This window comes from Spirosoma arboris, from assembly GCF_009754945.1.
Lineage (GTDB): Bacteria > Bacteroidota > Bacteroidia > Cytophagales > Spirosomataceae > Spirosoma > Spirosoma arboris.
Genome location: NZ_WPIN01000016.1, coordinates 57672 through 115342, shown reverse-complemented (window position 1 = coordinate 115342; position 57671 = coordinate 57672). Strand labels below are relative to the sequence as shown.

Sequence of the window (57671 nt, the reverse complement as noted above, 5' to 3'; positions counted from 1 at the left end):
ATCATTTCTTTCGGGAGTACTTGCACGAAGATTACAGTCAGCTTCCTACAGAATCACTGGCAGGCTTTTACCAGAGTATACTGGTGAATTTGGACCGAAGAAACGAAGGGGCATTTTTTACCTCAACTGGAGAACCTAACGATGAGGAGGCATTTAACATCAATCATTACTACCTACTCTTCGATGCCATCCGAATGCTGCCTGCGTTTAAACAGAAACAACTGGACCATCAACAGGAAGAATTTGCCAGTTGGACAACCGTCGTAACCAAAGCAAGGAGTAACGGGGAAATTCGATCAGCCATGACCGATGAGCAGATTGCCAAACTTTTCATCTACCTGAGCGACGGCGTCGGGATCAATTACGTAATGACAGAAGGACTGTCAAAAGTGAGGCAAGAGCTCCAATCACTTTGGGATGGTCTGTACAACACCCTAAAAGATTAATTTTTTTATCCACAAACATACCAAACGGTCGGTTTTTACTTTTAACTAAACCAGGGAATGCATACGCTTAAGGATAAAGTGGCCCTAATCACGGGCGGAAGTAGTGGCATCGGCCTCGCCACCGCCAGATTGATGGCCGAAGAAGGCGCTCATGTCGTCATCGTAGGGCGCGACGAGCAAAAGCTGGAAGCAGCCGCGAACGAGATTGGTCACGCTGCGATACCCATCCGTGCCGATGCATCATCCATTAGCGGGATAAACGCCTTAATAGCGAAAGTCAAGGAAACATACGGTCGTATTGACGTACTGTTTGCCAATGCAGGCATGTCTGATTGTCCCCCGATTCTGGAAACAGACGAACCATTTTTCGATGAGATCATGGATATCAATGTGAAAGGTGTATTCTTCCTCTTCACGAAAGCCTTCCCCCTACTCGCGGCAAATGCTTCGGTCATTTTCACCAGTTCCGTTGCCCACAACAAAGGTCGTCCCGGCGATCCACTCTATTCAATGACCAAAGCTGCCGTTCGAAGCCTGGGCCGTACACTGGCTATGGATGAGGACGTTCTGGCTAAAAAAGTACGGGTGAACACGGTGAGTCCCGGAACGATTCAGACGCCCCTTACGAAACAGGACACGTCAGAAATGGACGAAATGATTAACAATTACGTAGCGGCAACCGTACCTATGCAACGCTGGGGTCAGGCCAATGAAGTTGCCAAGGCGGTTGTGTTCCTGGCTTCCGATAATTCGTCTTACATGACCGGTAGCGATCTGTTGGTGGATGGTGGATTAGCCCAGATTTAATCACGACGAGTTACTCGTTTAAAACCAGGAATCAGTCACCAGGATCGAACCATCCAGGGTAAGTTTGTTTTTACTAACTAGAGAGAGACTAATTTCGACAGGATTTACAGGATAAAACAGGTTAAAGGGTGCTAAAAAATCCTGCTTTATCCTGTAAATCCTGTCGAAAAGAAACAAGTATTCGATGGAGAACTACAGCATCATATTATTTCTATTGGCGGTGATGATTGGCTTGTCGGCAGTTGCCGATAAGATTCGTTTACCGTATCCTATCATTTTGGTAACGGCAGGAATCGCGGTCGGATTTATTCCGGGGATGCCCAAAATTGAGCTTGATCCCGACATTGTTTTTCTGCTTTTTCTCCCACCAATGCTGTATGATGCGGCCTTTAATATTTCCTGGCTCGAGTTTAAGAAGAACATAAACACGATCTCTTCGCTGGCCTTTGCTTTAGTCTTTCTAACCGCCAGTGGGATTGCCATTACGGCTTATTTCCTGATTCCGAGCATGACCTGGCCACTGGCGTTCGTACTGGGTGCTATTCTCTCCGCTACCGATGCTGTAGCTGCCACGAGTATTACCAAAGGACTGGGTTTATCGCACAAAACACTGACAATTTTAGAAGGCGAAAGTCTGATTAACGATGCCTCTGGCCTGATTGCATACCGGTTGGCAGTGGCTGCCGTTGCGGGGAGTTCGTTTGTATTCTGGAAAGCGGGTTTACAATTCTTACTACTGATTGCTGGAGGTTTTGCCGTCGGCTGGGCGTTGGGACAAGTACTTGCCTTGATTTTAAAGCGAATTCCGAAGAATAAGCTAGTCGCTATCAGTTTCACCTTATTGATGCCATTTATTGCGTACTCGGTGGCAGAAGAACTTCACGTTTCGGGCGTTATAGCCGTTGTTACCCTGGGGCTTATTATCTCACAATTTGCAAAAAAACTTTTTCCTGATGGTACAAAAGCTCAGTCCAAAGCTATCTGGGAAATCATTGTCTTCATTCTGAACGGTCTCGTCTTCGTGCTCATTGGGCTTGAGTTCCCGTATGTACTTCAACACATTGATCGTCAGGAAATTATACCATTGATTGGCTATAGTTTTATCATTTGCCTTGTCGCGCTGGTTATCCGAATGGCCAGGGTATTCCTGCAAAAAATTAACATTGACCGCGCCTTTCAGAAAACTCAGTTCAGTAGATTCGAAGATGCGCAGTTGGACTGGAAAAACTGCCTGATTATCAGCTGGTCGGGCATGCGGGGTATTGTTTCTCTGGCCACTGCCATTGCGCTCCCGATTACGCTAACCGACGGTCAGGCATTCCCGCAGCGAGACACCATTATCTTCATCTCGGTCATGACGGTGCTGATTACACTGGTAGCGCAGGGCCTGAGTCTGCCGATGCTGGTAAAACGGTTGGGCGTCAATCAAGGGAATTAATACAGTTAAAAAATAGCCAATACACTAGTTTTTTCAATCCTTCCGGGCAGTTCGCTAGTTAGTTGATAAGATCAGCCTATTAACAGGATGGAGTTCATCCATTTAGAGCTATTGTTTTATCATCTGATTCGCGTTTGTTATGACTAACAATTCGGTTGACCTCGACCAACTTAGCATCAATACCATTCGACTCTTGTCGGTAGATGCTGTCCAGAAAGCAAATTCCGGGCATCCTGGCTTACCGCTGGGAGCCGCTCCCATGGCGTATGTGCTCTGGTCGCGTTTTTTGCGTTTCAATCCGAAGGACCCGCATTGGCCTGACCGGGATCGATTCGTATTATCGGCAGGCCATGGCTCTGCCCTACTCTATAGCCTTTTACACCTCTATGGCTATGACCTCTCGCTCAATGATCTGAAGCATTTTCGGCAGATTCATTCCAAAACACCCGGTCACCCTGAATCGAATCTGACACCTGGTGTCGAAGTGACTACGGGTCCATTAGGGCAGGGATTCGCGAATGGAGTCGGTATGGCGATGGCAGAAGCCTTTCTAGCGGCTACCTATAATCAGAAGGGTCATTCGGTCGTAGATCACTATACGTATTCCATTGTCAGTGATGGCGATTTAATGGAAGGGATAGCGTCAGAAGCGGCTTCTCTGGCAGGGCACCTGAAGCTTGGAAAACTCATTTACCTCTACGATGATAACCTGATTTCCCTCGATGGACCAACGGATCTGGCGTTTACCGAAGATCGAATGGCTCGTTTCGATGCATATGGCTGGCACACCCAACACGTAACGGATGGCAATAATCTGGATGCAATTGATGCAGCTATCCGGCTCGCTCAGGCCGAAACGGAGCGCCCGTCGATTATTGCCGTGCGCACCATTATTGGTTACGGCAGTCCGCAGCAAGGAACCAGCAAAGTGCACGGAAGCCCGTTAGGGGAAGAAAATGTGCGAAAAACCAAAGAATTTTTCGGTTGGGACCCCGATAAATCGTTTGTCATACCCGACGAAGTAAAGGAGTACCTGCTCGAAGCCGGACAACGGGGAGCCGAACGACAAGCCGACTGGAAAAAGCGGTTTGATACCTATAAGAAACAGTTTGCTGACAAAGCCGACGACTTCAGTCGATCTTTTTCAGGCAAACTCCCTACCGATTGGGAAGCCGATATGCCTCTGTTTACTCCGGCCGATGGCCCGCTAGCTACCCGGCAGGCCTCCGGGAAAGCCCTCGAAGCCTTGAAAAAGCGAGTCCCGTTCCTCTTTGGCGGCTCGGCAGATTTGGCTTCGTCCAACGAAATGCCAACCAAAGGGGATGTTAGTTTCCAGCCGGGTCATTACGAAAACTCAAATATCTGGTTTGGCGTACGCGAACACGCCATGGGAGCTGCCCTTAACGGCATGGCACAACATGGCGGAATTCATCCGTACGGCGGCACCTTCTTAAATTTTTCGGATTACATGCGGGGAGCCATCCGACTAACCGCCCTAGCCGAATCCTCGGTCACGTTCGTTTTTACCCACGACAGTATCGGTTTGGGCGAAGACGGACCAACGCACCAGCCCGTTGAGCAATATGTCTCGTTGCGAACGATTCCCAACATCATCGTTCTCCGCCCTGCTGATGCCAATGAAACGATCGAAGCATGGCGTGTAGCGATGAAACAGCCCAAAACTCCCGTCCTATTGCTGCTTTCCCGGCAAAAACTACCCGTACTTGACCAGACAAAATACGGTTCAGCGCGGGGCCTCGAGAAAGGAGCGTACATTCTTAGTGAGTGCGAAGGCATTCCTCAGCTTATTCTGATTGCAACAGGATCTGAAGTATCATTGGTGATGGAAGCGCAGACGGAGCTAAAAAAGCAGGGGATTCGGGCTCGCGTGGTTAGTATGCCCTCCTGGGAATTGTTCGAGCAGCAGGACAAAACCTATCAGCATCAGGTCTTGCCTCCCACTATCCGCAAGCGATTGGCCGTTGAAGTGGGCTCCCCCATCGGCTGGCACAAATACGTTACAGACGAAGGAACTACCATCAGCATGAACCGCTTCGGCCTATCGGGACCAGGTGAAGAAGTGATGGCCTACTTTGGTTTCACCGTCGAAAACGTAGTGAAACAGGCAAAAGCGGTGTTAAAAGGGCAACCGGAAGGTGTGGAGAAGAAAGAGCTTCTCTCCTAAGCTTATTACAATCACAGGTAAGCGCATCGATGCACTTACCTGTGATTGTATTGAACTGATGCGTTTTTCTCAACCAGATTAAAGAACTCATACTATAACCATTACTTATCGACCATAACCAGAAGTTGGGCAATACAAGAACTTAATGAGAATCGAATGGCTTTATATTTGTATATAAATAAGACGCCGGAAGAATCTGGCGTTTCGTTTTAAGAAATTAAGCTATTAAATCTATAGACAATACTCACTATGTCTATCCAGCTCACTGACAATGTAAGTACAGCCGCCCAGCGCGATATCCTCGATCTCGCTCAGAAAATTGGGTCGTTTCAACAAGGCGATATAGCCGATGAAGCGTTCCGGAAATTCCGGCTTACGCGGGGTGTGTACGGCCAACGACAACCGGGTGTACAGATGATTCGGATCAAACTGCCCCACGGACGTATCACCGCCGATCAACTTATTCGCATCGCCGACCTGTCGGACAAGTACGCGACAGGGAACCTGCACGCGACGACCCGGCAGGATATCCAGTTGCACTTTGTCAAACTGGCCGATTCTCCCCAGTTGTGGGCTGATCTGGAAGATGCGGGTATCACGTTGAAAGAAGCTTGTGGCAACACGGTTCGGAATGTAACTGGTTCAGCACGAGCTGGTGTTGATCCACTGGAGCCTTTTGATATTACTCCCTATGCCCACGCCATTTTTGACTATTTCCTGCGCAATCCGATTTGTCAGGATATGGGCCGTAAGTTCAAAATTTCGCTTTCATCGAGTGAAAAAGACTCTGCTTATGGCTATATGCATGATGTAGGTCTGGTCGCTCGTACGCAGGATGGTAAACGGGGCTTTAAAGTTATGTTGGGCGGTGGTTTGGGGGCGCAACCATTTTCCGCGCAAACTGCCTTTGAATTTCTGGAAGAAGACCAAGTGATTCCCTTCATTGAAGGCGTCATTCGTGTATTTGATCGCTACGGTGAACGTCAGAAGCGACATAAAGCCCGCATGAAATACCTGCTCAACGACATTGGGCTAGACGAACTGCTCCGTCGAATCGCCGAGGAAACGCCAGCGCTTCGGGTAAAATCATATGACGTCAGTGAGGATTCAGGCAATATGCTGTTTGCCGAACCACCAGTCCCGCGTCCTGATGCTCCTGCTCCGAGTCTTATTGCAGGTAACGACCACTTTGATCGTTGGCTGAAAACCAACGTTTTCGAGCAAAAGCAAGCCGGTTGGTACGCGGTACAACTCCGGGTTTTATTGGGGGATATGCATTCCGATACGGCTCGCGCATTAGCACAGATCGTAAAACGATACGCAGCCGATGATATTCGGGTAACGGTCAATCAGGGTTATTTGCTCCGCTTTATCAAGCCCGAAGACTTACCAGCTATTTATGAGGCTCTCCATGCACTAGGGTTAGCCGACCCCGGTTTCGATACGACGGCGGATATTACGACCTGCCCCGGCACGGATACCTGTAATCTGGCTATTTCGAGCAGCTACGGTATCACACGGGCTCTGGAAACAATGATGCACGACGAATTTCCGGATCTTGTCTTCAACGACGATATCAAAATCAAGATTTCGGGTTGTATGAATGGCTGTGGTCAGCACTCGGTGGCCAACATTGGCTATCATGGTTCATCGCTCAAAAACGGAGCTTACGTATTACCCGCCTTGCAGGTGTTGCTGGGTGGTGGTTTCAATGGAAAAGGTGAAGGGCTGATTGCCGATAAAGTCATCAAAATTCCAGCGAAACGCGGCCCCGATTCACTGCGGTATTTACTCCGTGATTTCGAAGCGAATACGTTCGACGGAGAATATTACAGCGACTACTATGCACGGCAGGGGAAAAATCATTTCTATCAGTTACTGAAACCACTGGCCGATCTCAAAACACTCGTCGATAGTGATTACATTGACTGGGATCATACCGAACAATACGTAACGGAAGTGGGTATCGGCGAGTGCGCCAGTGTACTGATCGACCTTGTGGCAACAACCCTGACCGAAGCCAGCGAAAAACTAGGCTGGGCACGGGAAGCACTTTCGGAAAGTCGCTGGTCGGATGCGCTTTACCATACCTATAATGTATTCATTACGGGTGCCAGAGCAGCCTTGATGAGCCGTGACATACCAACTAATACGCAACACGGCATTGTCAACGATTTTGATAAAACCTTTGTTGGCACTCCTGATTTCCATCAGGAAGAAGGTGAATTTAAAGCGCTGGTATTTAGCATCAACAAACAGGAACCGTCGGAAGAATTCGCCCGCCGGTTTATCGCTCAGGGAGAAGCGTTCTTACAGGCTGTTCAAGCCTACCGCGAAATCCAGATCGAACAGGAAGGCTTACCTGAGTTGCAGGCATTAACCCAGGCGCAGGATAGTTAAATTTATGTATGATGTATGATATAGGATGTATTCTCACTATATCATACATCCTATATCATACATCATAATGAAGCTTACTCTCGTAGGAGCGGGTCCGGGTGATCCGGATCTGATAACTGTAAAGGGAATTAAGGCATTACAACAGGCTGATGTGGTCATGTATGATGCGCTTGTTCACCCTGATTTGCTCGATTATTGCCGTCCTGATACCCTAAAGGTATATGTTGGCAAACGCCGGGGAGCCTATTCGTGTGTCCAGGAGGACATCAATCCCCTGATTGTGCATTATGCGCGACAATATGGGCATGTTGTGCGACTGAAGGGTGGCGATTCGTTCATATTCGGGCGGGGTTATGAAGAAGTTGACTATGCTCGTCAGCACGGTATTGAAGCACATGTCGTACCAGGCTTGTCCAGCAGTTATGCTGTACCCGCATCGGCTGGGATTCCGCTAACTACGCGGGGCATTTCTGAAAGTTTCTGGGTGGTTACGGGAACGACTAAAGCTGGACAACTCTCGGCTGATTTACAACTAGCCGCGCAGTCCACAGCAACAGTCGTGATACTGATGGGTATGCACAAGTTACCTGAAATTATGGCTGTTTTCGCAGAATGCGGTAAAACCGATACACCCGTTGCGATTATTCAGAATGGTACCCTGATCGACCAGCAACTTGTGATTGGGAATGTGGGAACCATTAACGAGAAAGTTGCCGAATCTGGCATCAGTAATCCGGCAATTATTGTAATCGGCGAGGTAGCGGCCTTGACGCAAATGGATTTACAATCTGCTCTAAATGCAGCCACGAATAAAATTGAGGTCGAATAGATACTTTTAACGTTGTTTTTGTCATTCCGACGCAGGAGGAATCTCAAGCTCTAGTATTAGTCAAGCTTGAGATTCCTCCTGCGTCGGAATGACAAAAAATTACTGTATTAACTGCAGAATCTCTTCCACGGTCGCCCTTTTCTGTTCGCCGGTAATCATATTCCTTAACGACAGCATCCCTGTTTGCACTTCTTCCGAGCCAATCAGCACCACATACGGGATTGCTTTAGCATTGGCATAATCAAGCATCTTCTTCACTTTCGTCAGGTCAGGATACACTTCTGACGCGACATTGGCATCCCGAAGTTTGCTCAATAAAGGTAGCGCTACCGTGCGTGCCTCCGAATCAAATGGTACGATGAGCACCTGTGTTCCCTGACCCGCACTGGCCGGAAACAGGTTCAACTCCTCCATAACATCATAAATCCGGTCTACACCAAACGAAATACCCACGCCCGACAAGCCCGGCATACCGAATGCACCAGTCAGGTTATCATAACGGCCTCCCCCGCTGACGCTGCCAATACTTACCCCGTTCGCTTTTACTTCGAAAATGGCTCCCGTATAATAAGAAAGGCCTCGGGCTAGTGTTGGATCTACCTCAACCCGACTGTCTACTAAGCCATATTGGCTCACTAATTGAAGTGTTTCTTTAAGCTCAGCAATACCTTGCTGCGCTGTTTCAGAAGCTGTAAGCCAGGTTTGAAGTTGTTCTAATACCTGATCTGGATTCTGATTACTGAACGTGAAGATTGGGTCCAGGCTGGCAACGGCAGTTTCAGAAAACCCGCGTTCACCAAGCTCATCCAATACTTTCTCTTTGCCGATCTTATCCAGTTTATCAATAGCAACCGACAATAGCCCTTCCTGTCCTGGCGCACCAATTACTTCAGCAATACCCGCAAGAATCTTCCTATTATTGATTTTCAGTGTGAAATCCAGAACACCCAGATTTCGAAACACTTCATGAATCATCAAAACAATCTCGGCCTCACAAAGCAGGGAATCTGTTCCAACCACATCGGCATCACACTGATAAAACTCCCGATAGCGGCCTTTTTGCGGCCGGTCGGCACGCCAGACGGGTTGCATCTGATAGCGTTTAAACGGCATAGTCAGCGCGTTCCGATTCATGACAACGTAACGGGCAAAAGGAACCGTCAGGTCGTAGCGGAGGCCTTTTTCGGCAATTTTCGGAGTAAGTTTCTTTGAGCCACTTTGGAGATCAGTATCGGTCAGACCAGCAGCAAAATCACCTGAGTTGAGTAGTTTGAATAACAGTTGATCTCCCTCGTCACCGTACTTGCCCGTTAGCGTCGACAGGTTTTCCATCGATGGTGTCTCAAGCGGCTGGAAGCCAAAACGTTGAAATGTTTGACGAATTGTATTGAATATAAAAAGCCGTTTGCGCATCTGCTCCGGGCCAAAGTCACGAGTGCCTTTTGGTAATGTGGGTTTTTGCATGGCGCAAAATTAAGTAACAGGAGTGCATGATTGATAGGTTTTATCTAATCTTAACAAGTAATCGTAAGCTGGTAGTATAAAAATCCTGCTAATCCTGTTAATCCTGTCAGAAAAAACCGTATTTTTGCACCTTGATTTTGAACTGATACGTTAAAAAGATACAATCATGGGAGTTACTGAATTAAAGCGTAAGGCTCGCCGGAACCGCGCTATTGCCAACAATAAAACCAATGCCATTAAGCAATTGCTGCGTAAGCCAACGATCAAGAATGTAGATGTAGAAGCCATCAAGGCATCGTTCGCAGATAAGAAAGCCGCTTAAGCGATTAACAAACGCCTAGCGTCAGTCATTTAACCTCGCCCCTAGCTGGCGAGGTTTTGCGTTTTTGGAGAATGCGGGTCAATTCACGATCCCGCTTTTTGAGTTCCCGACGTACAAACCGACGGTAATCTAATTGAGCCCGATAGCGAACAGCCTGCCCAAATAACAAGAGCCCTCCGTTGACCAGGATCAGGCTATATGCTCCCCACAGAAACCACTGCCGAAATGGAGCCCCTGTCTGATGTGCCTCTGCTGCTACACTAAATACACACAAGCCCACGCTAAACAACAACAAACCAAGAGGAGCTATAATCAGGCCCTTCGTTCGGGTGCTCATGCGTTTCACTAATCGTTGACCGGGTGGTTTAGCAAGCTTGGCCATAGGTATTCGTCATTCAGGAGAGTTTAGTAGATAACGTTCAATAAGCCAATTTCGTTACGATTGACTCAGCGTGGGCCCAATATATGGTAAAATGAATTATCTAACCCACTTTCTCAGGACGGATACTCAATACTGGCACCGGTTTCCCGAAACTGTTTCGGCTCCCAAAAGCGCTTCCAGCTTTCACTGATAAAGCCTACACCATAACCGGTCAACTGGACAAAAGCCGCTTCGACACTCAGTAGACCAACTTTAATACTTTTTTCTTTTCGGGTAGCATCAATCAAAATGAGAATCGCTAAGAGGAGGACTGTACCTATTGCTAAACTGAATAGTACTGGACTAATCAACGCCCAGATCGGTATTGACACCAGAAACAGAGTGAATGCTGCCGGAAATGTATGAACGAGTTTTAGTTCGCTGGGGTAATACCGGGAGATGTTAATACGGGCACGGCCAAAGAATCGGAGCTGTCGAAAAAACTGACCAAAATTCGTCCGGCGTTTGTGGTAGATAAAGGCGTCGGGAATTAGCCCCGTTGTAAATCCATTTTCAATAATTCGAATAGCAAATTCGATATCCTCCCCCATTCGGCTCAATTTATATCCTCCAATCGTCTCCCAGACCTTACGTGACAAACCCATGTTAAAACTGCGGGGATGGTAGGTACCACCCAGGTTTTTCTTACTTCCCCGAATTCCCCCCGTTGTAAAAACGGAGGTCATAGAATAGCTAATGGCTTTCTGAATGGGCGTAAAATCGGGGTGGGCCGCATCTGGGCCGCCATAAGCGTCTAACCAGGATTGATTGAGTCGTTCATTAACAACTGCAAAATAATGAGATGGAATCAGCGCATCCGAATCAAAAATGACGAAATAATCGCCTTTAGCCTGCTCAAAGCCGTAGTTCCGTGTAAAACCCTGCCCAGAATTTTCTTTAAAAAAATACCGTATAGCGAGTAGGTTGGAGAACTCTGCTACGACTCCATCCGCTTTTAGTTTAGAGCCATCCTCTACGACGATTACCTCAAAATTAGTATACGTCTGTTTTGTCAGACTACTCAGCAATTCGCGTAGTTCGTCGGGGCGATTGAAAACGGGTATGATGATGGAGAAGAACATTTCTTGAATGATGAATGATGAATGATGAATGATGAATGATGAATGATTGCCTATCGACAAAATCATTCATCATTTATCATTCACCTTTATTCATTGCTTCGATTAAACTTTCTTCATTTGCCAGAATCACCTGATCTACTAACTCATCCGTTAAGGCAACAGACATAAACAGGCTCTCAAATTGCGATGGGGCCAAATATACGCCCCGCTTGAGCATGGCATGGAAATACCGTCCAAATAACGGTAAGTCACAGGTCTTAGCATCGATGAAGTTCGATACAGGCCGCTCGGTCATGAACATTGTAAACATCGACCCAATATGATTGATGGTGTAATTCAGGCCAGCCTTCACCAAACCAGCCCGGAAACCCGTTGTCAACTTCTCCCCAATTTCCTCTAGGCGTGTATAGACTTCCGGATGTTCATTTAGGTAGTGTAACATGGCTAACCCGGCCGACATGGCAATTGGATTACCGGATAATGTACCTGCCTGGTAAACTGGTCCAGCGGGCGACACCATGTTCATGATATCGGCACGCCCACCGTAGGCACCAACGGGCATACCTCCACCAATAATTTTCCCCATCGTAGTCAGATCGGGCACTATACCAAACCGCTCCTGTGCTCCGCCTTTCGCTAGACGGAAACCTGTCATGACTTCGTCGAAAATCAGGACGACACCGTGCTTATTACATAGCGAGCGAATACCTTCCAGGAAACCGGGTTCGGGCAATACGCAGCCCATATTTCCCACCACAGGCTCCAGAATGACAGCAGCGACCTGATTATGGTTATTATCCAGCAACGCTTCTACGGCCGCCAGATCATTGAAGGGAGCGGTTAGCGTATCGGCTGCGGTGGCTTTCGTGACACCTGGACTATCCGGGACACCCATTGTCATAGCACCACTTCCGGCGGCTATTAAAAACGAGTCGCCATGGCCGTGATAACAACCTTCAAATTTGATGATTTTGTCGCGATTGGTAAATCCCCGTGCAACCCGAATAGCGGCCATAGTAGCCTCTGTACCAGAATTGACCATCCGAACCTTCTCAACAGAAGGCACCATTGTTGTAATCAATTCGGCCATTTCGACCTCTTTACGGGTTGGCGCCCCAAATGAAAATGAGTGCTGAATCGCATCCCGAACCGCCTTCTCAACAGGCTCAAAAGCATGGCCTAAAATCATGGGACCCCATGAATTAATCAGTTCGATATATTGTCGGCCGTCCTCGTCATAGAGGTAAGGACCTTTGGCCGATTTCATAAAAAGTGGCGTACCGCCTACCGACCGAAACGCCCGAACGGGTGAGTTTACCCCTCCAGGAATCAGCGTTTTAGCCTTTTCGAATAACTGTTCGCTCGTTGTCATTTTTAGTGGAGTGAGTGGAGTAAGTATAACCAACTCACTCCACTAATTTACTTTAACCAATCGGCCATCTTCGTATTTTACGATCGGTACGATTTGGTTTTCGTTTGTTTGTGTATAGTCGAAGCCCGACAGTAAATAATCGTCGGTGTCGGAGTGCAGGTTACTTCGGGTACGGGTCTGTAGGCCATTTTTCGCCAGTTGACGCCCGAAAAAAAGCATCATATCATACCCTTCGCTGGCAAACACAGATGGAATTGTGTTACGCTTGGCAACATACTGTTCCTGAAAGGCGACGACCGGCTCGCGCGATGTATCAATGAAATCGGGGTACAGTAAATATAAATCCCGGCGATTGAAGGTTGAGCCTGCATTCCGGTAGAAATCAAAAGCTGAAGCCGTCGTCACCACAGGTGCACTCACCTTCCGGCGACTCAGAGCGTCAAGCATTTGTGCACCATCATCTTCGTTGCTACTAGCAAAGAACACATGCCCTAAATTGATTGTTGCCGTCGCATTGACTGGTCGCGTTGCCGTCGGCTTTTCAGTAAGTTTCATAGCATCAGCCATAGATTGTGCCGTACCACTTACTTTTCGAAAATCAACAATTGTATAGTTCTGCTGTTTCAGCTCATTTTGATAGGTCATAGCCAACAGTGAATCTTTTCGGGATGTACCAAAATAAATGGCCGCCCGACGGCTCCCGTTCAGACTACGAATATAATCGGCCACTTTCTTCGCCTGTTGATTCATCGACGGCTGTGCCATAAATGACAAGGGTTGATTCGCCACTAATTCGCTACTCGTCGCAATTGGATTCAGAAGCACGATATTATTTTGGTTGGCATACGCTGAAGCAATCCGGTTGGGCTCTATATAAAGTGGGCCGATAATCAGATCGGTTTGGGCAAAAGCCGGACTATTAACTAGTTCCAGTGTTTTATTCGCATCATTTTCCAAATCGTACGCAAATACATTGACCGTAATCCCTTCTTCCTGTAGCCTGGTCTTGGCCATTTTAATGCCGTCGTACAGATCATATACGTATTGATTAGTCCGCCGTTTATCGGCGTTGAACTCATCGAGCCGGAAAGGAAACATTACGGCAATGTTATAATATCCTTTCGCACGAGAACTACGAGTTGGAGCCATAATTGGCGCTGTTGACTGATTGGCCGTTCCTGCAGCGGCTGTTGTGCTCGGCTGAGTAGCTGCCACGCCCGGCACACCAAATCGATTCGTTAGTCGGTCCGATAGTTCCAGATCATCTTTATCGCTGGCTGTTCGCTGAATCAGGTCGATTAATGTCAATCCAATAACTCGATCATTCGGAAAGTCCTTATTGAGTTGTTTCAGGCGATTCAGATCAGTGATACGAGGCAGAAAATTCTGTTCAAGTTTTGTAATGTCTGGACGAAAAGCAGGATCACTGATTTGTTGAATCACCGTTAGGGCTTCTTCATACTGTCCTAGTTCCATAGAAACGGCAGCGAGCAGATAATTGGCATCATTTAGCTTACTCCAGTCTGGAAAATATTCCAGCAACTGTTTAAGCATCAGTCGGGATTGTGCAAAATTTTTCTGCCGGAACGCAGCGATGGCGTAATAATAGCTGGCATAGGGAGCTAGTGGACCACGCTGTTGAATCAGCCCATTCAGGTCGGTTTTAGCCCGCTCGTAATCGCCAGTCTGAACCAGCTTTACCGCTGCGTTATAGCGTCTCTGAGCCTCAGGTGCGATCTGAGCTGTAGCCTTCTGTCGGTTCAGCAACCAGAGCAGGCAAACAACCCACAGTGTATACCAACTCGATTTAACATTCATGTTTTTTGGGTTAAGGCAAAAAGCAACGCCTTCGCGTTGCTTTTGAATAGTGAAGAGTTAAGAATAAAAAGTGATGAATACAGCTACATGGCATTTTTGTATTTATCACTTTTCACTATTCATTCTTAACTATTTTTTAGACTTGGCTTTCTTCTGCGCTTCTTCAGCCTGTTTACGGGCTTCATCGGCAGCTGCCAGTTGCCGTTGTAACAGCGCCTGAAATCCACCGGGTTTCTTGCCCTGACCAGCTGCATTTTTCCGGCGATTTTCGTCCAATACTGCTTTTATTTTATCCTCGTCAACAAACCGACGAATGAGCTGTTGCTGGGTGATCGTGACGATGTTCGACACAAAGTAATAGAACGTCAGACCAGCTGGATAGGAATTCAGTACGAACATAAACATCAACGGGAATACGTAGCTGAGTGCTTTCATATTCACTGGCCCCGGTTGCGTTGGCGTCGTCTGGTTGTTGTAATAAGCGTACGCGATCGACGATGCAGTCATCAGCACGGTGAACAAACTCAAGTGACTCCCTACAAATGGAATAGCAGGAAACTTAATGAACGCATCGTAGGTCGAGAGGTCACTCGCCCATAAGAACGATTTCTGCCGCAGTTCAATCAGGTTCGGGAAAAGCATGAACAGCGCAAACAGGATCGGCATGGTAGCCAGCACGGGAACACAACCACTCAGCGGGCTAACGCCCACTTCCTGATAGAGTTTCATCTGCTCTGACTGCTGCTTGGCCATATCGTCTCCAACACGCTCCTTCATCTCATTCAACTCTGGCTGTAAAACCCGCATTTTAGCCATACTGACGTACGACTTGTAGGTTAACGGTGTTAGAATTAGCTTTACAAACACCACAAGCGCAATAATCAGTAGTCCGTAATTCGAGATAAACTTCTCGAAGTAGTTGAAGACCGGCACAAAGAAATACTTATTGATTGGCTTCAGTACTGAATAGCCTAAGTACACATTGCGATCAAATTCCGGGGCTACACTGCCCAGCAATTGAAAATCATTCGGACCGTAAAAGAGTTTGTACTGGCCCTTGCCCGCTTTTACATCTGCCATCGACAGGCTCACATCAGCGATTGCCGTTTTGACGACACTGCTATCACCAGGATCTACCAGTGTTTTAAAATTCGCCTTGGTTAATGGCGCATTCTTGGCAACAAAACCTGATAGGAAATACTTGTGCTTCACAGTAAACCACTGGACCGGCTCTTCAACCGTTGTTTCCTGGTTGCTTTCGCCTTCGGTCAGGTTCTGAAAATTCTCGTCGGCAGTGAGGTAGTTGATAGTAGCAGCGCGACGGTTATTGCTCAGGTCATTTTCGTACTGCCGCATCTTATCTTCCCAGAAGAATCGGATGTTATCGTTAGTAACCGTATTGCTCAGGCCATTCAGTTTCAGGTCATAGTCCAGAACATATCCTCCGGCAGGGATTGTATAAATCTGCTCGACTGACTGACCAGGTGCTACCTCTGCCCGAAAAACCAGTTGCTGTGGTTGACCGCTTACCGTACTGTTTTGAGCCGTTGTCTGGTAATACAGTTTGTGTAAATCGATTTTACCCTGATTAGTGGATAGCTCCAATAGTGTTTTGCTACTTTGCTCGTCGATTAGCACCAGAGGCTTCTGATCATAGGTTTTGTAGTTTTTCAGAACTACCTCCTTCACCTGGCCACCTAACGTACTGAATGTAACTTTGATATCTTTATTCTCAACAACAATATCCCGGCCTTCACCGGTAGCGGCTGAAGCAAAATCACCAAACTGCGCCTTAGCGGCAGCAGAATCGAGCGGTTGCTCAGCCTTATTAATAGCAGCCTCGGCGCCGGATACGGAATTCGGTTTAGTGGTTATTGTTGTTTGAGCCGGTTTCTTCTCAGGCGCGGGTTTTGGTACCAGTAGCTGGTAGCCGACCAGCATCGCCAGAATCAGGACAATGCCAATTAGTTGATTACGATCCATTCTATAGTTATAAGTCAGTAAGTAGCAAGTGATAAGTTTTTGCAAGTGCTTCTTACACTTACAACTTCAGAACTTATCACTTACTACTTAAATGCAAAATTACGTCAATCCGGCTGCTTAATCAACCGCATCGACAGTTTCTACATGGGCGGTTGTTGTAGATACAGGCTCGGCTCTTTTTTGCTGACTATAGGTAAGTGCAGCCTTCACAAATTTGACGAACAGCGGATGCGGATTTAATACTGTGCTTTTTAGCTCAGGGTGAAACTGAACCCCTACATACCAGGGGTGAATTTCTTTCGCTAATTCAACAACTTCAACTAAACCAGTTTCGGGGTTAATCCCCGTTGGGCGAAGGCCCGCCTGTTCAAAAGCGACTAAATAGTCATTATTAAACTCATACCGGTGCCGATGCCGTTCGCTAATCTGTGTCTTGCCATAAATCTGGTGTGCCAGCGAATCGCGTTTGAGTTTGCAGACATAAGCACCCAGTCGCATTGTACCCCCTTTATCAGTCACACTTTTTTGTTCCTCCATCATACTGATAACTGGATTAGCCGTATGTGGTTCCATCTCGGTCGAGTGGGCGTCTTCAATACCCATCACGTTCCGGGCATATTCGATCACAGCCATCTGCATACCTAAGCATATTCCCAGAAACGGAATACCCTTTTCGCGAACAAACCGTACTGCATTGATTTTCCCATCAATACCACGTTCACCAAAACCAGGAGCGACCAATACACCATCCAGTTGGCTCAACACTTCAGCACAATGGTGTTCATCCACCAGTGTTTCGGACTGAATCCACTCCAACTGGACTTTACATTCGTTCGTAGCGCCTGCATGAATGAATGCCTCAGCAATTGATTTATAGGCATCATGTAATTCAACATATTTGCCTACTAAGCCAATACGAATGGTATCACCCGGATTTTTGAGTCGCCCCAAAAATGCCTTCCAGACATCCAGATCAGCATCTTTGTCGTTGTACAAGTCCAGCATGTATAACGCCCGTTGATCAAGTCGTTCCTTTTGCATGAGCAAAGGAACATCATAGATCGTTTCGGCATCAATGGCTTCGATCACTGAACTCACCTGAACGTTGCAGAACTGCGCGATTTTCCGGCGAATATCCTGCGGAAGTGGGTGTTCAGTACGACAGGCGATAATATCGGGTTGAACGCCATTTTCAAGCAGCATCCGAACGGAGTGCTGTGTAGGTTTGGTTTTCAACTCCCCTGCCGATTGCAGATAAGGTACCAGCGTGAGGTGAATGACGAGGGTGTCTTTTTCACCCAGTTCAAACTTCAACTGCCGAACGGCTTCCACAAATGGCAGCGATTCGATGTCGCCCACACAGCCGCCTATTTCAGTAATGACGATGTCATATTCGCCCGTTTCACCCAGAAGTCGGATATTTCGTTTGATTTCGTCGGTGATATGGGGCACAACCTGCACCGTTTTACCAAGGAAATCGCCCCGGCGTTCGCGGGTGATAACGTTGTTGTAGATTCGCCCTGTGGTAATGTTGTTAGCCTGCGAAGTTGGTCGATTCAGGAACCGCTCGTAGTGTCCAAGGTCGAGGTCAGTTTCTGCTCCATCGTCGGTGACGTAGCATTCGCCGTGTTCGTAAGGATTAAGAGTACCGGGGTCAATATTGATATACGGATCGAACTTCTGGATCGTTACCGTAAGCCCCCTGGATTGAAGCAATTTAGCCAGCGAAGAAGCAATAATGCCCTTGCCTAATGATGAAGTTACTCCGCCAGTAACAAAGATGTATTTCGCGGATTTTGGTCCCGTAGCCGCCATGATTGAAACCTGTTTAGGTCGTTACGGGATGTAAAGGTACTAGAAAAAAGGCGGAATGAGCGGTAAGATGCCGTAAAAAGTTAGCGTATTTTGCTTAACCAGTTGGTCATCAGTTACCTGTTTATCGAATTTTTATTTTGTAACCTATAAAGGAATTTAAATTTATAATTTCCTTATTAAAGTTTTTGTCACCTGGCAATTTTATGAACCACAAATTAACGTTTAGACTAGCCACTGAGAACGATTTAGTCACCATCATTAAACTACTCGCCGACGATGCGCTGGGTGCCTTACGAGAAAACATAGAACTACCTCTGTCAGAGAACTATACAAGGGCGTTTACTCGCATTTCAAATGATGCTAATCAGGAATTAACGGTCGGTGAAATAAATGGCGAAATCGTGGGAACGTTTCATTTGACATTTATTCAATATCTGACTCACCAGGGAAGTTTGCGAGCTCAAATTGAAGCCGTACGGGTGCATTCTGCTTACCGTGGTCAAGGAATCGGGACAAAATTATTCACTTATGCAATCGACCGCGCCAGGGAAAAAGGCTGCAATATGGTGCAGTTGACAACGGATAAAAAACGACCCAAGGCTATCCAATTCTATGAAACACTGGGTTTCGTAGCCACGCATGAGGGTATGAAGCTGAAGTTGGGCTACTAAGCAAATTCAAAATGAGGTAAGACATCGGCATTTATAAACCAAATAAATTAATTAGACACAAAAAAGTAGTTATTTTGCGACTAAAACTGAAATGCCCACTATACTCCGAATAGGTGGAATCCGTTTCTTCTTTTATAGCAAGGAAGGCACTGAACCAGCTCATATACATGTAGAACAAGCTGATAATGTTGCTAAATTCTGGCTGGATCCAGTTGAGTTAGAATCTTCTTATGGATTTTCAGCAAAAGAGATAAATCAAATCCGTAAATTAGTTGTGGAATATCAAGCAACATTCTTACAAGCCTGGCATGACTACTTTAACTAGTAAAGTCGAAACTGTTTTTGCCACCGCTGTGTGGTTCGACGACAGCAAACTATATGTTCGACTAGCCGATGGTCGAGAGGTTGGCGTACCAATTGACTGGTATCCACGCTTGCGGGATGCTTCACAAGAAGACCTCAATAATTGGCGCTTCATTGGTCGAGGACAGGGTATTCATTGGGAAGCCCTTGATGAAGATTTATCCGTAGCAAGTTTCCTACGCTCTTAATTGCTTGAAAAACGCAAAATGGCCTCTCCCGATAGGAGAGGCCATTTTGCGTTTGACTTCACTTATTACTCCTTCCAGGCATCTATCTCGCGTTGTTCGTAGGCGAGTCCGTATTGTTTCAGAACATCGTCAGGCACCCCGTTCCATTGGTTCGGCACGTTTCCGACATACCCTAGATCTTTGATACCAATCTGGCTGGTATAAAAACCCGACGCGGTCATGTTTCGCATCATCGAGAAAAACGAAGCACCCTGTGTCATGTCAGGAGTGGCTTTGCTGGGGTAAGCAATTTGCTCCACCATATCGATCTGTTGCGCTTTGGTGCAGAGCACAAACGGCTTACCATACCGTTTCACACAGGTGTTGTCGAGCCATTTAATGCCACCGCGCATAGGCGTTTGATTTCTTGGCTGATCTTTCATCATAAACTCGATGAATGCCGGTACACCCGCCTGCGAAGCACTCCCCGACCGTTCATCGGCAGGAATGATAATGTCCGACAACACGGTAACAGTTTGCAGTTCATGGGGCGTAAAAAACTTCTCGGCCATGAGTTTAGCATCGCGCTCGGCTTCATGCTTTTGCCGCCCGCCCGGAATTTTCAGTGGTTTCGGATCAGGTGGCGCAGGAACAGCAGCTTCAACAGGATTAACAGCTAAACCAAAGCTGGCGAGCGATAGCGTTTTTAAGGAATCTCTGCGTTTCATATCGATTAAATATTTTTCTTTTTGACTTCATCAATCAAATATTCACTGGTACGCATGGAGCTGGCCAGAATCGTCCAGGTTACGTTTTTATCGCCCTGCGAAACGAACGGAGCCGCATCAACGACAAACAGGTTTTTCACGTCGTGAGCCTGCTGCCATTTGTTCAGAGCCGATTTTTGAGGATCATTGCCCATCCGAACTGTACCTACTTCGTGAATGATTTTCCCTGGAGCTTCCAGACCATAGTTGTTCTCAGGACCGGGTTTATTTCCTAGAGGAGTACCACCCATCGAATGAATAATTTCTTCGAAGGTATCCTGCATGTGTTTAGCCTGCTTTATCTCATTCTCAGACCATTTGTAATGGAATCGTAAGGTTGGAATACCGTATTTGTCAACGGAATTCGGATCGATTTCACAGTAGTTACTTTCGAGCGGAATGGGTTCACCACGGCCAGCCATACCAATGTAGGCCCCGTAGAACCGGCGATAATCGTCTTTCAGACCTGCGCCATAACCACCGCCGGTCTTCATTTTCCCATCCCGACCGGGGAACCGACCGTTCATGTTCTCGATGCCACCACCAAAGCCGTAGCCAGGCATTCCCATACCGCCACCGTACTCGATGTGGTAGCCCCGTGGGAAATCCAGTTTCTTGTTATCGAGCCACCAGGGGGTGAATACGTGCATACCACCCACGCCATCTTCGTTGTAGCGCTTGCGATCCATCAGAGCCGGAACAAAACCCGAGCGGCTGGCTCCAGTCGAGTCATTCAGGTATTTACCAATTACGCCACTGCTATTCGCCAGACCGTTCGGGAAACGGGACGATTTTGAATTAAGTAAAAGTCGGGCCGTTTCGCAGGTACTGGCGCTAAGGATAACGGACTTTGCCTTAATAGTCACTTCCTGCAACGTGCGGGTGTCAACGTAGCTTACACCCGTCGCAAGCCCCGTTTTGGGATCAGTTAAGACTTCACGAGCCATAGCCCCGTTAATGAGTGTTACATTTCCGGTTTTAACGGCAGGAATACAAAGCACCGACGAGGATGAGAAGTCGGCATAGGCCTGACAGGCCCGACCGCACTGGCTGCAATAGAAGCAGGAACCCCGCTCTTTGTTGATGGGCTTCGTCAGGATGCTTAAGCGCGATGGAATAACCGGAATACCAATACTCTTCGCTCCTTTCCGAAGCATCAGTTCATGCAAGCGGGGTTTAGGCGGTGGCAGGAAGTGGCCGTTCGGTTCATTTGGAAAATCGGTCTCTATCGAACCAAATACCCCAATCATCTTGTCAACACGGTCGTAGAATGGCTTGATGTCGTCGTAGGTGATTGGCCAGTCGTCGCCGATCCCAGTAAGGGAACGACGTCGGAAATCGTCGGGACCGAATCGCATAGAAATACGTCCCCAGTGATTGGTACGTCCGCCCAGCATCCGGGAACGGAACCAGTAGAATTCGGTACCCTGTTTAGCAGAATACGGTTCACCTTCAATATCCCAACCACCCCAGGCAGCGTCAAAATCGCCGAACGCACGCGTCGTACTAGCCCCACGTCGGGGCGATTCCCAGGGCCATTTCAATTGGGTAATGTATTTGGGATCGGCTGGGTCAAAATAACCGCCCGCTTCTAACAACGCGACTTTTGCCCCAGCTTTCGCCAGTGTATAAGCCGCCATACCACCCCCAGCCCCTGAGCCAACGATGACTACATCATATTGGGTGGGTGCTTTTTGAATCTGAAATGGATCCATGCAGAAAATAGAAAGATTTATCGGTTTTGTCGAGACAAATAACTCGATTATAGTATTAAAAGCAACTGAGCATTAAAATTACCCTAAAGTATTACGAAGAAGCAGGCATTTCGGGCTAGTCAAACAAATACCAGTCGACACCAAAAGAGAAACCCCGGCGCATTTGCAGGAAACCAGGCGCCACAAAATAGCCCGCCTGTGGTAAGCCCTGATTAGCATGGGTAAGTTTTACAAACAATCTCGTTCGATTAATGCGCAGGTTGGCATACAAATCTGCTAGAATAGCTCCTTCTACTTTCTCCGTACTTTGAAGATAAAACTGCTGGGTGACAGGCATGTAAGCATCTGCGTAATAGGGCGATTTATAGTGCAAATCGATCCCGGTCTGAATATAGAGGACTTTGGCGTAGAGAAACTCGTATTGAAGGCGGGTATTCATGAAAAATGGGGGTATGTGCAACACGTCTGTATTGGATTGAACCGTGTAATACCCCTGACCCGAAATCAGAAATTTGCCAAATTGAAAATGATACCCTAAGCCAGTCCGCAGGACACTGAATGAGCCATCTACTTGCTGTGGAGTCGCTTTGTTATCAAAATAAATATAGTTCGACAGCAGGTAGTAATCCAGACTTGGCTCGATTCGAAGTTGTTTGTAATGCAGATTTAACTTGCCATAGGCATGGTTGTAAATCGGTAAGCTGAAGTTATTCCGCCAGAAAAAAATCATGCTCTGGTACCGCTCCTGCATCAGCGTTGGGTTGGTCGAAATCGACGAGTAGCCCGCCGTTAGAAATTTACTTTCAAGCTCTCCCTTAATTCGATACAGCAGATTTCCTTTTGTGTTGGCACCAAATTCAGCTTCAGCCGTCACTCTGGACAAGCTGTCGGGTAAATAATAGCCGAGCCAGCCCCCCAAAAACGTTTCGAGCCGTGAGGTTGTATAGTCATTAAAACTCGTTCGGGACTCATTATAGTGGGTAGACTGATTGTAATTCCGAACGCGGAGATAGGCTCGGTAGTTGAAGGAAGAACCTCTATACTGGGCACTTCCCTTGATACCAAACTGGTTTTCCAGCAAACTGTAGCGATTTAGCTGAAATATTCGCGATGTATCACCCAGGATTGACGGGTAAAAGCGGAGCGTATCGCCTGTAGTCGGGGAGACAATTGATTGATTCAATTTCAGGGTATCATCCTGATAAAAATTCTTATGAGACTGATAATCAAAGCGATGATAGAGTTGAAAACCTTTATTCAGTACATATTGATGATACACGTGCCAGTCGTTATGGATTTCCCAGCCATGTGGCCCGTGCACCGACGTACTGCCGCTGCGTAATCGGGAGTCACCGGTATAGTTGTAAATGATAGGCTGCAAATCGATGGTTTGCCCAGGCAATACGCCACCCTGCTCATCGAGACTATGGTTCATGTTGTTAAAATGAGCCAATAGTGTGTATTTGTCGTTTTTCGAACGGTAGTTGGTATGCAACACGACCGCCCAGTTCTGCGCCAGTAATTTATACGTATCGTTCGTACCGGTAGTGCCAAATACCTTCTGAGACGTGAATCGCTGAACATTAAAACCCACATTCCAGCGGGGATTGATATTTTGGGCCATGTCGAAGCGCAAAATATTCTGACTGTTTCCGCCCAGAGCAATGTACATGTCGGTGTAGGGCGACTTAGTATTAAAATATTTTACGTCTTTGGTTTGGTAGGCATAGGGATTAAACACGTAATAGCCCGACTGCGCTCCCAGCTGCTGGGGAATTTGTAGAAATACTGGGCGGATTGGCGTGCCGAGAGTGCCCAGATCCTGGTATAAATTCTGACTCCGCTGTACATAGGTGAACCGATGAACTTCGTCCATGGTCGTATCTAACGTGTAGAGTTTCTGACGATTGTTTAACACATCATCCTCCAACACATAGCGTGTCGATTTAGGGCCATAGATAACTTTTGTTGAGTCGTCGATGATTCCAGTGCCCTTATTACCTGTAGTGGATGCAGGCATTGTTTGCCGTCCACCGAAACTATTCGGAAACCCACCGGGCATTTGACCCGTCTGCGCCCAGCCCCTAAGCAACAGGGCCAGCATAAAAAATAAAACAAGAAGACTCCGATTCATTAGGTCAAAAGTACGCCAAAACGCCGGACAGCCGAAAATTCGATTGAACGTACGCTCAGTATTTAACGATTTTTAAGTGCATTAGCCTCCAGAAATTGCATAAAATCGGGCTCCTGCCCAGGCAAGAACTGTACTGCCACAGGCAGGTAAAATAAGGGTAAGTTTAGTCGTTCCTCCAGACTGAGCAGGGCATCGAGTTTTACCCAGTCTTTTTCTGTAGTCAGCAAAGCGGCAGCAGGCGGTAGTACGGCCAGAATTTCGTCGAGGTCAGCCCTTGTATAAACATAATGATCGGCAAACCGGACATGTCTACTCAGCCGAAACGTTCGCTGAACATACCGCTCGAGTGGATCGGCATTGGCCAGCCCCGATACCAGCACCACGTCACGTAGATTAGTCGCTGGCTGGTGCATTGCGAACGACATAGGCTCACTATAGGTCAATCCGGCAAAAAAAATGGGGGTTTCCGGGCGGGTATACTTTCGAATTCGATTAGCAATACGTTGCTGCTCTGTAGTCCATAAATTCGTCGGGCACTTGGTAACAACCACAACATCGGCCCGCCTGGCCCCTTTTCGTCGTTCACGTAATCGTCCGGCAGGAAACGGATAATCCGTATAAAACGGGCGACTGTAATCCATTAACAAAATGCTTAAGTGTGGATCAACAGCCCGGTGCTGGAAGGCATCATCAAGCAGAATTCGGTCTGTTTCCGGGTGGAGTGACTGTAACGTTTGAATGGCTTCGACCCGTCGTTCGCCAACGCAAACCCGGACCTGCGGGCTAAATTTACGGTAAAGCTGAAGTGGCTCATCGCCTATCGTACTGGCTGTGTCGGCATCGGTAGCAATCCTAAACCCCCGGGTGTGCCGACCATACCCCCGACTCAATGTAGCCGTCTCTCCAGCCTTATTTGTCACTAAAAAAGCATACCGTTTAATCAAAAATTCAATCATGGGTGTTTTCCCAGTACCGCCAACTGTTAAATTACCTACACTTATGGAGTAAACAGAAACACGACTTGACGTCAATAAGTGTCTATCAAAGAGCCAATTACGGATACCTGTAAGTAGTCCATAGAGTCCACTGAGTGGCAGGAGTAGCCATTTAACGATCAAAGGTTTCATTAATATTTTCGTAATATTGCCCGGTTGAGCATCCAAAAGTAGTACTTTTAGGACTGAGAACCCCCGTCCTCGCCATTCGTACAATGAGTTTAAAAGCCGACTTCCTACCATACACGTTGCATTTTCGCTTCGAAGCGGGTACGTCGCGCGGGACCCTTACGAAAAAAAAATCCTATATCATTCGACTCTTCGACGATGAAGACCCGGCCGTTATTGGCTATGGCGAATGTGGCCCTCTGGTTGGGTTGAGCTACGATGATCGAACTGATTTCGAGGAATGTCTACAAAAATATTGCCTGGAATTCAATGAATTAGACTTGCAACTATTTAGTTGGAATGTTCCGATTGTACTCAATCAGATCATCAGTCCACAATTCCCGAGCATTTTATTCGGTTTTGAAACGGCTATGCTCGACTTCCTGTCCGGTGGTCAGCATATTATTCGGGCGTCGGATTTTACGACGGGGCAGCGGTCGCTCCCTATCAATGGATTGATCTGGATGGGCAGTCCGGATTTTATGCGCCAGCAGATCGAAGAGAAATTGCAGGCGGGTTATACGACGCTGAAACTAAAAATTGGCGCCCTCGATTTTAACCAGGAATGTGAATTGCTGGCCATGATTCGAGATCGCTTTACAGCTGACCAAATTACGCTTCGGGTCGATGCTAACGGGGCCTTTCAACCCGACGAAGCGATGGCTAAACTCGAACGATTAGCATCTTATGAGTTGCATTCGATTGAGCAACCCATCCGCGCTGGCCAGCCCGAGTTAATGGCTGATTTATGCCGCCATACTCCTATCCCCATCGCGCTGGATGAAGAACTCATTGGCCAAATGGAGTATGTTCATAAATTCAGACTGTTAAAAAAAATCCAGCCGCAGTTTATTATTCTTAAGCCAACGTTGCTGGGTGGGTTACGCCATTGCGATGAGTGGATCGAACTTGCCGGCCGATTAAATATTGGCTGGTGGGTTACTTCGGCGCTGGAATCAAATATTGGATTAAATGCCATTGCGCAATACACGGCTCAGTTTCGGAATTTGCTACCGCAGGGACTGGGTACGGGCCAATTATATCACAACAATATCGATAGTCCGCTGTTTACGTCAAACGGATTCCTCCACTACGATCCGGCCCGTCACTGGAACTTTGATCCGCTCTCGGCTGACTAATCCGGACTGAACTTACTTAATCTATTCCTATCCGTTGAACTTACCTGCCGATCATATCCGCTTATTGTTTGGCCTGAAATTGCGCCAACTAAGACTCGACAAAGGATTGTCAGTTAGCGAATTGGCACAAAAGTCAGGCTTATCGGTTTCGTATGTAACCGAAATTGAGAAAGGCCGCAAATACCCGAAAGCGGACAAGATTTCGGCACTGGCTAATGCGATGCAGGTTGACTATGACTCGCTGGTTTCACTCAAGCTAAGTAAGAAATTAGAGCCAATCTCGGATTTATTACGTTCCAAATTCCTGACCGAAATTCCGCTTGAGCTTTTTGGCATCGATCCCTCCGACCTGCTTGAGTTGCTGGCCGAAGCACCGGCCAAAGTCAGCGCCATGATTCGTACGTTCATGGACATTGCCTTAAGCTACAACATGAGCGTCGAGCGGCTGTATCTGACTATGCTACGGTCGTATCAGGAAATGCACGACAATTATTTCCCGGAAATCGAAGCGGAAGCCGACCAGTTTCTGAGCGAATTTGCCCCGTCTGATCGGCCTGTTGAAGAAGCCCTGCTGGTTAATCTGCTCAAAACCCGCTACGACGTTAAGATTGAGCAGTTTGATACGCTTACTAATCCTGAACTGCTCTCCTTACGGTCAGTTTATCGCCCTGAGCATCATACATTACATATGAATGTCGGGCTGTCGGTTGAACAGCGGATATTTATTCTGGCCCGGGAAGTCGGGTTTCAGTTTTTGCATCTCAAAAATCGACCTTATACGTATTCCTGGGTCGAAGCGGAGTCGTTTGAGCAAATACTGAATAACTACAAGGCGTCCTATTTTGCGGGTGCTATCCTCATCCGCCGTGAGGCACTGGTTACCAAAGTAGAGCAACTATTTGCCCGCGAAACCTGGAGCAGCGACGACTTCCTTCAGCTCATCGCCGATTTTGGGGCCACGCCCGAACGCTTCTTTTACCGATTGAGTAATGTGCTGCCGAGCCATTTTGGTATCGATCAGCTGTTCTTTTATCGCTTTAATCACATTCCCGGCCAGACTACGTTTAAGTTGACCAAAGAGATGCACCTATCCCGTCAACAAGGGCCGCGTGGTATTGTCGATGAGCATTTCTGTCGCCGGTGGATTGCCTGGACGATTTTACAGGAGCTTCAGTTCTTGCAGCAGCACAAAGGGTTCGACGGAACGCTCTGTCGGGCACAACTCTCCGAATACGCTGATTCGGGTTCACAGTATCTGATCATTTCGGTAGCCCACCCGTTTCAGCCTGAGTTTCAGCAAAACATGAGCGTATCGATGTGCTTTGCAGTGAACGACACCTTAAAAAGCAAGATGAAGTTCCTGAATGCACCCAATGGAGTTTCATCCCTGACTGATATTCCCTTCCGGGTAGTCAATCAAACCTGCGAGCGTTGTGGCATTTTTGACTGCCGCGAGCGCGTTGCCGCTCCAACTGTGCTTCAAAAGAAGCGGCAATTCGAAGCCACTAAAAAGGCAATGGAAAAACTTAAGTGATGTATGATATAGGATGTATGAAGTATGATATATGGTATAGGATTTCCATGCTATTTATATCATACTTCATACATCCTATATCATACATCAACTCCATCATTTCGTTCCTCCACCGAGCGCCCGATACAGGCCAACTAAGGCTAAAAACTGGGCTCGTTTCGTTGTAATCAACGCCAGTTCGGCATCGAGCACATTTCGCTGGGCCGTAATTACCTCCAGATAGGTGGCATAGCCATTGGCGAATAATTCATTTGATGTGGTGGCAGCCTGCCGGAGTACATCGACTTCCTGACGCTGGATATTCGCTACATTCCGGTAATTTTCCAGCCCTTTCAGACTGCTTACTACTTCTGAAACGCCCGTTAAGATAGCTCGTTGATACGCATAATAAGCTTCGCGACTCTGTGCCGTTCTGATCACCAGATTGCCCTTCAACTGCTGTCGATTGATAACTGGAGCAGCCAACCCACCTAGTATTCCCAATGCCACTGACTGTGGATTTAACAATACATTAGGCCGGAAGGCATTGAAACCCAGATACGGTGACACATTCAACGAAGGCAGAAATTCAGCCCGTGCCACAGCGACATCGACGTTGGCCGCTTCCAGTTCACGCTCAGCTTGACGAATATCGGGGCGACGGTATACTAGTTGAGTGGGCAAACCAGCCGACACGGCTGTTGGCAAGGACTGTTTTTCAATCGAAGCTCCCCGTGCTACTGCCTGCGGATAGCGACCCAGCAAGACGTTCAACTGATTTTCGGTTTCAACGATCTCCTGCTGCACCCGCCCCTCCAGCCCGCGCGTATTGAGCAGTTGCGCTCTAAACTGCTGTACGGCCAATTCAGTAACCCGTCCGGCGGCTTTCTGCACGTCAACTAACTCAAGGGCTTTTTGCTGTAATTCAACGTTTTCGCCAATGATTTCCAGCTCTGCATCTAAAGCCAGCAACGAGTAATACAACCGGGCCACATCGGCCGTGAGGGCAGTAACAACCAGGTTACGGCCTTCTTCCGATGCCAGGATGCGTGTATAAGCTGCCTTTCGTCGGTTGCGAAGTTTTCCCCAGAGATCAATCTCCCATGAGCTACGCAGGCCCACAAAGTAGTCAGGTGTAGGGTTCGGAATTTGGCTTGCCCCCGAAATGTTATCCGACAGGTTGGTATCATAATTACCCACCCCATTGAGTGTGTAACGACCATAGCGATCAACGCCTGCTGTAGCCACAGCATCGACTCGCGGTAATAAAGCGCCCTGACTGATACCATAGTTGGCTTTTGCGATTTCAATACGCTGAAGGGTAATCTTCAAATCAGGGTTTCGCGCCAATGCCGTGTCGATCAGCGCCACCAGCCTGGTGTCGGTAAATACTAGTTGATGAGGCCACTCACCAATGCTGCTCGAATCGATTCGCCCCGTATCAGGGCGACCTGCAAATGACTGAGGTACAGGAATTTTCGGCACTGAAGATGGCGTATGCTGAATGCGGCAACTACCCAGGCTTCCGGCAAAAAATAAACTCAATAAAAAATAGGAGGCTTTATGATTCTTGAAGAACGGCACCATTGGGATTCGTTTTGGTGGATACAGATTCTGGTTTTATAGCATCGGCAGGCGCTGACTTCGGACTAAACCGTTGGGCAATTTTGGCGAACAACACATATAATCCCGGCACTAGTACCAGGCCAAATACGGTTCCGATGAACATGCCTCCCGCAGCAGCCGTCCCGATAGAACGGTTACCCAGTGCCCCGGCTCCCGACGCAATGCAAAGGGGAATGAGTCCGGCAATGAATGCCAGAGAAGTCATCAAAATAGGCCGCAAACGAGTGACAGCCCCTTCAATAGCCGCTTTTATAATGGGCAGTCCCTCCTGTTGACGCTGATTGGCAAACTCGACAATCAGGATCGCATTTTTCCCTAACAGGCCAATAAGCATGACCAGCGATACCTGAGCGTAGATGTTATTTTGTAGTCCCGCCAGTTGCAGACATAAAAACGAGCCAAAAATTCCGGCAGGTAAGGATAACAAGACGGGCAAAGGCAAAAACAAGCTTTCGTATTGCGCTACAAGCAATAAATACACGAAGACCAGGCAAAGCAAAAAGATCAAAATAGCCTGATCGCCGGACAAAACTTCCTCGCGCGACATTCCCGACCAGGCAAACGAGTACCCTTTAGGCAGCTCTTTATCAGCCACTTCCTGCACAGTTCGTAGTGCATCACCACTGCTATAGCCCGGTGCCGGATCGCCGTTAATCATCGCCGACATGTACATGTTGTAGCGTGTAATCTGCTCTGGGCCATACACCCGCTCTAGGCGAATAAAATTTGAGTAAGGCACCATCTCGCCCGATTTGTTCTTAACCCGAAGGCTCAAAATATCTTCGGGCTTGGCTCGGTATTCGGGCGAGGCCTGCACCATGACCTTGTACATTTGCCCAAACCGGATGAAATTCGAGGCATAATAACTTCCCATCAGCGTTTGCAGCGTACTCATGGCATTGTCGATGGATACCCCTTTCTGGGCCGCTTTATCCTGATCTACTTGTAGTAAATACTGCGGGAAGCTCGGGTCGAAGCTTGTAAATGCATTCCCAATTTCGGGTCGTTTTTTCAGCGCAGCAATAAATGCATCGGTCACTTTTTTGGTCTTTTGCAGATCACCAGAACCTGTTCGATCAAGCAGGCGTAATTCAAAACCGCTGGAGTTACCGAAACCAGGAACCGTAGGCGGAGGAAAAAACTGGATGCTGGCGTCCTGTACGCCCTTGGTGTTGGTTTCCAGGGCAGCAATAATCTCTTCCAGCGATTGTTTACGTTCATCCCAGTTCTTCAGGTTAATCATACCCATACCGTACGAAGCGCCAACGCCATCGGTCATCAGGCTAAATCCGGCCAGCGTCGATACGTTTTCAACTGCGTCCATCTTCGAGGCTACCTGCTGAATTTTATCAAGCACATCTTCTGTCCGCTTCAGGGTTGCGCCAACGGGTGTGGTCACGCTTACGTAAATCATCCCCTGATCTTCGGTCGGGATGAAGCCACTCGGCAAAAACGAAGCAATGCCCCAGGTCCCTCCGGCAAACAAAGCCAGCATGGCCAGCGTAACGGCAGTCCGACTGGCAACTCGTTTTAGTAACCGCTGGTAACGTCCCGTTAGTGCATCGAAGCCTCGATTGAAACGGGCAAAGAAACGCCCCAACAGACCCGTTGATTTATGATCATGTGCCGGACGTAGCAGCAAGGCGCACAAGGCTGGCGTAAGCGTAACGGCGTTGATACCCGAGATAACAATGGCTACTGCCAACGTCAGGGAAAATTGCCGGTAGAAAATCCCAACCGGGCCCGACATGAACGCTACCGGGACAAATACAGCCGACATGACCAGCGTAATAGCCACCAGTGCTCCGCTGATTTCGTTCATGGCGGCAAATGTTGCTTCTCTCGGCGACAGGTTACCAGCCCCAGTCTCCGCCATTTTAGCGTGTACTGCTTCGACCACGACAATGGCGTTATCGACCACAATACCGATGGCCAGCACCAGGGCAAAGAGGGTGAGTAGGTTGATCGAAAAGCCAATCATACTCATGAAGGCAAATGCCCCTACCAAAGCAACCGGAACGGCCAGTGCACAAATCAGCGTAGAACGCCAGTCCTGCAAAAACAGGAATACAACCAGGAATACTAATACAAATGCTTCGATCAGGGTTCGGATAACTTCGTGAATCGAGGCATCCAGAAAACGCGACACATCGTAAGCGAAGTTATAGGTCATGCCCGGTGGGAAGTTGGTTTTCTTCAACTCCGCCATCCTGGCTTTCACGTTGTTAATTACGTCGCTGGCATTCGAACCGGGCCGTTGCTTGAGCATAATCGATGCCGACGGTCGTCCATCCGTTTTGGACAGAACATCGTAATCAAGGGAACCGAATTCGATCTCGGCCACATCTCTCAGGCGAAGAATCGATCCGTTAGATTCCGCCCGAAGCACCAGATTTTCATATTGTTTGGGGTCGAAGAATTTACCGCTGTAGCGCAGCACATATTGTAGCATCTGCGGAGCGCGGTCGGCACTTTCGCCCGCTTTACCGGGAGCAGCTTCAACATTCTGTTCCCGAATGGCGCTGATAACTTCATCGGGCGATACGCCGTAGGATGCCATGCGATCAGGTTTGAGCCAGATCCGCATCGAATATTCGCGAGAACCCATAATATCGGCAAACCCAACTCCGTCGATTCGCTTTAACTCAGCTAATACGTTGATATCGGCGAAGTTATAGATGAATTTTTCGTCTACGCTGGGATCATCACTGAAAATATTGAGATACAACAGCATACTGTTCACCTCTTTTTCGGTCGATACACCGGCCTTGATTACCTCTTCGGGGAGTTCATCCAGCACTGTCGTTACACGGTTCTGGACACTCATGGCCGCCAGATCGGGATCGGTCCCCACATTGAAGAATACCTGAATCAACGTAGTGCCGTCATTGCCAGATACCGAATTCATATATACCATACCCGGCACCCCGTTGATAGCTCGCTCCAGCGGCATGGCTACGGCTTTGGTGGCAACTTCGGCATTAGCGCCGGTATACTTGGCGGTTACGGTAACGGAAGGCGGCACAATATCAGGGAACTGGGTAACAGGCAGTCCCATCAGTGCCAGAAAACCCAGCAGCGTAATCAGCACCGAAATAACGGCTGATAGCAGTGGGCGCTTTATGAATAAATCGAACATGAAACAATCGACAAATTATTGTTGAGCTAGTGTATTTTGGGTAGACAAACTGTCCGCAGCGACGGCTGTTGGAATGATCTGATCGCCATCCCGAATATTCTGAATGCCTTCATAGACAACCCGATCACCCGGTTGCAGGCCCGACTTAACAATGTAATTCTGGCCAACACGCGCCTGGGGCACAAAACTCCGTGACTTCACCTTATTGGCCTTATCGACCACATACACGTAGTTTTTATCCTGCACCTCAAAAACTGCTTTCTGAGGAACCAGCAAAGCGTCACTGACGATACTCGGCAACCGAATTTTACCCGATGAACCATGTTTCAGCATGTTGAGTGGATTCGGGAACCGCGCTCGAAACGCAATGGTGCCGGATTCTTCTTCAAAAACACTCTCCATCGTTTCAATTCGCCCTTTTTGTGGATAGGGCGTTTCGTCGGCCAGCATCATTTCGACTTCCTGCCCATTCTTACCGACCAGATCGCGGTGTTTTTTCAAAAAGCCCAAATACTCCTTCTCTGACACGTCGAAGTAAGCGAACACCTCGTGAATATCAGACACTTCTGTTAGCAGGGCACCCTCTTCGATGAGACTGCCCATTTTGAAGGGAATGCGGTTGATTACGCCATCGAAAGGCGCCCGGATATTCGCATGCGCCAATCGAAGCGAAGCCGTCGACTGGGCGGATTGAGCTTCTTCAACCTGTGCACGGGCCGCATCGAGTTTGGCCTTTGCCAGTTCCAGTTCGGAGGGAGAGACAATTTTTTTGTCGACCAGCAACTTCACCCGCTCTACTTCGACTTCTGCCGTTTTAGCACCCGCCAGTGCACTTCTTAAACTAGCGCGCGCTTTATCGAGCCCGACTTTATATTCGGCCGCATTCAGGCTAAACAGCAGTTGACCCTGCCGAACGGTCTGACCTTCATCGACATATATTTTTTCCAGGAAACCGGACACGCGAGCACGAATTTCCACGTTCCGAACGGCCTCCATGGTTGTGACATAATCGCGTTGCAGCGTGGTAGACTGTCGGGACAACTGAACAACGGGTAACGTTAGTTTTTCAGGCTCCTCTGTTTTTGTCTCGCGACCCGAACAACCAACCACCACTACGCCCACCAGGAACGTACCAGTCCATCTCACTAAATTTTTCATACTTGAATTGAACTATAGGGTAACCGTATCAGAGGGATATACCGATTCCCTCCGACGAAGCGGCTCCAGAAAATGAATAATAAATCGTGTTCTAGCGGCTAATAGACTGATAGGTAGCCGTATAGATGACTCCAAACAGAGTCCTGGTTTAAACCAGAATCTGCGGGGGCGGAGCAACAATTTCCTGAATATGGGCAGGAATAGACGCAGGCGTAAAGGGCCTGCTTTCTGTTATAAGATACCGAACGGGTGCTAGTATGGGAGCAAAAACAAATAAGGGATGAAAGTCGTAATCTTGTTCCAGTTCGGTCACCTCCGACTCATCATCTGGATCGTCATGTTCGGGTACTGCATCATAAAAACCGAAGCATTCTTCCAATAAGAACTCACCAATACTTTCAATTTTATTGACCGACAAATCTTCATGGTAAGCAACAGTTCGGCTTGTCAGCAGTGCCGTATCGCGGACACCTATACTCAGGTTGATAACGTTCAACGCCATCAACAAACCAAGTAGCTGGTAAACCCAAAAGTTATAATATTGCCTCTTCATATCGTTCGGAAACCAAATATAGTCCGAAAGCAATATAAACTCAACTGATTACCTATCAGTTAGTTATAATACTTAGATAAAGCTAATACATTCAAAGATAGATTAAATTTTAATTAAAATCTTCTAATCTACGCATGACTTTTCTACGAATTACGAAGCCACATCCCTATCTAAACAGTATTCAAATCTGGTATGAAGGCTCATTCCCCACTGATGAACGGCGTAGTTTTGCTGATTTGGTAACACTTCTCTCCTGCCCGGATATGCATTTCTGTGCGCTGATCGATACCAATCAGCTTGTGGGTTTCATCATCTACTGGCAATGGCCAGATGCCCTCTTTGTCGAACATTTTGCCATCGATCCGGCACAACGTGGCAAACAAGTTGGCCAGCAGGCACTGGCGCAGTTACTGGGCACAGACTACACGTATATTATCCTGGAAGTCGAACGACCCGAGGATGAATTGAGCCAACGACGGGTTCGGTTTTACGAACGACAGGGCTTTTTTCTTAACCTCTTTGACTACGTTCAGCCACCTTATCAGCCAGGAAAAGCAGCTATACCGATGCGCTTAATGTCAATTCCGTCTATTGCGAATCAAAGCGATTTTGATACGTTCAGTGAGCTTATTAAAAAGCAGGTTTATGAGCGATTTTATCGATAATTACGCTGGTTTCCAGATCACCGATCGGTCGATGCTGGCAATGGTAGTTCGTCCGGTTAAGGTCATCGCCAGTTCAAATTCGGTTCTGAGGATAGTCATTACTTTCGAGACGCCGTCAGCTCCTCCACAAGCCAGCCCGAAGCAAACTGGTTTTCCAACCAGTACGGCATCGGCACCTTGCGCCAGCGCTTTTAGCACATCGGTTCCTCTTCGGATGCCTCCGTCCATAAGTAGCGGTACCCGTTTGTTCACCTGATTGGCAATACCGGGGAGCACATCAATGGTCGCGGGTACCGTATCCAGGTTACGCCCACTGTGATTGGAGACAATAATTCCCGATACGCCTGCCTGAACAGCCTGTTCAGCGTCGGCAGGATTTAAAATTCCTTTCAGCAAAACCGGGATATTAGAGAATGAATTTAACCAGTCGATGTCGGCCCAGGTCAATAGCTTTTTCTGATCGCCCAATCCATGCATATAAGGCGCTTTCACCTCGTCGGGTAATCGAAAATTTACGCGATCCTGCCGATTCCGGATTCCGGGAACGGGCGTATCGACAGTCACGCAAAGTGCACGACAACCCACTGCTTCTGCTTTTTGAACCAGATCTTTAACTAAACTTCGATCATCCTGAACATACAACTGAAACCAGAGAGGCTGGGTAGCAACTTCTGCAATTTCCTCCAATGGAGTCGTTGTAAAGGAACTGATAACATACGTAGCTGAAGCGACACCTGCTCCACGGGCTGTGGCCAGTTCACCTTCAGGATGCATGATTTTATGAAAAGCAGTTGGCGCAATGAGAATTGGGTACGGCAACTCATCGCCGAACAGCGAAATCCGGGTATCAAGCTGACTAACGTCTCTCAGTACACTTGGATTGAGTTTTAGATTATCCAGAGACTCACGATTCCATCGGACGGTCAATTCATCGGCAGCCCCACTGGCGACATATTCGTACGCCATTTTTGTCATTATCTCTGCTGCTCTTTTCTCAAGGTCAAACAGATTAATAATGTCGGATAAATCGACGTGAGTATTCGGTACTGTCTTAGTGGGCTTGAATTCAGGGTTGTGCTGGTCGTTCATACCTCAGAAAGGTTATACGTTCGCTGAGCTACCGTTGCGTAGCAAAACGACCAGCACAGAATGTTCTATATGTCTGTTATACTTGAACTACTGGAAAAGGGAATCGGATTACCGTTGAATAATAATTCCAGGCGCTCCCTGACGTTTGTTCTAAATAACCATATATGGGTTGTGAAGGGGGAACATTACTGAACGTTAGAGCAACTGTCTGTTTACCATTCAACACTTTTGTTCCCGCATTACCAACTATGCCCGCTCCGGCAAATCCTTGAAGATTGAACTGATTCTGACTAAAGTTTTCTACAGAAAAGACCATCACATAGTTAGAAACTGAGGTTATTCCATAGGCGATTGGCTCAAAATGCATTTGGATGATCGGATTACGACTAGGCGTATTCTGTCTGTTGAAGCCAGCATAAGGAGTTGTAGCATCTGCCTGAACAATGTCAGGCCGGATAAACGTAAGATTCGTGCGGCCTTTGCCAACTGTTTTCGTTACGCTCAGCGTATCGATTGAAAAGAAAGAAGGCCAGGGAAAGCCTATGACCAACCCCGGTGAAGTAAATGTATCCAGTAATTTCTCTAAAGAGGTCTCCGCTTTAAAGTCGTCGAAGTTGATTTTGTTTTTTTCAAATTTTGCTAACTTCATTTGCTTAGGCAGTTTATGTTTACGATACTCCTCACCACAAATGTTACAGCTTAAGCAAACGTTTGGTATCTGTTTTTTAGTAAACGGCAAACGCTGACTAGCCTTGCGCCAACAACAAATCGGCCCGGCTGATTGCGCTTGGCAATCGACCGGGCCGATTTGTAACTATTTATAAGTGTGTCAATTATGCGTTCTGCTTCATCCGAATGATGTTCAGTGCAGCGCCCGCTTTAAACCACTCAATCTGACCTTCGTTGTACGTATGATTGACCGGAAATTCATCCGTTGTGCCGTCAGCATGGTGCAGGACGATTTCGAGCGGACGACCTGGAGAGAACTCCGTTAGGCCGTCGATGTCGATTACATCGTCTTCCTGAATTTTATCGTAATCGGCAGGATTGGCGAACGTTAGGGCCAGCATACCTTGCTTTTTCAGGTTGGTTTCGTGAATCCGGGCGAATGAACGTACCAGAATAGCCCGAACACCCAGGAAGCGAGGCTCCATAGCTGCGTGCTCACGTGACGAACCTTCACCATAGTTTTCATCTCCTACCACAATCGAACCGATGCCAGCGGCTTTGTAAGCCCGTTGTACAGCAGGTACTTCGCCATATTCGCCGGTCAATTGATTTTTCACGGTGTTGGTCTTCTCGTTGTAGAAGTTCACCGCACCAATCAGCATATTGTTCGAAATGTTATCGAGGTGACCACGGTATTTCAACCACGGACCCGCCATCGAAATATGGTCGGTTGTGCACTTGCCTTTCGCTTTGATCAGCAATTTCAATCCTTTCAGATCCGTACCTTCCCAGGCTGCAAACGGAGCCAAAAGTTGCAGACGATCAGACGTTGGCGACACGATTACCTGTACAGCAGAGCCGTCTTCGGCGGGTGCCTGATAACCAGCGTCGTCAACAGCGTAGCCTTTAACAGGCTGCTCGATACCCTGTGGCTCATCGAGCATTACCTGCTCACCAGCTTCGTTGGTCAGCGTGTCTGTCATTGGGTTGAACGTCAGGTCACCGGCAATAACGAGCGCCGTTACGATTTCGGGCGAGGCCACGAAAGCATGGGTGCTGGCGTTACCATCGTTCCGCTTGGCGAAGTTCCGGTTGAACGACGTAATGATCGAGTTTTTGCGGGTTGGATCGTCCATATGACGCGCCCATTGCCCGATACAGGGACCGCAGGCATTGGCCAGAACAACACCACCAATTTCATCGAATGTAGCCAGAAGGCCATCACGTTCGGCCGTGAACCGAACCAGTTCTGAACCCGGCGTTACCGTAAATTCAGCTTTGGTTTTCAAATTCTTAGCCGTTGCCTGAGCCGCTACAGAAGCCGAACGGGTCATATCTTCGTAGCTGGAGTTGGTGCATGAGCCAATCAGACCAACGTCAAGCTTGGCAGGCCAGTTATTTTCTTTTACCGCTTTCGCAAAGTTAGACAGCGGCCAGGCCAAATCTGGAGTGAATGGACCGTTAATATGTGGTTCCAGTGTAGACAGGTCAATTTCGATCAACTGATCGTAGTAGGAAGCAGGATCTGCATAGACTTCTTCATCCGCACGCAGGTCAGCTTTCACGGCGTCGGCAGCTGCGGCAATATCAGCCCGGCTGGTCGCCTTCAGATAGTCGGCCATTTTCTCATCGTACGCGAAAATCGACGTCGTAGCACCAATTTCGGCACCCATGTTACAGATGGTACCTTTACCAGTCGCCGACAAACTCTCAGCCCCTTCGCCGAAATATTCGACGATACAACCGGTTCCACCTTTTACGGTCAGGATACCGGCTACCCGAAGGATAACGTCTTTGGCTGATGCCCAACCGCTCAATTTGCCGGTCAGCTTCACGCCAATCAGTTTCGGCATTTTCAATTCCCAGGCCAGACCTGCCATTACGTCGCAGGCATCGGCACCACCAACACCAATGGCGATCATGCCCAGACCACCTGCATTTGGCGTGTGCGAGTCGGTACCGATCATCATTCCACCCGGAAAGGCGTAGTTTTCAATCACCACCTGGTGAATAATTCCTGCGCCGGGCTTCCAGAAGCCGATGCCATATTTATTGGAAATGGAGGCAAGGAAATCGTATACTTCTTTGTTTTTGCTTTTAGCAATATCTAAATCCTGTACGGCCCCTACTTCGGCCTGAATCAAGTGGTCGCAGTGAACGGTAGAAGGGACAGCTACTTGTGGCCGACCTGCCTGCATAAACTGCAACAGAGCCATTTGAGCCGTTGCATCCTGCATGGCTACACGGTCGGGTGCAAAATCCACATAGGCTTTTCCCCGCTCGAATGCCTGGGTTGTTTCACCGCCAAAAAGGTGACTGTATAAAATCTTCTCCGACAAAGTCAGCGGTTTGCCCACTGCCTGCCGGGCTGCTTCGACGCGTTTGCCGAGGTTAGCGTACACGCGCTGAATCATGTCTAAGTCAAAAGCCATAGTAAGTAGGATAACAGGTTACTGAAAGTATATTCTATAAAGACAACCAAAGAATTCAGGAAATGAATTCCAATGCATGGCTCAAAAATAGAAGATTCTGGCTCGTTTTGGAAATATTCTGACAATTTGGAAATATTCTGACAAATGGATACTAAGCGTGTATCCATCTATTCTATAGTCTATACCTTACCGTTCGCTCTGTTTATCCCTTATAGGTAGCAATAAATAGGTATAGAGCCGGTATATTGTTGGTTGAATCCGCATTAACCCGTTTATCGTATCAATTAATATCAAACGAAAACGATTGATGCACAGACATTAACTCGCATGATAAAGCAAACCACCATCCTATCTATTACTGCCCTAGTGGCCCTAGCTCTTACATTTTCATCGTGCAGTAACGATGAAAACCCGACGATCACGTCAACAACAACTAAGTTGACGGCAACGCTCAATGGGGCTGGCGAGAAGCCAACATCTACGTCCTCTACCGCTACAGGTACGTTCGCTGGAGTGATTGATGAATCAACCAGAGTGTTAAGTTATACGGTAACTTACACTGGGCCTTTCACCTCTTCGTTAACTGCCGGGCACTTACATCGGATTACCGCAGCAGACGGAACAGGAGGTGTTGAAATTCCTTTTACGAGTTTAACCAGCCCTATTATTGGGACATTTCAATTGGCCAATCAGAATCGGGTCGATAGTCTTAAAAATGGCTTCTATTATGCTAACCTGCACACAGCTATCTATAAAGGGGGTGAGATTCGCGGTGATATCAAGAAGCAATAGTCATTAATCTCCATTAGTTGTAAAGACGAAAAAGGCCAGTCCATTTATACGGACTGGCCTTTTTGCGTTTCATCTCACAATGCGCTTACGCCACGGTGATTGTCTGTGCAGGTTTATTGGTCGCCGGGTTCTTTGGTAGAATCACTTTCAGCACTCCATCGGCGTAACTGGCCGAGATGCTTTCGGTGAGAACTTTATCGTTGAGTCGGAAAGACCGTTCAAAAGATCGATTGCCGTATTCCTGATAGGTATAGTTGCCCGTTGCAGACTGCTCGTTTGTATCTGATTCAGTTCCTTGATACGAAACCGTCAGTACATCGTCTTTTACAGTCAGTTTTACATTTTCTTTTACTAGAGCCGCTGCAAATAGGGAGATCGTATACTCGATGTCGGTTTCTTCAATATTGACAGGTACCTGATGAAAACCACCTGCGTGACGGCCCCAGAATCCCCCGAATTTACCGCGCCCAAACATTGGCCCGCCCCAGGGGCCACCAAATTTACCGCGTCCCGAATGGCCGCAACCGCCTTTATGTTCTGATTGAAATGCTTGTTTGTTATACATGGTTGTGTGTGTTTTAGTCTTGTGTTTACTGATTTTATTTTTGTGTATTTACTTGTTCTGGCTTAGCCAATAGGAATAACCCGTTCATAACTCTTGATACTCATTGGTGAACGATAGCTGGGATTGTCGATGGATATAATGTTCGATGACTGCCAGTCACCGCGTTCAAATCGTCCGAATGCCCTTCCCGCTAACCGGGCTCCTACTACCCGAACCAGCAGGAATGCGCCTAAACCGACCAGCAGAACTTTTAAAATAAGGGTTAGTAGAAACAGTGCCAACCCGACCGCCAGTGCTAAGCCGGCTACTCTCCAAATGATGTTCATGTTGTTTAATTTTTTATGGTTTACGAAAAGCCAGTTCTGCCAGAAGTGGGTGGAGACGAAAGGAGACGGCCGATTTTTTCGAGACTCCTACTCCCAGCTTTGAAGCTTTAGTAGGGATGACGGAGAAGGGCGTGATTTTACTTTAAGAGATGATAAAGTTTTTTTTAAAGAATAGATTAATCAATTAGAAAATCTGGAGAAACTACAAATTAATAGACTGATTGTCAGGACATTTTAACTTCTTTTTCTGAATAAAAATAATTTAAGAAATAGGTATTATTTGCTCTTTAGCAGAGTTAGGACTTTTGCTTAGAGCCGTGCCACGGTTACTTTAAGTATCATTACAAACCGTGGCACGGCTCTAAGCAAAAGTCCTAAGAATATAAGTCCAAGATATAGTTAGCACTAACTATTGAGATTGACCCGGAGCCGATTGATTTTTAGGCCTGAAAACACCCATATCGGAAATAGGAATCAATTCATCTCTTTATGAAACTATCGTCGATTTTAGTAGTAGTCAGTTTCTTAGTGGCACTCGTTGCCTGTGGGCCACGCAAAATGGACGTTGAAGATGTTATTGCGCATGCCGACACAGCAGTCGTTGAAGTACGTGGCTTTCAGGCAAATAATCGGAGTATGCTAGGTGCAGGATTTATCATCAATGCGAAGGGCCTCATTGTGACCAATTATCACGTCATCCGCGACGCCGAACGGATTGAAGTAACGTTATCGAACGGGCAAACCTATCCTGTATTAGGAATTGTGGATTATAACTACAATGATGCGGGTTATCCCGATTTTGCCATACTCAAAATTGATGCATCAACTGACCTACCGGGTCTGCCTTTGGGTGACGATAAGAAATTAAAGCCCGGCGAAACAGTGGTAACGATCGGTAATCCAATTGCTTATGCACACACGCCTTCGGTAGGCAATTTCGCCCAGCACAGGCAACTCGATAGTGTGGCGTATCTACAAATAACGGCCCCTATTTCACATGGGAATAGTGGTGGACCTTTACTTAATCTCTATGGCGAAGTAGTTGGGATTAACACCCTTGGGGATGAACGTGGTCAAAATCTCAATTTTGCGTTATCGGTGCAGTATATAAAAGAAGCTCTTGATAAACAGGGGTCTTCGGTTCGGTATACCGTTAGTGATGTATTGGCTTTGCAGAAAAAACGCGATGCGGAGCAGTTTGAAAAATTGTTTACGACCTACGAGCATCCGCAAAAACTCTTCTCCATGCTATACCCGCGTGGCTGGAAAACCTTCCAGAACGATCGTTGGCGGTATGGGGTCGATCCGGACACCAGCTATGTTCAAACCTGTGTGTTTGCTCCAGATGGTGCCTATAATGCAGAAACGGGCTATTTGGCGGGTGGCATCCGGGTGATTTTCTACCGGCCATCCAGCGGACGGGTCTGGAACGGCATTCTGAATCGATGGCCAGTGGCGTTCAAGCGAAGAACACTGGATGCTAATAATGGCTTTGCCTTTACAGATTCATCGGTGATTAATCTGGATCAAATTCCAACCCGACTCTACACAGCCATTGGACGCAATGAAAATATCAGCGAGATTGAGCTGGATCGATTTTTAGTATCTGCTCAACCCAACTACCTGCTTTCGATCGAGTTAGCTTGTCCCAACAGCCAATCGCAGATATACGATACGTACTACCGGGCCATTTTGCAATCCTTCCGGTTCGGCCTGGATCGGGGAACATTGCCGTAGATTATCTTCCCAAAATTGAAGGCAGATTTTTATGATAAATATGATTTTCAAAGATTTATCATAAAAATCTGCCTTCAATTTTAGCCAACAATTTTCAGAATCGTCTGATACAGCACTTCGCTCCCTAAGGCCAAATCTTCATAGGAGGCATATTCAAGGGGATTATGACTGATTCCATCTTTACATCGAACAAAAATCATCCCGTAATCACAAGCTTCCGACATGACAAGGGCATCGTGAAATGGCCCACTGACGAGTTCCGGGGCATCTAGTCCTAGTTCGGTACAACTGTCCCGGATTGTATCTTTAATCCAGTCAGCACAGTAGCTTGATTTTATATCGGTATCAACAGTTAGCTCATACGTGAGTCCGTGTGTTTCGGTGATTTCAGAAATGGCCTCTTTTAACTGCCGTTCGCAGGTGTCGCGTCGTTCCATATCGATATCCCTGAATTCTATGGTCATACTAACGGCTTCGGGGATAATGTTTCGGGACGATGGAAACACATTTAATGTCCCAACCGTACCCACCGTAGGCGCTGGAGCAAACTGCGACGCAATCTCATTAACGGCAACGACAACTTTGGCTGCTCCTAACAGTGCATCTTTTCGGAGTGGCATCGGTACCGAACCGGCGTGGCCAGCCATGCCTTTCAGGGTTAAACTGAGCAAAAGCGGGCCTGCAATGCCGCTTACGATGCCAATGGGCTTGTTGGATTTATCTAATATCGGCCCCTGTTCGATGTGCAGTTCCAGAAAACACCGAATGCTTCCGGGTGCGTATTGATCTTCTTTAAAGTTAGTGATGTCGCAGCCAAAGTCAAGCAGTGCCTGTTCGCGGGTGATACCCTCTTTATCTTTCCGTTGCAGTTCTCCCTCTTCCAGTTTCCCCAGAATACCCCTCGAGCCAAAGAGGCCTTTGTTGAAACGCCAGCTTTCTTCATCGGCAAAGGCAATGACATCGATACTGGTTTCCGGTACAATACCTTTTTCGGCGATGGTACAAACGGCTTCAATGGCGCACAATACACCTGCAATTCCGTCGAACCGGCCTCCATATGGTTGGGTGTCCAAATGAGAGCCCGTCATTAAAATCGGTGCATCTGGATTTTTGCCCTTAAGTCGCCCAATCAGATTACCAAAGCTATCGATGCGTACGGTTAGTCCGGCAGCTTCCATCCAGCCTTTGGCGTGTTCAAACATCTTTTTTTCCAGGGCCGAATGAGCCGGTCGGCACATACCAGTTTCGCCAATTTTTCCGATCTCACTCGAAACCTCAAAGAAATGCTGAAGACGTGCTGCGTTTATGTTCATAAGGATAATTAGAACGAATGGATCAGAAACTCACGACCCTCGATAGGTCGAATATCCAAACGGGTTCAACAGTAAGGGTACATGGTAATGCTCGCCGATGGTGACGGTGAAGGTGATTTCAACGAATGGGTAAAACGTGGGGGTGCCAATCTGCTCAAAATAGGCACTGGTTTCAAATCGTAATTTGTAGATACCCGTTGGCAAAACGATTTCTTTAGGCAGTAAATCACTAATCCGTCCATCTGAGTCGGTTACTCCCCGTGTTATTTCCGTCCATTCCCGTTGTTGATGGTACAGGATAATAGTAACGGCTTCTGCCGGTTTCCCGCGGGTTGTATCGAGAATATGGGTAGTTATAACACTCATGATACCAGAAGTTTTTCCAGACGAATTTCAGTAATTTTATTCTGTTCCTGCATGGCAATCTGAATTTCTTCTTCCGGTGAATTAAGTAATCTTGCTTCCAGAATTTCCAGCATTTCTTCGGCAGATTTTCCGGTAGCGCAAACGATGAAAATATAGCCGAACTTCTCTTCGTAAAACTGATTCCCCTCAGCCAACATTTCCAAAACGCTCAGCGAAGCCGTCGAAACACTCGCCTGTTCGCCCTCGGCCCAGGCAGCAGTCGTAGCAAATTTCGCCCGTAACGAATCAATATCGCCAATTTTGGGATGGTGATCGAAAGCCTCGCGCCAATCTCGTTCATCAAGCCCAAACCAGATAACTTCAGCCTGTTCAAACAGACTTTCCCGGCTCTCGATAGGGAATAGTTTAGCCATTTCATTGACCCATGTCGTTGAGCCGCAACAGGTAGAAAGGGCCGATTTGAGAGCGGGGATGGGCAACTGATTTAATTCGGGTAGTGTCATGATTATATTTTTAAACACGGAGAATACAAAGTCATAACCGATTCTGTAGAGTAATTTCTTTTTGTACTTCTTTGTGTACTCCTTGTCTCCGTGTTTAAATCATTTAATTTCCTCTCAGATAGTCGTTGGAAAGCGGTTCACGTTCTTGTAATAGATATACACTGCGGGCTCTTTGCCCATTGCGGTGAACCACTGCTGGCAATAGGGTGCCATCCAGATCGAATCCCCTTTTTTGATCGGATACCAATCCTGATCGAGTCTATACACGCCCTGCCCCTGCAGATAGATCAGGCCATGTTCCATGATGTGCGTTTCTACCAACGGTAAGTGTCCGCCGGGATCATAGGTAAAAATATTGACGGCCATATCGAACGACAACTCATCGGGCAATAGCACCTGCAATCGCAAGGCAGGGTCGCCCATATAAGAGGGGCCTTCCATATGGGCAGCATCCCCAAAGATTACGGGCGGCACCTCATAGCCATCCAGTTTTTCATAGACTTTATGGAACGTCAGCAGTTGTGTGCCCGCTTCCGGGTTTTCGAACGTATACGCGTTACCAATCGGAATATACACGAACTGACCCGTTTTTAGCAGTTTTTCTTCACCACTTACCGTCGCCGTGCACTGCCCCTGAATGACGTAGAAAAACAGCTGCGAGACTATTGTCGAGCCAACGAGTTTCCCAGTTTCCTTCAATGTAATGAGCGTCTGACACAGGTTAGCCCCCATTTGCTCGTTGATAATGACGTTTACAGTGCAATTGTCCCAACCTGGCACACGGCTATTGATGTAGCCATCGGGACTGATAACGGCATGATTACGTTTGACAACGGACCGGGTAAGTGCTGAAATTTCCATAGACATTAGTTAGTTTGGACTATGGTTTTTTTGTCATTCCGACCTTAGGAGGAATCTCAACGATATATATTAATCAAGCTTGAGATTCCTCCTAAGGTCGGAATGACAAAAATCCATCAATAAGGTGATTTATAAATTTATCGGCAACCAGAATCGCGGCTGCCATATCTGTCAATTCAACATCTTCCAGCGGATTATGGCTGATTCCGTTAAAACAGCGCACAAATAGCATGGCTATGGGCGAAACCGTCGAAATAGGAACGCCATCGTGGCCAGCACCGCTCACTAAGTCAATGCGCTCATAACCAGACTCATTTATCGACTGACTGAGTAATTCATTCAGCTTAGCATCGCAGGCGACGGGAGCTGTTTCCTGAATCAAGTTCCAGCGGAAATGAATTGTTCGCTCGGCGCATAGATTGGCACATAGCTTCTGTAGTTTCAGGCAGGCAGCCTCCAGGGCTGTCACATTATTGCTACGCACATCCAAACTACAACTTACCTTCCCCGGAATGACGTTACTAGCGGCATTGACAACGTTTAGTTTCCCAACTGTAGCAACAAGGTTGTATCTATTGGCAAAGCCAAATTTTTCAACCTCCAGAATAAACTCAGCGGCAGCACACAAGGCATCCTGGCGCATGTTCATGGGTACGGTTCCTGCATGACCGGCCACTCCGGTAAACTCGATTTCTATTCGTTTTTGACCGGCAATTGCCGTAACAATGGCTACAGGCACATTTCGCTCGTACAAGACAGGACCCTGCTCAATATGGATTTCAAAATAACCAAGCCAATCGTCGGGTGCAATCGCATCAGCTGAAAACTGATCGACATCACCACCGATTGTCTGAATCACTTCGCTGAGTGTCGTGCCCGATTCATCTTGTTTAACCAATAAACTCCTATCAAACGAACCGGCTACGACTTTACTCCCCAGATAAGTGGTGTGAAACCGAACGCCTTCCTCGTCACTGAACGCAATTAACTCCAGATTAAACGGCAGCGATCTATCTGATTGACTGAGCTTTTCGAGTAAATCAAGCCCCATAATCACGCCCATCGGCCCGTCGAACTTTCCGGCATTGACGACTGTGTCCATGTGCGATGCGAGCACAAACGTTTTAGCACCTGCTATCGGGCTCACCAAGCGACCTCTAACATTGCCAATGGCGTCGACCCGCGTTTGCAGACCAGCGTTTTGCATCCATTGCTGAATCAGCCGACTTCCCTCCAGAAACGCCTTTGTTCCGAACGTTCGGGTAACGCAGGTTGGGTCATCACTGATTGCTGCCAGTTGATTGATTTTGTCCAGTACGTTTTCAGCCCGTTGCGCGTAGTTGGTCATATCAATCTGCCAGCGTTCAATTTCACAAAATTCCCATTTTCAAAAACCAGTTCGTCAGCCAGATACGTTTGCTCAACAACACCATATAGTTTCTCATTTAGATACGGAGTTACCTTATGCTTGTGTTGCAATGAATCTTCCGAAATAGTAAACGATTCTTCTGGATTCCAGACAATTAAATCAGCATCGTAGCCTTTGGCAATCCTACCCTTTCGATTAGATAGTCCTGCCAACTGAGCTGGTTTTTCACTTAACCATCTGGCAATATCTGTAACCGTAAAACCTCGTTGACGTGCCGCTGTCCAGAGAACAGGCAAGGCCAGTTGCAAGGACGCAATGCCGCCCCAGGCTTTCATAAAGTCTCCGCTTTGCAGCTGTTTCAAATCAGGCGGAGCGGGCGAATGATCGGTAGCGACAAAATCAATGATGCCATTACCCAAAGCAGCCCACAATTGATCGTTGTTTTCTTTTTCCCGAATTGGCGGTGCACATTTGAATTGTGTCTGCCCATCCTGAATCGTTTCGGCCGTAAAAAACAGGTAATGCTGCGCCGTTTCAACCGTCAGCGGTAAGCCTTTTTGCTTCGCTCTGGCTATGGGTTCAATCGAATTGGCCGACGACAAATGGACAATATGCGTTCGGCAATTGTATTCTTCGCAAAGTCGAATCATCATGTCGATGGCTTTATCTTCCCATTCTTTTGGTCTGGACGACAGATAGTTTTGATACGATTGATGATCGCCAGTTGCGAGTTTTTCATCGGTCGATAATTCGCAATGTACCAGCAATGGCAATCCATGCCGAGCGATGATTGGCATCGCTTTTCGCAAATCAGATTCCGTCACATTCGGAAAATCGTCGATGCCGGAATGGGTTAAAAAGGCTTTGAAACCCAATACCCCTTTTCTAATAAGTACTTCGATATCGTCGGTATTGCCGGGTACAAGGCCACCCCAGAAGCCACAATTGGTGTGTAGTTGACCAGCAGTAGCCGCTAGTTTCTCATCAAAAGCAGCCGCCGTTGTTGTCACAGGTGATGAGTTCAACGGCATATCGACCAGCGTTGTCAGGCCACCGGCAATGGCAGCACGGGTAGCTGTATTGAAGCCTTCCCAATCCGTTCGACCAGGCTCGTTGATATGAACGTGGGGATCAATAACGCCCGGCATCAATACACTATCGCCAATGTCAATTACATCGCCAGTAAAGTCTACCGGTAATTCAGAAAGAACGTCGGAAATCAGACCGTCTTTTAGGATGACAATAGCCTGCCTGATTCCGTCTGGCGTACAGATTTTATTTCCGTTGATAGCAAGGTCAGTCATACTAAAAATAGAAAATTAATTTCTATACTAGAGGTCAATACTACCCAAAACAGCCGAAACAACCATGAAGCTCACTCTGAAAAAAAATGCGTATGGTAAGAATGCCGTGAATCTGTCAAAAATTATTCGTCACCCTAATTACCATGAATTCAGGCAGATCTCTGTCAATGTTTCGCTGGAGGGAGACTTCGAGACCGCCCATACACTCGGTGATAACTCCAAAATAGTACCGACCGATACGCAGAAAAACACCGTGTATGCGCTGGCAAAAGATCACTTTGTCGACTCCATTGAGCATTTCGGTCTCTATTTAGCCAATTATTTTATCAGCAATAACCCACAGGTGTCGCAGGCTACTATCCACCTAGTCGAACACCCCTGGACACGCATGGCTTTTGACGGTGAACCGCACCATCACGCTTATGTAGGTAGTGGCTCGGAAAAACATACCACGACAATTGTACAAACGACCGATGGTATCACTGTAACGTCAGGGCTCAAAGACCTGCTAATTCTAAAAACAACGGATTCGGGTTTTGAAGGCTATATCAAAGATCAATACACAACTCTAAAAGAAACGGCCGACCGCATTTTGGCGACCCAATGCGAAGCAAATTGGGTGTACACATCGACAGAACTGGACTTTACATCTCTTTTTAGCGCCATTCGCGAAACGCTTCTGAAAACCTTTGCGCATCACAAAAGCCTCTCGGTACAGCAAACATTAATGGCGATGGGCTCGGCGGTACTTGAGGAAAATAGCACGGTGAGTGAGATAAGCCTGATTATGCCCAACAAGCACCACATTCCGTTCAATCTGGATCAGTTCGGCATGGACAACAAGAACGAGATTTTCATCGCCACCGATGAGCCGTACGGGTATATAACGGGGACGGTGATGAGAGAATGATGAATGATGAATGATGAATGATGAATGATGAATGATTTACAAAACATAGTCATCAATTCTTTATGGGGCTCTATTTTTTTACTTGATAGTTTAGCGTGCCGTAGCCCGGCTGGCCATTTGGACTAATACCTTCGGCTACAGCCCGAATGGTGGTTATATTATCGGTATTATAAAACGTCACGGTTGCTTTGCCGTTGGTATCGGTTTGCACAGATGGATTCCAGTAGAGAGTGGCCCGGTGGTCTGGACTATTCGTCATTGATTCGCTGGCGTACTGGGGCGAATAAAACTCCCGACTAACGGCGTACCCGATGACCTTGCTGATGACCTGATTGATTTTCTTGCCATCATCCAACCCTCGTCGGGTAAGAATATTAATTGCTCCATCGCCCCCTTGAACACCTAAAGCACCAATTGTGGCTGGATTTTTAAGCACATCAATTGCTTCAACATCATTGGGATTAATTGTTCCCAATACGGCCTGACTTGACATTACGCCATCAATCATAATTGCGGCAGGCCGATTCCCACCTCTAATTAGGATAGTCCCACTCCCATCTCCATTAATACCAACATCAACCCCAGCTACCTGCCCCTGTATAAGTTGTAAAACAGAAAACTTGCCTGATCTCATTTGCTCAGTAGCCACAACGGTTGCATCAGGTACGCCGTATAGTTGCCTTCTATAATCATTCCGGCTGGCATCCAATCGGTTGGCTTTTATAGTTACCGCCTGGAGCATCTTGCCGCCATTTTCCTGCATCCGTTTTGTTACTAACTGCATTTCTAAGGCCTGATTGATCAAGGCCTGCCGATCAATGTCACGGCTGACCGATATTGATGGCATCGAGACAAAATCAGGCACAGTACGAGGAAACCAATTGAGTTGGATAGGAAGATTGGTTTTTTGCCGGATAATTAGTGTAGCTGTGTCGGAAAACAATAAATTCTCCAGGCTAAATCGGCCTTCTTTATCCGTGGTAATAGCCTTTGGCACTAAGTTTCGATTGGTCTTGAACATACCCGAAAGCGTTTCATCGCTGACTGGCTTACTAGTAGCAGCACGACGAGTGAAATACACCCCGCCAGATCCGTTAGGATAGAGTGAAGCCTGATTGCTGTTGTCAGCATATGCTATGTTTCCTCGCAGACTGATTCCCGTTTCCACTCCATAAACTGGGTGACTTGTACTATCACTCAAAATAGCCTTCCAGTTAAAACGACGCCAGCCGTGAGTCAGCATGACATAGTCAAGATACTGGCGAACATGGGTTTGGGTCGAGTCAAAGTAAAATTCCGGCTCTTCAATATGCCCCCGCAGGTCAGACGTCAGCAGTAAGTAACTTCGCAGTGTAGCTCCCTTCGGTTCCAGCTCAAGCGCCTGACTGGCATCGGTTACGGCCAGCGATAAACGGGTAGATACGGGTTTACCCGAAGCATCGGTGGTTGACAGGGTCAGACTCACTGGTTGGCGTGGCTGGTAAGTAGCCTTATCCGTTTGTAGGCCAATACTCAACTGCCGATGCTGATTGATGAACACCAACCGCTCAGCCACCGGCTGGTTGTCGGGGTCGAACAAGGTGAGATGCAGAATGCCATCCTGTCGAATCGAATCATACGGAATCGCCAGCAGCATTTCCGTTTTGTTAGCATCGACCTGAACCTGATAACACACCCTGCCCCGTACATGCGCAAACAGGGTTAATTGGCCAAACTGGGGCTGATTGTTGCGAATCTGTACGCGAACACTACGCGGGTTGGTCAGGTTATCAACGGCCAGTTGGTAGCCTGACGGCAGGGCATCAGGCAAATCGATAGAGGTCAGTTGTCCATCCGCTAAGCTCGCTATAGCCCGGTAATGCTGACCTGCCTGAGGAGTAAACGAAAATGTGCCCATACCCCGGTGTAAACTCCGAAAGTCAGTCAATGTATCCCCTCGATCATTGGTCAGCGCACCTGTGATCGTTACACTATACCCCTGGTTATCAAGCCCCTGAAACGCCACTCGTCCGGGTAGCCCTATGACCAGTTGACCACCTTCAGGAAACACCTGCAATCGGAACCCTTTCGGTAAGCTAATGACCTGCTCCCTGGCATGGCTATTCCTGGAGTCAATATGAATTCGCTTGCGAAACAGGAATTCGGTATTGTCATTACGCATCCAATTGGTGTACGCCAGGAGTTGATAAGTGCCTGTGGTCAATGAATCGGCCAGGTTGATGGCACCGGGAGCGTGGCCAGTACTGTCGATATGAATCAATTGGCTGGCTGCGAGCTGGCCTGTGGAATCGAGCAGGTTAACATACAGTGTCTGACTCGGGGCATTGAGCGTATGATAGGTCGCATCAACCAGATACGCACTGAACCAGAGTGTATCGCCCGCTACATATTGAGCCCGGTCGGTGTGCAGATAGGCTTTTTCCGTGGAATAAAGCGTTGTCCGTTCGGGTAATGATTGAGTAGCGAGGGCATTCGTAGAACCATCTGGCTTCATGGGTTTCCAGTCGGCGGGGAGCAGTGTCGATAGCCGGTCATCGGCCAGCGAACCCTTCATTTCTACCCCGTTTGGTACGGTTATCCATCCATCTGTTATCAGTTGAATCGGCCCATTCGGAAATGTAATCTGAGTATAGGCGTAACGAGCATCCGTATACGGAGAATAAAGCGATTTGGCTTTTGTATAAAAAACAATCAGCGGCTTTACAGACCCTATCAGGCGTTCAAAAGACAATTGCCCCGAGTGAATCAGACTCGCTCGGTTAATCGGCAGTAAACGATGGCCAATAGCGCCCTGCAACGTAACCGGATCGCCAGGATAAGGCATTGCAACCGTTGTATCTTCCTCAAACACCTTAAAGCCCTCCTGCTCATAATTACCTGCAATCAACGAAGCCATCAGATGGCGGGCCGATCCCAGGTATGCCTGCATACGATTTCGCTGAAATCGGCTTTCCTGATGTTCATTAGTCGTTTTAAGTTCCTCGAAACGGGCCGATCCACCATAATAAACCTGTTTCCTTTCTCCGTCAAAATAGGTCAGATCATACCAGATTCGATATCCCAACGCCTGGTTTTCGATCACAATCGGTTCGGAGGCTGTCGCTTTCAAATGCCCGTTTTCTTCTGTAAACTGAAGAACATCCGGATTAGTCAGTACGCATTGGCTCCCAAAGGGTTCACCAAATAATTGCTGTTTAAACTGACGGAGTTGTTGCTGCCATTTCTTCTCATTTCGTTTGGCTTTCACAGTGATACTGGTCAGTGTTTGAGCACCCGGTTTCAGGCGAAATGTAACGGCTGGGGGTTGTGTCCCTTCGAGACGAATCGTTTGTCTGGCAGTTTGATAGCCAACAAAGGAAGCAACGACATCTATTGTACCACTGGGCACGTTGGTGAGAACAAAATGGCCTTTTTCATCGCTGATCGTTCCGTGTGTACTGTTATTCAGATACACATTTGCGAAGGGCATCGGGCTATTCGTGCTGGCATCAATCACATAGCCCGAAAGAGTAATCGTCGTTTGAGCAGCCGCCTTTTGTGCGCTACCCATGATAAGAAATCCAGTTAACCAACTGATAATGAACAGGTAATTCAAAAACTTGATTCGCTCCTCCCCTTTTGTATGTATCCGGTTCACATTCCCCAGGTTTTATTCGTACAATCAGCAAGCCTACTAAACGCTAGTACTAGCGTAGATTATACTTTGTTTTATAAAAATGCAACTTACAACCAAATGCCCCTATAATTTCACCGAATTTTAATACAAACAGGAGTTTCTCAAAGTTGGATAAAAAGCCGTGCCACGGTTTGCTCATTACTCTGAAAGTAACCGTGGCACGGCTTTTTATCCAACTTTGAGAAACTCCTAACAAATTATTCAGCTATGACTCTGGAGAAATAAAAAAGCGGATCGATGGGGTTCGATCCGCTTTTCAATGACTAACACCAGTTGACTCTATACTAGCCAACAATCATAGTAATCTGTTTTGCTACTCCTCATCTGCCTTTGCCAGCAACTGCTCCGCCAGTTCAGTCAGGCCGATAGTGGCAGGTTCAGCAATGAACGTCACGTTTGGGCGTTTTTGCATAGCCGGAATATTGGGATCTACGACATAAATCGGGACGCCACTTTGAACGGCATAAACCAGACCAGCCGCGGGATACACATTCAATGAGGTACCTACTACGATAAAAATATCGGCCTCCTGGGTAATATCGACCGCTACATCCATCATGGGAACAGCCTCACCAAACCAGACAATGTGCGGGCGCAGTTGTGAGCCCTTTTTGCAGAGATCCCCCTGTTTAATCTCCCAGCCATCAATGTCATAAACCAACGACTCATCAATCGATGAGCGCGATTTAAACAACTCACCATGTAGGTGAACCACCTTAGACGAACCCGCTTTCTCGTGCAGGTTATCGACGTTCTGGGTGATGATCGTAACATCATACTTTTCCTCTAATTTCACCAGCGCCAGATGCCCGGCGTTGGGTTTTACGCTCAGCGCTTGTTTCCGACGCTGGTTATAAAAATCCTGCACCAGGGCGGGGTTTCGCTGCCAGGCTTCGGGAGTGGCTACATCTTCGATGCGGTGATTTTCCCAAAGACCATCCGACGCACGAAACGTTGGAATCCCACTCTCGGCACTAATACCCGCACCCGATAGAACGACGATTTTTTTCATAGCTTTTAGATTTGGCGTGGAGCAGGGGTAAACGTTCTGCATCTCCCTGCTCCGCGCTTTTTTACTCCACTACAATTTCATCCGTGGCAAACCAAGTTTTTTCACCTGCGTTTGGGTGCCCTGCAGGGCAAACGCCTGCATTTTTCGCCCGGATACGTACATAACGAGCTCGGGCTGTTTTAAAGTCGGCAACAACGGGCAAAATATCCCAGGGCCCATTTAAATCATATTTAACAGGCTGAGAGATAGCTTCCTTGAAGTCTTTCCCGTCTTTCGAAATAGCAATATCGACCGAGGCTGGGGGGAAACTTTTACTCATGATAATCTTCAGGAAATTCAGGGAGACTTTCGTAACGCTTGTCACGTCGCCCAAGTCTACCATTACGTCCATATCCTCAGAGAAGCTGGTCCACTGACGACGGTCGCGTGGTGTTTCGCCCCGTACACCATCGGTTAGTTTAGTCGTTTTCGGATCGCTGTTCGAATCAGGGGCGATAGCGTAGGTGTAAGGTTTGTTTTTGCCTTTGTGGAGCGTAAACGTTTGAGTGAGCTTTCCGCCAGTGGGCTTCCCTCCAGTCTGGGTCATAGCGCGAATTGTTGTCGTTTTTGTAAGCGTAATTGGCCCAATATATTCCGTACTTTTCTCGTTGGGTTCTTTTCCGTTAGTCGTGTAGAAAATCCGGCTGTCGGAATCCAGTTTGTTCAGGCGCACCTGAATCTGGCCCTGGTCATTAGCTTGCGTAGTGGCTGAAATGTCGAACAATCGCCTGGCGTAATTGACAGGTATGGCGTCAAGTTTGGGCAAGTGATTTTTCAATCGCTGGGCAAAATCCTCGAAGTTGTGCGGTCCTGCCTGCATCCAGCCAATCTCAGCCAGAGCAATCGCTCTGGGGAACGCCATATATTCAACCGATTCTGGAGTAGGCAGGTATTCCGTCCAGATATTTCCCTGAACACCTGTTATGTATTTCTGATCCGCAGCAGACAATTCAGTAGGCATAGGTTCATACGCATATACCTGATCTAATGGCAAGTAACCACCGATGGCCAGCGGTTCTGTCGCCGGATTGCCCTGATAATAATCTAAGTAACAGGTACCGTTTGGCGACATAATTACATTGTGTTTTTGTTGGGCTGCAGCAATTCCACCAGCCGTACCACGCCAGCTCATGACAGTCGCGTTTGGGGCAAGCCCACCTTCCAGAATTTCGTCCCAACCAATGATGGAACGGCCCTTGGTATTCAAAAACTTCTCAATGCGACGAATGAAATAGCTTTGTAATTCGTGCTCATCTTTCAGGTTATTTTTCTTGATCAACTCCTGGCAGAAGGCGCTATTTTTCCAGGCAGTTTTCGGGCATTCGTCACCACCGATATGGATATATTTCCCAGGAAATAAAGCAATTACTTCCGTCAGAACGTCCTGCAAAAAGGTGAACGTTTTTTCCGACGGGCAATACACATCTTCTGAAACACCCCATTTGGTGTACACCTGATACCCTTTGGCGGGATCGCAACCAAGTTCAGGATAAGCCGCCAGTGCAGCCTGGGCGTGGCCCGGCATTTCAATTTCAGGGACAATCGTCACAAACCGACTCTGTGCATATCGCACGACATCCTTGATTTCTTCCTGTGTATAGAAACCACCGGAGGGTTTTCCGTCAAATTGCTGGGGGTAATTCTGGCTATATTGACCAACAATGGATTCAGCCCGTTTGCTGCCAATCTGCGTTAGTTTCGGATATTTTTTGATTTCGATACGCCAGCCCTGATCTTCGGTCAGGTGCCAGTGAAACGTATTCTGCTTGTGCATCGCCATCAAATCGATGAACTTCTTAACGAACGGCACGGGCATGAAATAGCGTCCTGCGTCGAGCATCAGCCCGCGGTAGCCGAAGCGGGGTTTATCCGTAATGGCGCAAGCTGGCATGATTACGGGTGCGGCCTGACCGGCTGGCAATAATTGCCGCATGGTTTGTGCCGCATAAAATAAGCCTTTAGGTGTGGCGGCTTCGACCAGTACTTTACCGGGAGTAACTGTCAGCTTGTAGCCTTCATCGCCAAGAACCAGCTTTTTATTTAACGTAAAAAAAATGTGGGAGCCTTTGGCCAGTGCCGGGCTTGTTGGGGCAACTGTAAGTGCCAAACCATTCGCCGTTTTAACCTGACTCGCAAACAGTTGAGCTACTGATTTTACGCTGGCATCAGTAGCGGGGGCAATTACGACACGCGTGTTCGAAGAGATGGTAAATTGGCCATTTTGCCCAGAAAAACGTGCGGGAAATGGGATAAGGTTATATTGATTGTCGGGTGTTTGAGCAAATGCAGTATAAGAAAGTAGCAAACAAATAAGCAGATGTTTCATGCGGCCGGTTTGGTAGCGGTTGGTTCAGACGGCAAAATAGTGAGGAATTTTCAAAGGGTATTAAAAACAGAAAGCCTTCCGACGTCGGAAGGCTTTCTGTTTTACGTTATTGATGCTTACTTTTTCGCGGCTGCTTTCTTGGCTGGTGCTTTGGCAGCTGGCTTCTTAGTAGTCGTTGCTGTCGCCTTTGCCTTCGCTGGTGCTGCCTTTTTCGCAGGAGCCGGCTCGTCGCCCGCCAGTTTCAGACAATCTTCGAGAGTTAATGAAGCGGGATCAATGTCTTTCGGGATTTTGACATTGCGCTTACCAACGGCCAGGTACGGCCCGTACTGCCCATTTACCACCTTAACAGCCGGGTTTTCCGGAAACTCTTTAATGTATTTATTCGCTTCGGCCTGACGCTTAGCCAGAATCAACTCAATGGCTCTTTCCAATGACAGACCAGCCAATGATTCATTCCGGGGAATCGAAATGTACTTGTCTTCGTACTTTACGTAGGGTCCAAAACGTCCTTTACCAGTCGTGACAAGCTTACCTTCATACTCACCAATAGCTTCACTGATCGACTCAGCTCGTTTCTGTTGAATAAGTTGAATGGTGCGATCGGCATCAATCGAATACGGATCGTCCTCTTTCGTCAGCGATACGTATTTATCATCATGCTTCACATAAGGGCCAAACTTACCAATGCCAATCGTCATCGGTTTGTCTTCAAAGAAACCAACCTCACGAGGCAGCGTGAATAAATCCAGCGCATCCTGCAAGGTGATAGTTTCGATCAGCTGGCCATCCCGCAGATTAGCATATTGCGGTTTCTCCTCATCGGTCGATTCACCGATTTGGGCGTAGGCACCGTATTTACCCAACCGCGCCGATACTTTCTTACCGGTTCGGGGATCAAGGCCCAACTCGCGGGCGCCTGTCTTAAATGAAACGATCGACGAGCCCTGAATGTCTTCGATGTTTTTGTGAAAATCGCCATAGAATCCTTCCAGCATCGCTTTCCAGTTCATCTTTCCATCGGCGATCTCGTCAAACTCCTTTTCTACCGTTGCAGTGAACTGATAGTCAACGATGTCCGGGAAATATTCAACCAGAAAATCATTGACCACAATACCCGTGTTGGTTGGGAATAACTTGGCTTTTTCGGAGCCGAACGTTTCTTTACCGCTGGTTTCGCTGATCTTGTTTTGCTGAAGCGTATACTCAGTATATTTTCGCTCCTGG

46 protein-coding genes (2 of these 46 cut by a window edge) are annotated in these 57671 nt (G+C 47.5%); 16 read left to right on the top strand and 30 right to left on the bottom strand.

Annotated elements, in window-relative coordinates:
• The 6 genes from GO755_RS31160 to cobA form a co-directional block, all read left to right on the top strand.
• Positions 1-446: the 3' portion of a TetR/AcrR family transcriptional regulator gene (locus GO755_RS31160; RefSeq protein ID WP_157589348.1), read on the top strand. Its footprint begins 166 nt before the window's first position; 446 of the gene's 612 nt are visible here — the last part of the coding sequence; its start codon lies off the left edge, out of view; its stop codon occupies positions 444-446.
• A 57-nt stretch (positions 447-503) separates the two neighbouring features.
• Positions 504-1253: an SDR family NAD(P)-dependent oxidoreductase gene (locus GO755_RS31155; RefSeq protein ID WP_157589347.1), complete on the top strand. Its 750-nt coding sequence runs from the start codon at positions 504-506 to the stop codon at positions 1251-1253.
• Positions 1254-1437: 184 nt separating this feature from the next.
• Positions 1438-2691 carry a Na+/H+ antiporter gene (locus GO755_RS31150; protein WP_157589346.1) on the top strand — a complete coding sequence of 418 codons (1254 nt, stop codon included), beginning with the start codon at positions 1438-1440 and terminating at the stop codon, positions 2689-2691.
• A 139-nt stretch (positions 2692-2830) separates the two neighbouring features.
• On the top strand, positions 2831-4876 hold the full coding sequence (gene tkt, locus GO755_RS31145) for a transketolase (RefSeq protein ID WP_157589345.1): 2046 nt from the start codon (positions 2831-2833) through the stop codon (positions 4874-4876).
• Positions 4877-5125: 249 nt separating this feature from the next.
• Positions 5126-7276 (top strand): nitrite/sulfite reductase, encoded by a 2151-nt coding sequence (locus tag GO755_RS31140; RefSeq protein WP_157589344.1) that lies wholly within the window; start codon positions 5126-5128, stop codon positions 7274-7276.
• A gap of 67 nt (positions 7277-7343) precedes the next feature.
• Positions 7344-8105: a uroporphyrinogen-III C-methyltransferase gene (gene cobA / locus GO755_RS31135; protein ID WP_157589343.1), complete on the top strand. Its 762-nt coding sequence runs from the start codon at positions 7344-7346 to the stop codon at positions 8103-8105.
• Positions 8106-8204: 99 nt separating this feature from the next.
• Here cobA and hisS read toward each other — a convergent pair whose 3' ends face one another.
• A complete protein-coding gene (gene hisS / locus GO755_RS31130; protein WP_157589342.1) occupies positions 8205-9569 on the bottom strand; it encodes a histidine--tRNA ligase in 1365 nt (454 codons plus the stop codon).
• A 166-nt stretch (positions 9570-9735) separates the two neighbouring features.
• Here hisS and GO755_RS41065 point away from each other — a divergent pair, with 166 nt between their 5' ends.
• Positions 9736-9891, top strand: a complete 156-nt coding sequence (locus GO755_RS41065) for a hypothetical protein (protein WP_198174992.1) — start codon at positions 9736-9738, stop codon at positions 9889-9891.
• Positions 9892-9916: 25 nt separating this feature from the next.
• On the opposite strand, the gene GO755_RS31125 is transcribed toward GO755_RS41065, so the two are convergent.
• The 6 genes from GO755_RS31125 to GO755_RS31100 form a co-directional block, all read right to left on the bottom strand.
• Complete coding sequence (locus GO755_RS31125) at positions 9917-10273, bottom strand: hypothetical protein (RefSeq protein WP_157589341.1); 357 nt, start codon at positions 10271-10273, stop codon at positions 9917-9919.
• Positions 10274-10386: 113 nt separating this feature from the next.
• Positions 10387-11394: a glycosyltransferase gene (locus tag GO755_RS31120; protein ID WP_157589340.1), complete on the bottom strand. Its 1008-nt coding sequence runs from the start codon at positions 11392-11394 to the stop codon at positions 10387-10389.
• 76 nt (positions 11395-11470) lie between these two features.
• Positions 11471-12766, bottom strand: coding sequence for a glutamate-1-semialdehyde 2,1-aminomutase (hemL, locus tag GO755_RS31115; RefSeq protein WP_157589339.1), 1296 nt, complete (start codon positions 12764-12766; stop codon positions 11471-11473).
• 42 nt (positions 12767-12808) lie between these two features.
• On the bottom strand, positions 12809-14584 hold the full coding sequence (locus tag GO755_RS31110) for an ABC transporter substrate-binding protein (RefSeq protein WP_157589338.1): 1776 nt from the start codon (positions 14582-14584) through the stop codon (positions 12809-12811).
• A gap of 129 nt (positions 14585-14713) precedes the next feature.
• Positions 14714-16567, bottom strand: coding sequence for a membrane protein insertase YidC (gene yidC, locus GO755_RS31105; protein WP_157589337.1), 1854 nt, complete (start codon positions 16565-16567; stop codon positions 14714-14716).
• Positions 16568-16684: 117 nt separating this feature from the next.
• Positions 16685-18382, bottom strand: a complete 1698-nt coding sequence (locus GO755_RS31100; protein WP_157589336.1) for a CTP synthase — start codon at positions 18380-18382, stop codon at positions 16685-16687.
• Between the two features lie 203 nt (positions 18383-18585).
• On the opposite strand from GO755_RS31100, the gene GO755_RS31095 reads away from it, so the two are divergent.
• From GO755_RS31095 to GO755_RS31085, 3 genes are all read left to right on the top strand, one after another.
• Complete coding sequence (locus GO755_RS31095; protein WP_157589335.1) at positions 18586-19053, top strand: GNAT family N-acetyltransferase; 468 nt, start codon at positions 18586-18588, stop codon at positions 19051-19053.
• Between the two features lie 91 nt (positions 19054-19144).
• A complete protein-coding gene (locus GO755_RS31090; RefSeq protein WP_157589334.1) occupies positions 19145-19378 on the top strand; it encodes a DUF4160 domain-containing protein in 234 nt (77 codons plus the stop codon).
• Complete coding sequence (locus GO755_RS31085; protein WP_157589333.1) at positions 19362-19604, top strand: DUF2442 domain-containing protein; 243 nt, start codon at positions 19362-19364, stop codon at positions 19602-19604. The genes GO755_RS31090 and GO755_RS31085 overlap by 17 nt, the downstream gene beginning before the upstream one ends.
• Positions 19605-19669: 65 nt before the next feature.
• Here GO755_RS31085 and GO755_RS31080 read toward each other — a convergent pair whose 3' ends face one another.
• The 4 genes from GO755_RS31080 to lpxK form a co-directional block, all read right to left on the bottom strand.
• Entirely contained in the window at positions 19670-20311 is a 642-nt protein-coding gene (locus GO755_RS31080; RefSeq protein ID WP_157589332.1) for a gluconate 2-dehydrogenase subunit 3 family protein, read from the bottom strand.
• Positions 20312-20316: 5 nt separating this feature from the next.
• Positions 20317-22065: a GMC oxidoreductase gene (locus GO755_RS31075; RefSeq protein WP_157589331.1), complete on the bottom strand. Its 1749-nt coding sequence runs from the start codon at positions 22063-22065 to the stop codon at positions 20317-20319.
• 115 nt (positions 22066-22180) lie between these two features.
• Positions 22181-24199, bottom strand: coding sequence for a putative porin (locus GO755_RS31070; protein WP_157589330.1), 2019 nt, complete (start codon positions 24197-24199; stop codon positions 22181-22183).
• A 62-nt stretch (positions 24200-24261) separates the two neighbouring features.
• A complete protein-coding gene (gene lpxK, locus GO755_RS31065; RefSeq protein WP_157589329.1) occupies positions 24262-25326 on the bottom strand; it encodes a tetraacyldisaccharide 4'-kinase in 1065 nt (354 codons plus the stop codon).
• Positions 25327-25409: 83 nt separating this feature from the next.
• On the opposite strand from lpxK, the gene GO755_RS31060 reads away from it, so the two are divergent.
• The gene (locus tag GO755_RS31060; RefSeq protein ID WP_157589328.1) at positions 25410-26501 is read left to right on the top strand and encodes an o-succinylbenzoate synthase; all 1092 of its coding nucleotides are present in this window, start codon (positions 25410-25412) and stop codon (positions 26499-26501) included.
• A 34-nt stretch (positions 26502-26535) separates the two neighbouring features.
• Positions 26536-28035: a helix-turn-helix domain-containing protein gene (locus GO755_RS31055; protein ID WP_157589327.1), complete on the top strand. Its 1500-nt coding sequence runs from the start codon at positions 26536-26538 to the stop codon at positions 28033-28035.
• Between the two features lie 96 nt (positions 28036-28131).
• Here GO755_RS31055 and GO755_RS31050 read toward each other — a convergent pair whose 3' ends face one another.
• The 4 genes from GO755_RS31050 to GO755_RS31035 form a co-directional block, all read right to left on the bottom strand.
• Entirely contained in the window at positions 28132-29601 is a 1470-nt protein-coding gene (locus tag GO755_RS31050) for a TolC family protein (protein ID WP_157589326.1), read from the bottom strand.
• Positions 29576-32779, bottom strand: a complete 3204-nt coding sequence (locus tag GO755_RS31045; protein ID WP_157589325.1) for an efflux RND transporter permease subunit — start codon at positions 32777-32779, stop codon at positions 29576-29578. Before GO755_RS31045 ends, GO755_RS31050 begins: the two co-directional genes overlap by 26 nt.
• A gap of 15 nt (positions 32780-32794) precedes the next feature.
• On the bottom strand, positions 32795-33937 hold the full coding sequence (locus GO755_RS31040; RefSeq protein WP_157589324.1) for an efflux RND transporter periplasmic adaptor subunit: 1143 nt from the start codon (positions 33935-33937) through the stop codon (positions 32795-32797).
• A gap of 148 nt (positions 33938-34085) precedes the next feature.
• On the bottom strand, positions 34086-34490 hold the full coding sequence (locus GO755_RS31035; RefSeq protein WP_157589323.1) for a hypothetical protein: 405 nt from the start codon (positions 34488-34490) through the stop codon (positions 34086-34088).
• A 134-nt stretch (positions 34491-34624) separates the two neighbouring features.
• On the opposite strand from GO755_RS31035, the gene GO755_RS31030 reads away from it, so the two are divergent.
• Positions 34625-35155, top strand: a complete 531-nt coding sequence (locus tag GO755_RS31030; RefSeq protein ID WP_157589322.1) for a GNAT family N-acetyltransferase — start codon at positions 34625-34627, stop codon at positions 35153-35155.
• On the opposite strand, the gene GO755_RS31025 is transcribed toward GO755_RS31030, so the two are convergent.
• From GO755_RS31025 to GO755_RS31015, 3 genes are all read right to left on the bottom strand, one after another.
• On the bottom strand, positions 35156-36244 hold the full coding sequence (locus GO755_RS31025) for an alpha-hydroxy acid oxidase (RefSeq protein ID WP_157589321.1): 1089 nt from the start codon (positions 36242-36244) through the stop codon (positions 35156-35158).
• 76 nt (positions 36245-36320) lie between these two features.
• Positions 36321-36893, bottom strand: coding sequence for a hypothetical protein (locus GO755_RS31020; protein WP_157589320.1), 573 nt, complete (start codon positions 36891-36893; stop codon positions 36321-36323).
• 184 nt (positions 36894-37077) lie between these two features.
• Positions 37078-39345, bottom strand: coding sequence for an aconitate hydratase (locus GO755_RS31015; protein WP_157589319.1), 2268 nt, complete (start codon positions 39343-39345; stop codon positions 37078-37080).
• Between the two features lie 330 nt (positions 39346-39675).
• Here GO755_RS31015 and GO755_RS31010 point away from each other — a divergent pair, with 330 nt between their 5' ends.
• Complete coding sequence (locus GO755_RS31010; RefSeq protein ID WP_394351057.1) at positions 39676-40137, top strand: CHRD domain-containing protein; 462 nt, start codon at positions 39676-39678, stop codon at positions 40135-40137.
• An 85-nt stretch (positions 40138-40222) separates the two neighbouring features.
• On the opposite strand, the gene GO755_RS31005 is transcribed toward GO755_RS31010, so the two are convergent.
• Positions 40223-40702: an Hsp20/alpha crystallin family protein gene (locus tag GO755_RS31005; RefSeq protein ID WP_157589317.1), complete on the bottom strand. Its 480-nt coding sequence runs from the start codon at positions 40700-40702 to the stop codon at positions 40223-40225.
• Between the two features lie 62 nt (positions 40703-40764).
• A complete protein-coding gene (locus tag GO755_RS31000; RefSeq protein WP_157589316.1) occupies positions 40765-41028 on the bottom strand; it encodes a hypothetical protein in 264 nt (87 codons plus the stop codon).
• A gap of 489 nt (positions 41029-41517) precedes the next feature.
• On the opposite strand from GO755_RS31000, the gene GO755_RS30995 reads away from it, so the two are divergent.
• Positions 41518-42765, top strand: coding sequence for a S1C family serine protease (locus GO755_RS30995; RefSeq protein ID WP_157589315.1), 1248 nt, complete (start codon positions 41518-41520; stop codon positions 42763-42765).
• Between the two features lie 80 nt (positions 42766-42845).
• Here the strand turns inward: GO755_RS30995 and GO755_RS30990 are convergent, their stop codons facing one another.
• From GO755_RS30990 to allB, 6 genes are all read right to left on the bottom strand, one after another.
• Positions 42846-44078 (bottom strand): M20 family metallo-hydrolase, encoded by a 1233-nt coding sequence (locus GO755_RS30990; RefSeq protein WP_157589314.1) that lies wholly within the window; start codon positions 44076-44078, stop codon positions 42846-42848.
• A 30-nt stretch (positions 44079-44108) separates the two neighbouring features.
• Positions 44109-44444, bottom strand: a complete 336-nt coding sequence (uraH, locus tag GO755_RS30985) for a hydroxyisourate hydrolase (protein ID WP_157589313.1) — start codon at positions 44442-44444, stop codon at positions 44109-44111.
• Positions 44441-44947, bottom strand: coding sequence for a 2-oxo-4-hydroxy-4-carboxy-5-ureidoimidazoline decarboxylase (gene uraD / locus GO755_RS30980; RefSeq protein WP_157589312.1), 507 nt, complete (start codon positions 44945-44947; stop codon positions 44441-44443). Before uraD ends, uraH begins: the two co-directional genes overlap by 4 nt.
• Positions 44948-45061: 114 nt before the next feature.
• Positions 45062-45808, bottom strand: a complete 747-nt coding sequence (gene allE / locus GO755_RS30975) for a (S)-ureidoglycine aminohydrolase (RefSeq protein WP_157589311.1) — start codon at positions 45806-45808, stop codon at positions 45062-45064.
• Positions 45809-45899: 91 nt separating this feature from the next.
• Positions 45900-47156 (bottom strand): allantoate amidohydrolase, encoded by a 1257-nt coding sequence (locus tag GO755_RS30970; protein ID WP_157589310.1) that lies wholly within the window; start codon positions 47154-47156, stop codon positions 45900-45902.
• A complete protein-coding gene (gene allB, locus GO755_RS30965; RefSeq protein WP_157589309.1) occupies positions 47153-48481 on the bottom strand; it encodes an allantoinase AllB in 1329 nt (442 codons plus the stop codon). Before allB ends, GO755_RS30970 begins: the two co-directional genes overlap by 4 nt.
• A 64-nt stretch (positions 48482-48545) precedes the next feature.
• Here allB and pucL point away from each other — a divergent pair, with 64 nt between their 5' ends.
• A complete protein-coding gene (gene pucL, locus GO755_RS30960; RefSeq protein ID WP_157589308.1) occupies positions 48546-49391 on the top strand; it encodes a factor-independent urate hydroxylase in 846 nt (281 codons plus the stop codon).
• A gap of 70 nt (positions 49392-49461) precedes the next feature.
• Here pucL and GO755_RS30955 read toward each other — a convergent pair whose 3' ends face one another.
• The 4 genes from GO755_RS30955 to topA all read right to left on the bottom strand — a co-directional run.
• The gene (locus GO755_RS30955) at positions 49462-53028 is read right to left on the bottom strand and encodes a carboxypeptidase-like regulatory domain-containing protein (RefSeq protein WP_157589307.1); all 3567 of its coding nucleotides are present in this window, start codon (positions 53026-53028) and stop codon (positions 49462-49464) included.
• Between the two features lie 352 nt (positions 53029-53380).
• On the bottom strand, positions 53381-54079 hold the full coding sequence (locus tag GO755_RS30950) for an SIR2 family NAD-dependent protein deacylase (RefSeq protein WP_157589306.1): 699 nt from the start codon (positions 54077-54079) through the stop codon (positions 53381-53383).
• Positions 54080-54140: 61 nt separating this feature from the next.
• Positions 54141-56444: a glycoside hydrolase family 20 protein gene (locus GO755_RS30945; protein WP_157589305.1), complete on the bottom strand. Its 2304-nt coding sequence runs from the start codon at positions 56442-56444 to the stop codon at positions 54141-54143.
• Positions 56445-56560: 116 nt separating this feature from the next.
• Positions 56561-57671, bottom strand: partial view of a type I DNA topoisomerase gene (gene topA, locus GO755_RS30940; protein WP_157589304.1) — the final stretch only. Its footprint extends 1541 nt past the window's final position; only the last 1111 of its 2652 coding nucleotides appear in the window; its start codon lies off the right edge, out of view; it ends in the stop codon at positions 56561-56563.

What these genes read in the sequence shown, in the direction of transcription:
- GO755_RS31155 (WP_157589347.1), top strand. Translation starts at nt 504, where the DNA reads ATGCATACGCTTAAGGATAAAGTGGCCCTAATCACGGGCGGAAGTAGT.
- GO755_RS31150 (WP_157589346.1), top strand. Translation starts at nt 1,438, where the DNA reads ATGGAGAACTACAGCATCATATTATTTCTATTGGCGGTGATGATTGGC.
- tkt (WP_157589345.1), top strand. Translation starts at nt 2,831, where the DNA reads ATGACTAACAATTCGGTTGACCTCGACCAACTTAGCATCAATACCATT.
- GO755_RS31140 (WP_157589344.1), top strand. Translation starts at nt 5,126, where the DNA reads ATGTCTATCCAGCTCACTGACAATGTAAGTACAGCCGCCCAGCGCGAT.
- cobA (WP_157589343.1), top strand. Translation starts at nt 7,344, where the DNA reads ATGAAGCTTACTCTCGTAGGAGCGGGTCCGGGTGATCCGGATCTGATA.
- hisS (WP_157589342.1), bottom strand. Translation starts at nt 9,569, where the DNA reads ATGCAAAAACCCACATTACCAAAAGGCACTCGTGACTTTGGCCCGGAG.
- GO755_RS41065 (WP_198174992.1), top strand. Translation starts at nt 9,736, where the DNA reads ATGGGAGTTACTGAATTAAAGCGTAAGGCTCGCCGGAACCGCGCTATT.
- GO755_RS31125 (WP_157589341.1), bottom strand. Translation starts at nt 10,273, where the DNA reads ATGGCCAAGCTTGCTAAACCACCCGGTCAACGATTAGTGAAACGCATG.
- GO755_RS31120 (WP_157589340.1), bottom strand. Translation starts at nt 11,394, where the DNA reads ATGTTCTTCTCCATCATCATACCCGTTTTCAATCGCCCCGACGAACTA.
- hemL (WP_157589339.1), bottom strand. Translation starts at nt 12,766, where the DNA reads ATGACAACGAGCGAACAGTTATTCGAAAAGGCTAAAACGCTGATTCCT.
- GO755_RS31110 (WP_157589338.1), bottom strand. Translation starts at nt 14,584, where the DNA reads ATGAATGTTAAATCGAGTTGGTATACACTGTGGGTTGTTTGCCTGCTC.
- yidC (WP_157589337.1), bottom strand. Translation starts at nt 16,567, where the DNA reads ATGGATCGTAATCAACTAATTGGCATTGTCCTGATTCTGGCGATGCTG.
- GO755_RS31100 (WP_157589336.1), bottom strand. Translation starts at nt 18,382, where the DNA reads ATGGCGGCTACGGGACCAAAATCCGCGAAATACATCTTTGTTACTGGC.
- GO755_RS31095 (WP_157589335.1), top strand. Translation starts at nt 18,586, where the DNA reads ATGAACCACAAATTAACGTTTAGACTAGCCACTGAGAACGATTTAGTC.
- GO755_RS31090 (WP_157589334.1), top strand. Translation starts at nt 19,145, where the DNA reads ATGCCCACTATACTCCGAATAGGTGGAATCCGTTTCTTCTTTTATAGC.
- GO755_RS31085 (WP_157589333.1), top strand. Translation starts at nt 19,362, where the DNA reads ATGACTACTTTAACTAGTAAAGTCGAAACTGTTTTTGCCACCGCTGTG.
- GO755_RS31080 (WP_157589332.1), bottom strand. Translation starts at nt 20,311, where the DNA reads ATGAAACGCAGAGATTCCTTAAAAACGCTATCGCTCGCCAGCTTTGGT.
- GO755_RS31075 (WP_157589331.1), bottom strand. Translation starts at nt 22,065, where the DNA reads ATGGATCCATTTCAGATTCAAAAAGCACCCACCCAATATGATGTAGTC.
- GO755_RS31070 (WP_157589330.1), bottom strand. Translation starts at nt 24,199, where the DNA reads ATGAATCGGAGTCTTCTTGTTTTATTTTTTATGCTGGCCCTGTTGCTT.
- lpxK (WP_157589329.1), bottom strand. Translation starts at nt 25,326, where the DNA reads ATGAAACCTTTGATCGTTAAATGGCTACTCCTGCCACTCAGTGGACTC.
- GO755_RS31060 (WP_157589328.1), top strand. Translation starts at nt 25,410, where the DNA reads ATGAGTTTAAAAGCCGACTTCCTACCATACACGTTGCATTTTCGCTTC.
- GO755_RS31050 (WP_157589326.1), bottom strand. Translation starts at nt 29,601, where the DNA reads ATGGTGCCGTTCTTCAAGAATCATAAAGCCTCCTATTTTTTATTGAGT.
- GO755_RS31045 (WP_157589325.1), bottom strand. Translation starts at nt 32,779, where the DNA reads ATGTTCGATTTATTCATAAAGCGCCCACTGCTATCAGCCGTTATTTCG.
- GO755_RS31040 (WP_157589324.1), bottom strand. Translation starts at nt 33,937, where the DNA reads ATGAAAAATTTAGTGAGATGGACTGGTACGTTCCTGGTGGGCGTAGTG.
- GO755_RS31035 (WP_157589323.1), bottom strand. Translation starts at nt 34,490, where the DNA reads ATGAAGAGGCAATATTATAACTTTTGGGTTTACCAGCTACTTGGTTTG.
- GO755_RS31030 (WP_157589322.1), top strand. Translation starts at nt 34,625, where the DNA reads ATGACTTTTCTACGAATTACGAAGCCACATCCCTATCTAAACAGTATT.
- GO755_RS31025 (WP_157589321.1), bottom strand. Translation starts at nt 36,244, where the DNA reads ATGAACGACCAGCACAACCCTGAATTCAAGCCCACTAAGACAGTACCG.
- GO755_RS31020 (WP_157589320.1), bottom strand. Translation starts at nt 36,893, where the DNA reads ATGAAGTTAGCAAAATTTGAAAAAAACAAAATCAACTTCGACGACTTT.
- GO755_RS31015 (WP_157589319.1), bottom strand. Translation starts at nt 39,345, where the DNA reads ATGGCTTTTGACTTAGACATGATTCAGCGCGTGTACGCTAACCTCGGC.
- GO755_RS31005 (WP_157589317.1), bottom strand. Translation starts at nt 40,702, where the DNA reads ATGTATAACAAACAAGCATTTCAATCAGAACATAAAGGCGGTTGCGGC.
- GO755_RS31000 (WP_157589316.1), bottom strand. Translation starts at nt 41,028, where the DNA reads ATGAACATCATTTGGAGAGTAGCCGGCTTAGCACTGGCGGTCGGGTTG.
- GO755_RS30995 (WP_157589315.1), top strand. Translation starts at nt 41,518, where the DNA reads ATGAAACTATCGTCGATTTTAGTAGTAGTCAGTTTCTTAGTGGCACTC.
- GO755_RS30990 (WP_157589314.1), bottom strand. Translation starts at nt 44,078, where the DNA reads ATGAACATAAACGCAGCACGTCTTCAGCATTTCTTTGAGGTTTCGAGT.
- uraH (WP_157589313.1), bottom strand. Translation starts at nt 44,444, where the DNA reads ATGAGTGTTATAACTACCCATATTCTCGATACAACCCGCGGGAAACCG.
- uraD (WP_157589312.1), bottom strand. Translation starts at nt 44,947, where the DNA reads ATGACACTACCCGAATTAAATCAGTTGCCCATCCCCGCTCTCAAATCG.
- allE (WP_157589311.1), bottom strand. Translation starts at nt 45,808, where the DNA reads ATGGAAATTTCAGCACTTACCCGGTCCGTTGTCAAACGTAATCATGCC.
- GO755_RS30970 (WP_157589310.1), bottom strand. Translation starts at nt 47,156, where the DNA reads ATGACCAACTACGCGCAACGGGCTGAAAACGTACTGGACAAAATCAAT.
- allB (WP_157589309.1), bottom strand. Translation starts at nt 48,481, where the DNA reads ATGACTGACCTTGCTATCAACGGAAATAAAATCTGTACGCCAGACGGA.
- pucL (WP_157589308.1), top strand. Translation starts at nt 48,546, where the DNA reads ATGAAGCTCACTCTGAAAAAAAATGCGTATGGTAAGAATGCCGTGAAT.
- GO755_RS30950 (WP_157589306.1), bottom strand. Translation starts at nt 54,079, where the DNA reads ATGAAAAAAATCGTCGTTCTATCGGGTGCGGGTATTAGTGCCGAGAGT.
- GO755_RS30945 (WP_157589305.1), bottom strand. Translation starts at nt 56,444, where the DNA reads ATGAAACATCTGCTTATTTGTTTGCTACTTTCTTATACTGCATTTGCT.